We start from the raw sequence: 57671 nt of genomic DNA, 5'->3' as shown, positions 1-57671 counted from the left end.
AGAGGAAGTTTTATTGATTTTGCACCTCGATTCGTTGAACCTACGATAATACCAGTTTTGTGCTCTTCGATTTGAGGATAGGTACTGATATCAAACATGATTCCATCAGAAACACCACCGGCTTTATGTTTCGTCTCTTTATAAGGTTCACCACCATCCCCTGGAACTGTTCTCATTAGAAAGGCCCCTGACCATTCAGACTCAATATGCATGTGCTTTACTTGTAGAAATAGTTGGTATGAACCATCCTCCGCAGTATACAGATAACCATAAGCGCCTGTTACTTTCTTGATGTAGTCTCTTAAATAATCATAAAATCTAGTTTCTGAGTCATCAATTAACTCATCATATCGATCTTGAATGGCTTTTTGATACGTATTTAATTTTTTTTGATCAACTGCTTTGTATGTGATGCTTTTGTTTTCACCTTGTTTTTTCACAGAAAAATCTTTTCCAGCAACATGTACTTCATACATCACCGGATCTTTTCCTCGCTTCACTTGGAATTCGTAACCGTTTTCAATTACTTTTCCAGTTAATTGATATTTATGTTTAAATAAATTCGGATCAAAATGCATTTCCGGACTTTCTTCTAAGATGGTTTCATTCAAGTGACCGGTTACTTTCCCTTTTCTCTCCGTTACCTTAAACCAATTCACACCCTCTTTTGTCTTATGCGCAAAGGCGTAGGATTGATTCAATGCACTCTTTTTTCCGATTGCTTGATAGGCTGACCAGCTGACTGCACCAACGATTAATACCGTCAGGACAGTCACAATCCATATTTTCGATTTACTCATACGTACCCCTCCAATATATGATCTGATGAATAATCATCCATATATATGAATGGTCCATCTTCCCGATTAACAAAATCAGGTAAATTACCACCCCCTTTATCAAATTTATTTTTCAACAACCCCTTGTATCTGCCACTCTATATCATTTATTATATATCTAAATGATATATCTTTTAGATAGGTGTGCTGATATGAAAAAATACAATGATACGACGTATGCGATTTTAGGTATTTTAACGACTGATTGTAAGTCAGGGTATGAAGTGAAGCAATTAATTGATAGAAGCCTGCATCATTTTTGGAAAATCAGTTATGGTCAAATTTATCCAGCTTTAAAGTTAATAGTCGAGGAAGGCCTTGCGGAAGTTTCACCTGCTGCTGCTTCTGGCCGCTCAGACAAGCGGGAATATCATTTGACTGAAAAAGGATTGGATACGTTAAGAGCGTGGCTGGCGCAGCCGCTCGACCAGTTACCAACAGAGCGTAATGAGGTGTTATTAAAGTTATTCTTCGGTCAATATCTTTCGTTTGAGAAAAAATTGGTGCTTTTACAGGATTATGAGAGGCAGCTCCGTATTCGTTATGAGACATATGTTGCGATTGAACAAAACATTCAAGAGCTGTATCCAGATGAAGCGGATGCGAAGTACTGGCTGTTTACTTTAGATTATGGAAAAAGAGTGGCTCAAGCAGGAATTGATTGGTGCGTGGAAACAATCCATTCGATGAAGAAGGAAGGGTAAATGAATGAAAAAAGACATACGTGCTGGCAGATTTACAACGGACAATTCTGATTCGATTGTTGTGTTCATCATCGGAATGAGGATCAACAAACGCTGGGCCATTCATCAATGGCTGCCTGTGTTCATGGCGATGCCTGGTATGATCAAGGAGCTGTATACCCATCAAGATGAGCTTGGCTTTCTTGGGACTGAGAATTACTTTGGATTACGCACGACAGCGATGATTCAATATTGGAAATCAACTGATGACCTCCTTGCCTATGCCAAGATGGAGAAGCATTTGGCTGCTTGGAAAGAATTTAACCAAAGAACACGAAATAATGACGCGGTCGGAATTTATCATGAAACGTACCAAATTCAAGCTGGCTCGTATGAATCCATCTACGTGAACATGCCTTCCTACGGACTGAGCCAAGCGAAATCCCCTATTTCAATAAGTAAAGGACAACAAACAGCGAAGGACCGTCTGAATACAACAAATTCCTAGAGAGCGATTCTCTAGGAATTTCTTTTTGTAACGGTCACAAAATGCTTTAATATGCGGGCTGTTAATCCCCAAATGGTGTAGTTTTCGTAATCATAAAACCATTCCTCAATCGAACGGCTTCCCCAGCTGTATTTTTCACCATTCATGATTTTTTCATAAGGAAAGTCCTCTCCTGGTGTTGGCTGAACGGATACATGATGTAAGTACGGCTCATATTGGCTGAGCCATGATAGAGGCACAGTAAAGGTCTCCTCTACTTCTTCTTGATTAAAGGAGTGTTTCACTTTTTGCTCATCAATGATACCGACGTATGGGTATACCACGAAGGATGGAGAAGCGATATAAGGACTGAGCTGTCCAAGAATCTCGACCGATTCTGGCGGAATGCCCAGCTCTTCATGTGTTTCTCTCAGTGCAGCCTCCTGTGCTGTTTCGCTGCCGTCAAGCTTGCCCCCAGGAAAGCTAATATCACCCGGCTGTTTTCTCATGGTCAGCGATCGTACCTCAAATAATATATGCCATTCTCCATTTACTTGCACCAAAGGGATAAGGACTGCTGCTTTGAACGCTGTCTCTTCTCCAATGAACAACGGTTGTGATTGATGCAAGTCATTTTTTAATTGATCAATGAACACGGACATCACCTGTTTTCTGTTTCTCTTTTCTTTAGCGTATCATGGTTCACCTTTTCAATAAAGATGATCTTTCTGACAATTATTTTTATCATTTTGACAACTTTACTTGTCAAAATGAGTATAATACTTTACAATCAAGGAAAGATTTCAATCAAAATTGAGGTGACAGAATGAAAAATCGGTTAAAAGAGCTTCGTGCGCGTGATGGTTTAAACCAAACTGAGCTCGCAAAGCGTGCAAAGGTCTCTCGTCAGACCATCAGTTTAATGGAACGAGATGAATTAATGCCGTCACTCTTGCTCGCTGTTAAGCTTTCACGAATTTTTCAGGAACCCATTGAACGTATTTTTCTATTCGAGGAGGATGAACTCTCATGAAAACTGTTTACAAAATGCTCTTAGGTGCTCTCCTTGGCTTTCTCGGTGCTTACTGTCTGCTGGCAGCCGAATTTGAGATGACACTTCTTGATATTGCATTTGAAGCGACTCTTGTCATCAGTGGATTGACGCTTTTATTGATTATTTATTGTTTTTCAGGGATTTCACGTATGAAAAAAAGAGTGTCTCTTTCGGTCTCTGGAGATGAGGAGGATGAACTGGAAGCAGTTCAGTATCGGACCTTTACTGATTTGACTTTAGCCAATACGGTAAGTACCATTTTTTCCATTGTTGCCATCGGTATTGCGATCGTCACCGAGCAGCCCATTTGGTTGATTCTCGTCAATGCTGCTTTATTTATCGTCTCCATTATCAGTTCATATATAGCGATATCTGTTCTAAAGCTTGTCTACCCTAATCGCAACCTGCCAAGCCCATCTGACAAAGATTACAGCAAAAAGCTGCTCGCCATTTCAGACGAAGGGGAAAAGCATGTGATGCTTGGCGGACTTTTTCACACTTATCAAATGATGAACATCTTATTGACCGGTGCCATGTTTATTTTGATTGTGTACTCACTTGGCGCTAATCACTCTCAGCTTTTCTCGATCATGGTGATTGGACTTGTTTTAATTATTTTGAATGCAAATTATATGTTCAGGATTAGAAATCGTTAAATGAACAAAAGCACAGCCTAATGCAAAGGCTGTGCTTTTTCCGTTCATTATGACGCACGGCGTTTCTTTCGTGCATAAATCAAAAATAAGAAACCAAACCATACGGGTGTCAATAACAGCGCAGGACGTGTTGCATCTGCGAAGAGCATGATTACGAGAATGGCTGCAAAGAGCGCAAGAACACAAATGTTCACAAAAGGTGTGAACGGTGCTTTAAAGGTAGATGCTGCATGCAGTTCAGGCTTTGTTTTTTTATATTTCAAATGACAAATTAAAATAATACTCCATACCCAAATGAAACAAATGGCACTGATCGTGGTCACAATACCAAAGGCTTGTTCGGGTATCAGCTTGCTTAAAAGGGCACCGACCGATACCACAATCGTTGAAACGAATAGTGCATTGCTTGGGACAGCGTGCTTGTTCAAACGTCCAAAGGAATCTGGCCCCTGCTTTTGATGACTGAGATTATACAGAATGCGGCTTGTCGAGAACATGCCGCTATTACAAGCTGATGCCGCAGATGTCAACACAACAAAATTAATGAGCCCCGCCGCTACTGGTATCCCAATGAGTCCAAAGGTTTTCACAAAAGGACTTTCTGATGCGCTGAGTTCAGTCCATGGGTTGATACATAGTAAGACAAAGATCGCACCCACATAGAAAAATAGAATTCTTAATGGAATCTTATTAATCGCAGAAGGAATATTTTTTTGCGGATTGGCTGTTTCTGCTGCGGACACACCGACCAGTTCAACTCCCACATACGCAAAAATTACCATCTGAAATGACAGCAAGAAGCCCGTGACACCATTCGGGAATAACCCGCCATGAGACCATAAATTCGTTATCGTCACCGGTCCGGCATCTGTTTGAAAACCAATGATTAAAAGAACAATTCCAACCCCGATCAATAATAGAATTGTAATCACTTTAATGAGTGCAAACCAAAATTCCATTTCTCCGAAAAGCTTCACCGTTAATAGATTCAATCCTAGTAAAATCAACAAACAAATGATGGCAGGAATCCACTGCGGGATGTCAAACCAATACTGCACGTACACACCGACCGCAATGACATCCGCCATCGCTGTCATAATCCAGCAAAACCAATAGGTCCACCCTGTCACAAAGGAAGCCCACGGGCCGAGATAGTCCTCTGCAATATCGGTTAATGACTGATAGCCTGCCTTCGATAAAAGCAATTCTCCGAGTGCCCTCATGACAAAAAAGATGGCCATCCCGACAATTAAATAAGCAAAAATGATTGAAGGACCTGCCAATTGAATAGCTTTTCCAGATCCTAAAAACAGCCCGGTTCCAATGGTTCCGCCAATGGCAATCAATTGCACATGACGGTTTGATAAATCTCGTTTTAATTCTTGTTGTGCCAATGCTAACACCCTCCTACGACACGATCTTATACTAAAATAATGAACCCTTTAAAAAAGTCCATAAAAAAAGAGATTGGATGCGCTCCAATCTCACGGTCATAAAAGAATAGCAAAATAGAGAAAAGTCATACACGGCATCATCCATGCATCACAAATACAATATTTCGTACTCTTCTGTCCTTTTGCCTGAGATTGTGAACCCTTCGGCGCCGCACATATATGCGGTCTCTCCAGAAGCTGCTCCTGCTATAGTGTGACCCACAGCATTCATAGCCTTCGTTATTTAATTAAAATGTTGCTATTTCTGAATAATTTTATATTTTACGCCTCAATCAGAAAGCTGTCAATGGTAATCTTTTATGATTTACAGCGTTACTCATATGTCTTCACTTCATCAATCCCCCCTGATTCATGTATAATAAATCAACAGATGTTCGGCTCGTCTGATAGAGAAATCCCTCTTGATGATGAACAAAGTTAGGCAATCCATTGAAGTTGGTGAAGATAAATGAAAAAAATGAACAAACAGCGTGTCACATTACAGGAAGTCGCCAAGCATGCCGGTGTCTCGACTTCAACGGCATCACTCGTTGTTCGAAATAATCCTAGAATCTCTGAAGCCACTCGAAACAAAGTACTGCAATCCATGGAGGATTTAGGATACGTATACGACCGCGTTGCTGCCAACATGCGGTCAAAAAGCTCAAATATCGTTGGTGTGATTGTGACGGATATTTCTAACACCTTTATTTCGGAGTTTTTAATTGGCGTACAAACCACGCTTGAATCACTGGACTATACTGTTTTACTTGGTACGACCTTTGACAGTGTCGATAAACAGGAGCGGCTCATTTCCACCATGGTAGAGCACCGAGTGGGCGGGATTATTTTAAACCCTGCTTCGAAAAGCTCTGCTCGAACAGTTAAGCAATTAAATCAAATTCGCACCCCAAAAGTACTGGCAAATCGCGAATTATCAGATGTGCAATGTGATTATGTCGGTGTTGATTATGAACAAGGTACTTGGATGGCGGTTCATCATCTTCTTCAAAAAGGACATCGGCGCATCGCCTTCTTAGGGGGCATCAAGACCTCTTCGACTTGGATTGAGCGAATGAAAGGTTTCAAAAGAGCCCATGACGAAGAAAATGTGACGATTGATGATTCTCTTATTATTGATATAGAACCTACTCGTGAAGGCGGGAAAGAAGCACTTGCCCAAGTGATGGATCAGCCTGAGCCACCTACAGCTATTTTTTGTTTTAGTGACTTATTCGCTTTTGGCGTCATTCAAGCACTTTCAGCACGGGGCATCCAGCCTGGTGAAGATATTGATGTGGTTGGATTCGATAATGTCCCCGAAGCGGAGATGTACCATCCACCGCTCACCACTGTTTCCTCCTTCCCCCGATCCATCGGGGTAAAAGCAGCGAACCTTTTATATCATAAAATGAACGAACAGGATGATGAGCTGCAGCGATTGATTTTAAAGCCTCAACTTCATATTAGAGAAACCTCTTCCTCATGATGAAAAGAGAATTGTGTGCAGCAATTCTCTTTTTTCATTGATCAAGTCAACTATTTCTTTGTTTCATTTTTCTTTTTTTAAATCACAAAGTCATAAACTTGACACATTTAAAACACAGGAGTATATTTATCTCGTTGCTTCTTTTAGTATATCGTTATACCTATTTCATCCTATCGTTATTTCTATTGAAAAACAGTTAAAAGTGATTTTTTACGATTCTGATCAAATCATGAAGTTTCACTTCCTAATCAAGGCTGTTATTATTTTTTACATTTTAGTAGAACGATGTACTTAATTGAAGAACAGATGAATATTCATTATTTTTTCATCAATCACATAAGGGGTGTTGTGATGGGATTCATATTATTTATTTTTAAGGAAACAATAACAAAGGGTATACAAAGAATTTGACCTTAAAAAGGTTTCAAATATAGGAGTGGGAACATGAAAAATCCTTATATCAAATCGTCACTTGGCATGTATTTGAATTACTTCATGCTTGGCATGATCAATATTATTGTAGCTTCAAACATGGACAGCTTATCTGAACGCTACCATGTAGATATTCCGAAAATCAGCTTGCTTGTATCGGCGATCGGAATTGGTAAACTAATTGCGCTCTTTTTCTCAGGCCGGTTAGCTGACAGCTGGGGACGTAAGCCTGTCATTATTATAGGAAATTTTCTTTACTTATTGTTCTTAATCGGTATTCCAACGACAACAAGTTATACACTGGCATTTACCTTTGCGATTTCAGCAGGTATTGCCAATTCACTGCTTGATTCAGGAACCTATCCTGCTTTGTCAGAGTCATTTCCGAAAAAAGCAAGTTCGGCTTCTGTTTTAGTAAAAGCGTCTGTATCCATTGGGGCGACTGTTCTTCCATTTATCTTGGCGTTCCTAGTGGCACATGACATTTTCTGGGGCTGGGCGTTCTTTGGACTAGGACTTCTTTATTTACTTGTAGGAATTTACTTACTCTTTATGCCATTCCCGAACCATAAGCAAGTTTCTTCACAAGACGCTCTTCCAGTACAGGACCAGCTGAAGGAAGAACCAAAAATGCTTGGCGAAGGTTTAGCTGTTGTACTTATGGGATTCACATCGACTGCATTGTTTGTCGTATGGCAGACATGGCTTCCGCAGCTCGGGTTAAAATTAATCGGACTTGGAACAGAACAAGCCACACAGCTTCTATCTTATTTTAGTATTGGTGCACTGGTATCTGTTCTATTGCTTTCAGTTGTCTTAGATAAATTAATTTCACCGATTATGGTGGCGATCATTTATCCAATTGGGGCGTTCCTTGCAATGCTTTCACTTTTCCAAATCGAAACGTACAGCATTGTCATTGTCAGCACCTTCTTCTTAGGACTCTTTACAGCGGGAATCTTCCAGCTGGCGATGAGTATTATGATGAAATTATTCCCGACAAACAAAGCAACGGCTTCATCCTATGTGAACATTGCGGCAAGCTCAGCGTTTATTCTCGTGCCGCTCATTACAAGTGGATTGGTCAGCACGTACGATATTAAAATGACGTTATTTTTCGATATGATCATTGCGGTTATTAGCGTATTACTAGCGGTCTTTGTTCTTGGACGCATGAAAAAATTATTTAGATAATTAAAGGAGATGTCAATTATGACAAACATACATGAACGTAATATTGATGGAAAAACAAAATTAGTCGGTCTTCTTGCTACACCAATCGGACACAGTCTTTCACCACGTATGCATAACCTTGGCTATACACTAACAGGTATCAACTATGCTTACCTCGCCTTTGATTTAGGGGATGAAGGACTAGAAGCAGCCGTAAACGGTTTGAAAGCAATGGGTGCAGCTGGATTTAACGTCTCTATGCCGCACAAAATGAAAGTACTTGATTACTTAGATGAACTAGATGATTCTGCAAGACATACACGTGCAAGTAACACTGTTGTGAACAAAGATGGTAAGCTCATCGGCTACAACACAGATGGTCTTGGATATGTGAGAAACTTGATTGAACATGGCGTTGAATTAGCCGGCAAGAAAGTCACTCTCGTTGGCTCTGGCGGCGCTGCGACTCCGATTGCGATTCAGCTTGCACAGTCCGGCATTCGTGAAATTAGTATTTTTGCTCGTAATGATCAATACTTTGTTCAAGCAGAAGAAAATGTAAATTACATCAACAACGAAATGAAATCTTTCGGTGTCAAAGCAAACATTTTCCCACTTGAAGACAAAGACGCGTTCCGCCGTGAAGTAGCAGAAAGTGCGATCCTAGCAAATGGGACAAGCCTTGGCATGAAACCACTAGATCAACTCAGCATCATCGATGATACACTTGATGTACTGCGTAAAGATTTGATCGTGACAGATGTTGTATACAACCCGCAAAAAACAAAGCTTCTTGCACAAGCACAGGAAGCTGGCGCCAAAACCATTAACGGTCTTGGAATGATGCTATGGCAAGGTGCTCTTGCTTACAAACTCTTCACTGGTGAAGATATGCCAGTTGATCAAGTAAAACAAATTCTTTTTGAAAATGACCGTTTCTAAAACAAAAAAAGACAAAGGGCTAAAATGATGATCATTTTAGCCCTTTCAGCGTGATAGCCCTGAGACGACTTCCTGCGGAGGTCGTCTTTTTTTAATCATGTATCATGATTTGACGGTATCGATACAGGATATACAGTGCGCCGATAATGGCCGCAACAGCCACAACTGCATCGAACATAAAGATTTGTAAAATGGACGCGTGACTCTGAATTAAACCTGTTACGACCGGGATGACGATAGCAGACACGCCGCCCGCTGTCGAGATAATCCCAGTCATCGTTCCTTTGTTTTTCCAGAAGAATTCAGCCATCACAGTTAACGTCAGCTGAAAAACTCCTGCTGTTGAAAATCCCAATACAAAAGCATTGACGGTTCCTATGACTGGTGATTTCACGACCAAGAGCACACAAATGGACACAAGTGTAATGATTGGATAGATCAGCAGCACAGTGACCGGCCGGACAAAGCGGCGCAAAAGAAACGCGAGCATCACGACAGACAGCAGCCCGCCCATGCTATAGTAACTGAGCAGTTTCACAGCACTGCCCGATGTCATCCCCAAGATGGCCTCACCGTACGTAGGAAGCCAAATTTGCGGCAATGCATACAGTCCATTTGACGTAAAGCTGATCACAATGAGTGCGATCCCTTCTCTCCAAAATGTAGGCTCTGTCGAGAAGCGCGGAAGTCCGTCATGCTCCGTTACCTGGACTTGCTCTACCTTGCGATGATTCGGAAACGGCAAGGTCCACAGCATCAAGACATTCACGAGATAGATCAGAGCAGGAACAAAAAATGCCATTCCATAAAACAAATCATGCTCTGCTAAAAAGAAAATCGCCAGTGGCAAAATGGTTGCCCCAATGGATATAAAGGCCTTCACCATCACATTCGCAGATCCCGAGTTTTGCGGAAAAGCCTCCATTAACGCAGGATACGTTCCTGCATCCATTGCCGAATTTGCGACCCCTGCCAAAATCGCAAACGCAAACGCGATTTGATAATTCGGAGACAATGGGATTCCGATGAGGAACACCGCCATCAGCACACCAGAAACCAAAATGACCGGCTTTCGCCCAAAACGATCTGACAGCACGCCTGATAAACCATACGTGAGCACCCTGCCAATGCCAAGCGCCGAAATCATATAACTAATTCCCGCACTATTGGTATCTAACTGTTTGATTAAAAATGGCATATTTGAAGCCAAAATAATATTGACCATACCTAATAAGAAATAATTAATATACAGACTAGAAGCCGTTCTCACATACGGATTCCTCATCCTGACACACCCCTCAACACCATCGCAATGAAGTGACAAATAATGGTTACGCTTACAAGATCTCATATGTGAGGAAGAACAGCTTTGCAGCCTTCACGTTCATACATCTCATCATGTCATGCAGCTCACAGCTTACACGCCCTTCATGTATCAAGCATTTCTTCAATTTTTCACTGCTCTTATTTTATACGAATGCGAAAGGTAAAGATAGTGAATTGCTTAAATTTGAAGAGAATTCATCGATCAAGCGTATGACACCTTCGATAGAAAAAAGGAGTGGTTCATTCCACTCCTTAAGTGATGTCTAATTTTGTTTGCTCAAGAATTCGATTTAAATGAATAAAGACTTCGTTCACATTCACTTCAAGTGCTTCAATTTCATGCTCTCGAAAACACATGAATCGCGCTTGTGTAGGAGTTACTTTCACCTGGCTGACCCATTCCTTTAACATTTGTACAGACTTTTCAATATGCTCTTGATAGTGTTCTCCATGTATTTGGATTTTATGTACTCTCGATTAAAAGGAAAGCAAACCCCTTCTGACAAAACAATTGATTTTCCTCGATGTCTAAAAAGGGGTGTTCTGGAAGTGTCATGTAGCTTAATTCGCTTATTAAGTGTTTTCTTCTGTTTTTTCTTTTTAAGGTTTCGATTTTTGATTTTTTGTTGTTATTCATACTAGTTACCTTTCTTTTTAAATCCAACAAAATTTTTACGTTTATATTTGATCTTTTAAAATGTCTCCTTTCAAGTATCACACAATCAAATAAAGTACGATCTTTTTTATTTAATTATCTTTTCAACCAAGATGAATTTTGTTTTCCTTAATAAAAAAACCTTGAAAGGATACTATCCTTCAAGGTTTTTGTGGGTACTAAGATTCAAAAGCCGTTTTTTCTGGAAATATGCCACCTTCTCTTACAAGGCATACTGCTAACCTTTGAGCCGCTCGATCAAAATAAAACTCATTGGGAATATTTTGATCTGGTAAGCTCTCTAACTCTCTAAACTTCCTAGTTATTTTACTTAACTCTATCTTACCCATTACCTCTTCATTAGGTCCAAATTTGTAAACTACAGTTTCTTCATCCTCATATTCCTTTAATAACAAAACATACGAAGCCAATTTTATTCCTCCTTTGGTGGATACCATGGACGCCCAGATTCAACTGTTTTATCATGTGCGGTCCTGTAATCTGTCTTGAATATCCCTTCAAACTTTGATTCAAAAAGTTCGTGATTTAACAAGTCAATATCATTCTTTTTATAAGTACCTTTTTGTAATCTATCCCAGGCTTGTGCTATTTGATAATCTGAGTCAAAACGCCCAACCCCATGTTCTTTTATATGCTCTTTTATAAATAAATGCTCCTTTATTCTTTGTATCCTGTGTTCGGGCATTCCAGTATTCTTAGATATAGACTTTATATCAGCTTTTGTCTTTCTAAAAGACTCATACATTTCTTCTGCTTTATCAAGTTGTTTTAGATATGCATCTATTGAAAGTTCCCTGCCACCAGTTTGAACTCTATCAGCACTCTTAAATCCCATTTTACCATGAAACCCTTTCGCCCCAAACGGCAAAAGCATTCCCAACGCTGCATTCATACTCGCTTCCTGCTGTTCTTTCGAGATCTTGTTTCCAAACATGTCTCGGCCTGTGATCGCTTCGCTGAAGCCGTTGGTGGCGGTGAGGCCATATAATCCTTTTTGAGATGTTTTCAGGGCGTCAAAGGATTTTTGTGATGTCTTGTAAATGTCGACTGCTCTGACTGCAGCTGATGTGACTTGAGTCGTTTTATAGACGGCCTTTCCGCCTTTGAAAATGCGTCCTGCCCAACCCACGATAGGGATGTAGCCTGCTGCTGCCATACCGCCTGCCGCGACTCTCTGTCCTGCCGTGAGCTCCTCGCCTGTGATTGGATCAACGCCTGTTGCGGCACGTTTTGCATCATTCACACCCGTTAGTTCATTGACAATATTTCCACCATAATCGAGCACTTTTTCATACCAAGAACGGTTGGCGAGGGCTTCTTGTTCCTTCACAATCTTTCGGGCTTCTTCTTGTTCTTTTTTGATTTTCAGATATTCAGAAGTTTGCTTTTCAATATCACTTTTTGCCTTGTAGATTTCGCTATTTTGATACGCTTTCTTATCAAAATTCATAGGCGAAATCGCTTTTCCGTCATTTGTCGCATTCATCATTTCAGCGTACAATGCCATTGTAACTTGCTGTTCCGTCTCTGACAAAGCATATTCATCTTTTAAATTTTGATCAAGCTCTCTTAGTTCTTTGACCGTTTTTTTTCGTTCATCTTCAGCATCTTCTATTTTTTCTTCAAAGGTTTGGCTATCAAATACCTCTAGAGAAATGAGGTCATCGATGTCTTGAAAAATGGTTTTGAGTGCCTTTTTTTGATCCTTCACAATGCTTTTCGCGTTTTTGATGCCCATATGTACTGCGTTGTCTAAAAAGTGTTCTTCTACAAAGGTATCGCCGCCAAAGTTTGTATCATCCAGTGTCCCAGAAACACCTTCATGAAAGGCTTTTTGCTTATCAATGAAGCTGATAAACATGTCAACATTTCCAGCCAGCTCTTTATAGAAGTTTTTAATGTTATCGGCACCTTTCCCAGTGAAATCATCACCGAGATTGGCAACACCTTGTAATGCCTTTTTAAATCTATCATTTGTTCGCGGAGTTCCTGATAATGTTTTGCCCTTGTGTCCATGGCACTTGTTAGTGCTTTTGCATCAAGTATCTTCCCCAGAAGAATTCACTCCCTCCATTATTGATCATAAAGTCTATTTTACCGTGACCTCCAAAACGGAAAAATAGGCTAAATGACATAAAAATGGAATAGACTTTCTATCTCAACAAAGCCAGGAAATAGAAAAAGGCTAGACAATACATTTTGCTCTGTCTAGCCTTATCTTCGTCCTATTTATAATTATTGATTGGTCCTTTATTCCAAACTATGTGATAGAACCTATTAAAACATTAATCCCTGTTCAACCTCTTCAGTGATATGAGATAATGCCAACTAAATCGAAAGGAGAATCAATGTGTATAAAGGTATCATTTCTGCAATTATGGTGATATTCGGTTTTTGGATTTTTCTACAATTATCCTTGAACATCAATGTCTTTCAAAACTCAATGAACTATTTTATTGTTATTATCCTCTTTTTCCTTTGTATTCAGGCGTTATTGAAGCGTAGGCAATAAAAAATCACTCAGGTACATACACTTTTTTCAAAGGTAATAAAGATCTTGTCTCAGTTGGCATATGCTCATACCAATGTACAATAAGGTCTACGAGTTCTTCTAAATCTACTAGATGAACTTCATTATGCTTCGCAACAGCTTTGGCATTAGAAGTGAATCCACCAGTAGAAACAAATAAACTGTTTGCATTCATGGGATTAGCCCCTAATAATTGTTGTACTTCTGGGGAACTGGCTGAGTTTTGTCGATGCTTAACTTGTACTTTTATAATAGGTTTTTCAAATCCAAATGCATCTTTATAAGCTAATACATCAACACCACCATCAGGTCCTTTTGGGCTTACGCGAACATTGTATGACATAGCTTGCAGTAAACCCCCGACTAGATCTTGCATCTGCCACGGATCCAGTTTATCTACCTTATCTGCAATCATAACAGTTGCTTTGCTGACTAAATCTTCAATAATTTCATCTTCTTCTGTTTCATCTTCGTATGCTGCAATAGAAGTAGGGTTCTTGAGTAAATGTTCAATCTCTTGCCCCCAATCATCTACACGAAAAACAGTTGATATAGAACCGAGGCTGTTCTTAGCTGGTTGACTGAGAGAATCTCGTTTAACGGCGATTGGCTCCCAATTCACCTTAATGTGATTTGGATACATTATATCTCCAGCTGCTTCATCAAAAAAATGCGGAGCAGTCACAGTACCTACTCGATATTCACGACTCTCTTTTAAATATGTAATAATTCGATCTCCCTTTTTAATTTCTCTACTGAACCTCCATATCTGACTAACCCAGCTTCTCCTTGTAAAAGGTTTGTTCTCGGCGAATATGACATCAGCTCGAGCATTCATCTCTTGCTTTGTTTGATATTGTTTTGGATTACCTAATTTCGGCCACCCGATCGATGCAATACCTTTCTTTTCCCAAATTGAAATTAAATCATTTTGGTCACCTGCACGAACCATCCACCATTTCGTCATTAACGATCTCTCCTATTCCATCCCATAAATATTCTTACTAAATTATAAGACTTATTTCTTGTGAACAAAAGGATACACTCACCATTTTTGTCGAAAGAAAGAGAAAAACCCGAACAAGCATATACCACGCTCATCCGGGCTTCTATTTTCCTTTATTACACTTCTTCACCATTCGTTGCGATGACGTTTTGATACCAAGTAAACGAATCTTTTTTAAGTCGCTTCATTGAGCCGTTTCCTTCGTTGTCGCGGTCAACATAGATCATGCCGTAGCGTTTTTTCATTTCACCTGTTGTGAATGACACGATATCAATGATTCCCCAAGGTGTGTAGCCAATAAGGTCCACACCGTCGTATTCAATCGCTTTTTTCAGTGCTTCGATATGAGAAGCGAGATATTGAATTCTTTCTGGATCGTGAATAGAACCGTCTTCTTCCACTTGATCTATTGCACCAAATCCATTCTCTACGATGAATAACGGGATTTGATAGCGATCGTAAAAACGATTCAATGTATACCTTAAGCCCGTCGGGTCAATGGACCAGCCCCAGTCACTTGATTTGATATAAGGGTTATCTACACCGTGCGGCAGGGCTCCGTTGACAATGTCCCCGTTGTGATCAGACACAGTATCACTTTTAACCGTTGTCGACATGTAGTAGCTAAAGCCAAGATAATCCACTTTTCCTTTTCTTAAGCTTTCTTCATCGCCTTCTTCAAATGGAATGTGATAGCCTTCGCGTTCGAATTCTTTTAGCGCATAGCTCGGATAGTAGCCGCGAACCTGTACATCTGGGAAGAAATAGCGCTGCCTCATATATTCCTCTGCAAGCATGACATCCTCTGGATTTGAGGAATATGGATAGATTGGCACGTGAGAAACCATCGCTCCAATTTGGAAATCAGGATTGATCTCTTTTCCTTTGGCTACTGCCCATGCACTTGCAAGTAATTCATGGTGTCCTGCTTGATACATGACTTCTTTGGCATTTTCGCCTTCTTTGACTGATACCCCTGAATTTGTCCAAAGGAATAGTGGGTTGTTGACATCCATTTTGTTATTGATTTCATTAAAAGTCATCCAATATGTGACCTTGTCTTTGTATCGATTGAAGCACACCTCTGCGAATTTCGCGAAATACTCAGCGACTTTTCGGCTGCGGAACCCGCCGTACTCTCTTGCTAAATGGAGCGGCATCTCAAAGTGAGACAGCGTAATCACAGGCTCGATGCCATGCTTGAGCAGTTCATCAAATACATCATCATAGAATTGTAAGCCTGCTTCATTCGGTTCCGCTTCATCTCCCTTAGGGAAAATCCGGCTCCAGCCAATTGATGTACGTAAGCATTTTAAACCCATTTCCGCAAACATTGCGATATCTTCCTTATAACGATGATAGAAATCAATCGCTTCATGGTTCGGATAAAATTTATCTTCTTCTATCGTTTCAGTTATTTGTCTCGGTACTCCATGAGCACCTGCTGTCATCACATCTACAACACTTGGGCCTTTTCCTGCTTCGTTCCATCCACCTTCGAATTGATGTGCAGCTAATGCGCCGCCCCATAGAAAATCTTTTGGTAAAGTCATTATTCTTTCCTCCTATTTCACAATTGTGATCATGACATCCGTTGGCTGACATGTTGATTGTTCTTCTACCATCACATCTTCGTACGCTTGTGTATTGGTGATGATAACTGGTGTGATTGTGTTTAATCCTTTGCGTTCAATGGCTTCTTGATCAAATGTCATCAACAAGTCACCCTTCTTCACCTTGCTGCCTTCTTTGATATGAAGAGTAAATGCTGAGCCATCTAGTGAAACCGTATCAATTCCTACATGAACAAGTAACTCCACACCGAATTCCGAACGCAGCCCAATCGCATGCTTTGTCGGCGCAAGCATGACGACACTGCCGTCAAACGGTGCATACAGCTTATTTTCTGTTGGTTCAATCGCAAACCCTTTACCCATCGCTCCCGAGCTAAATACAGCATCCGGCACTTCAGATAACTGGACCACTTTCCCTGCAAGCGGTGCAGGAATGGTTTCTTCATTGTTCATCGAAGTATTCATTTTTTCTCCAACTTGATCTTTATCAGATGTTGCACCGGCTGTCTGTTCCACTGTATCTTCCCCATAACCAAACATTTGAATGAGCACAACTGGTAAGATCAGCGCAATTGCGACACCAATCAATATGCCGATGATCGATGTTGGATAATCTGAACTAATTCCGTTTACAATCGTCAGTGGCCCAGGCAACCCTGCATACGCAAAGTAATAAGGCGTAAAGAAGCTGGCAACAATGGCACCGATCGCTCCAGATATACATCCGAAAATAAATGGTTTCTTGAAACGCAGGGTGACCCCATAAATCGCAGGCTCGGTAATTCCAAAGAGACCCGTGATTCCCGCTGAAACCCCGACTTTTCGTGTTTCGCGGTTTCTTGCTTTTAAAATAACCCCTAACACTGCGCCGACCTGAGCGATAACAGCGATAGTTTGATATGCCTGGAAGGAGTCACGTCCATATTGTTCAAAGTTGGCGAGCACCATTGGTGTGATGCCCCAGTGAACACCGAAAATGACAAGCACTTGCCAGAAACCTCCGATAATGGCACCTGCTAAAGCTGGTACATTTTCTGCTAAGAAATTGTATCCGTTTGCAATCCCATTTGCACCTGCTGTCGAAAGAGGACCAATTAATAGAATCGTTAACGGAACCATGACAACCATACAGATAAATGGGACAAATAACGGTTTGACCACCTCGTGAATGCGTTTGTTTAAAAATCTCTCTACATATGAAAGGATCCATACCAAGAATAGCGGCGGCAAAACAGATGACGTATAAACCGTTTCAGATAGCGCTATGCCTAAAAAGGTAACGCCTTCCCCTGATGCCACGCGTCCAGCAATCTCCGTCCAAGCCGGACTGACAAGCGCTGCTGTACACGCTACTGCAATGTACATATTCGTTTTAAAATGCTTGGCAGCTGTTATAGCAATAAAGATAGGCAAGAACGTAAACGGCGCCCAGGAAATAAAGCTAAAGACTTCATACGTTCCCGTTTTCGAGAAGCTTGGAAATAATAAATTAATGAGGATAAGTGCACCTTGTAAAATACCAGCTGCTGCCAAAATATACACAAATGGTGCAAACACAGCAGACATGGTCGCGATGACACGATTCAGCACCGTTCCCTTGTTTTCATTTGCCTGATCATCATCAGACGGCTGTAGCTGAACAAGGCTGGAAAAATGTTCGTATACCTCACCAACATGCTGACCGATGACGACCTGAAATTGACCGCCGTTTTCCACCACGGTAATGACACCAGGCATTGCATTGACTGCTTCCTTTGCCTTTGGATTCGAACGTTTCAAGACCAAACGCAGCCGCGTGGCACATCTTGCGGCACTCACCACATTTTCTTCTCCGCCAACTGCCTCTAAGATGTCTTCTGCAAGCTTTTGATAATCCCTCACTTTTGACATATAAAACCCCCCTTTATCACTACTAGTATACGTACATTATAATTATACCGGTACAATTTATCAATACATATATAATTTCAAATAGCATATCAAAGGAAATTTGGTATGTGCTATAATACAAAGACAATAAATCGTGAAAACAAAGAGGAATAGCCATGTTAAAGTATCAACAAATTGCGAGCGATATTGAAAAATATATTGTCACCCATGAGATGCAGCAAGGGGATAAGCTCCCTGTACTCGAAACACTCATGAGCCAATTTGCTGTGAGCAAAAGTACCATTATCAAATCGTTAGAATTACTCGAAAAAAAAGGAATTATCTATCAAGTGAGGGGCAGCGGCATCTTTGTTCGAAGACACCGCCGTAAGGGCTACATCAGCCTTTTATCCAACCAAGGGTTTAAAAAAGATTTAGAGGAATTTCAACTGACATCAGAGGTTTTAATGCTAGACACCATCAAACCGTCCGAAGAAGCTGCACTGAATTTGAACATTGAACAAGCAGAGGATGTTTATTATCTAAAACGCATTCGTTACATCAATGGACAAACGTTATGTTTAGAAGAATCCTATTACCGAAAAACCATCATTCCCTATCTCAACACAGAAATTGCTGCCGATTCTGTTTTTAAATTCGTCAGTGAAGGGCTTGGACTCAAAGTCGGCTTCTCCGATATGTACTTACAAGTAGGCAAACTAAACGAAACCGAAGCAAAGCACCTCGGACTTAAGCAAGACGATCCCGCTCTCCGCGTCGAGACGGTCTTTCATCTCACAAACGGCCAGCCCTTCGACTTCTCGAAAATCACATATAACTACATGCAATCCCAATTTTTTATTCAAGCGAATAATTATTATGGGTGATGGATGGAAAAAGCCCCTCATAAGTTGAGGGGCTTTTTGAATACAATTCACTTGTAATAGTTATAATCATTGAACGTCGCGATCATATCTTCTTGTGTGCCGTTCTTCCCGCGATTTGTATTAAAATATAACGTTCCGTCATCGAAATCAACAGCTTCTATTTCAAAAAGAGTAAATGCACTGCTCGTAATTCGGAATGAAAGGTCTTTTCTAGTAAACAACTCTTTTGAAAAATCTTTTGCAGGTGTTTCCTTTTGCTCTTTCAGCATTTGATTGATATTTAACGGGTATGTGAGAATGACACTCACATTAGAAGCTCCGCCGTTGGAGTCTGGCTTAGATAATGGTACATATAATGTTCCTTGGTAGAAAGAAATACCTTGAAGAATGTACTTAGAAACATCCACCACTGATTGATTTACAATCGCTTTCGTATCATTTAATGTAAACGTTGCCTCATACTCAAATTGTCCTTTTTGGTCATTAAAATTCCCAATAAAAAAGCGCTTCCCAGACCTGACAATAAACTTGTCCGCTCCAACAGAATATGTGATACCGCTAATTGATAAATTCGCCCCTTGGTACGGAAGGACATAGGATTTAGCCACTTTGTAAGTATTTTTCTTCGTGTCCACACTTAACTTCAATATCTTTTTTACATACTTTACACCATCGGCCATAGGCGCTACATATAAGCTAACTTGATCATCACCTTTTTGAGCTTTCACAGCTAAGTCATTGGCATGTCCTAAGTCATTGCTAGTACTGTTGGTGTCGGAGTTTTTAAGGAGCTTCACAGTTCTATTACTTGACGAGCCATTCATTTTAATAGCGTACAATTGCGTTAAGTGATTTGACGTATTTATTTTTGCAGCATAAATCATATTATTATTACGATCTACAGCCATCCCTTGCATAGAAGTGTAGAACCCAGAACCTGACATTGCAGAATACGTTGTATACGTGTTGAAATATCCGGATTGTGCCTGAACAGTCGCGGACCACATACTGCTGCAAAAGATGACAGCCATTAGGATAAAATACTTTACTCTTTTCAATATAAACACTCTCCTATCATTGGAATTTATGTCGTTTGGCTATTATGACTAAAGACTTACTAAACTAGTTATTTAACAGTTAAAGTGAAACTCCTTCTTTTGCATGAACACTTCCGATTTAAACCATCAAAAAGATTCATTTTACGAATGCATCAAACAAACTTATGATAAACGTAACAAAAATGTATAGGAGGGTTCGTCACATGGGAGACATTAGGGTGTATCATGTCGATGCGTTTACAACTGAGAAATTTGGAGGAAATGCCGCTGGGGTGGTGTTGGATGGTGAGTTTTTAACCGAGGATGACATGCAGAGCATCGCCAAGGAGTTGAATTTACCGGAATCCGTCTTCTTGCTGCCTGCCCATGATAAGGAAGCCGATTATCGCGTCAAATACTTCACACCGACGGAAGAGGTCAATTTTTGCGGGCATGCGACTGTTGGATTGACTTGGCTTCTAGCTACGGAGCTAGGGCTGGCTAAAGAGAGATCAGGGGTGGTGTTAGAAACAAAGATCGGCAATGTGCCTGTTGTATGGCACGAAGAAAATGGCAAGGTCGTTGATGTGGAAATGACGCAGGTGACACCGAGGACACGAGATTTTGTCATCGATTTAGAAGAGCTTAGTGACATGCTTGGTGTGAGAAGTGACCGCATCGATCCATCCTATCCTATCAAATTAGCAAACACCGGTAACTGGCATCTTCTTGTTCCGATGAAGCACCAACAGGACATTGATCAGGCGGCACCGAACTTAGCGGCTTTAGCTAGAATGAATAAAGAGCATGGCATCTCGACAACCCACCTTTATACGTTCCGCACCTCAAAAGAATGCGATCTTTATACGAGGGATTTTGCACCTGGGATTGGTATACCCGAAGATCCTGTGACGGGGGCAGCAAACGGGGCGTTGGCTGGATATCTTTATTTGGAGGGTATCATTTCTCAGCAAGAAATCACTCACCTGAACATTGCCCAAGGGGATGCCATCGGCAGACCTGGTATGCTTCGTATCACAGTCATTCCGAATGAATCAGAGCCGGTGATCAAAGTGGCAGGCGCAGCTGTCATCACGATCCGCGGCATGTTAACTTTATAAAACATCAGCTTGAATGGGGACTTCCTGTTCAAGCTGATTCTATTTAAAATGATTTTTGACCATTTCGATCCATCTTTTGGCCGATGGGGAAGCTGCTTTGAATGATTTGAGCGCCAGATTAACCTCACGAAAGACGCTCGTATCCAATGGAATGACTTTCGTATGAGGTATGTGCGGCGGCAAAACCAATTTTGGAATGATCGTGACCCCAAGTCCTTCTTGAACCATAGAAATAAGCGTATTGTTGTCTTCAATTTCAAACAAAACATGAGGCTTCACGCCGCCTCTTTCTTTTAACAGCTTCTTAACGAGTATGTCACAGCCCGCTTTCGGCATGATAAAGGCTTCATCATGTAACGAGTCAACTTCAATCACTTTCTTCGTATGAAAGCGATGATTCTCTTGTATGAGCACCACCAATTCATCCTGAAAAAGTGGAACGGTCTCAAATTCCCTCGATGACTGCGTTAAGAAACCTACATCAACCGTGCCTGAAGCAATCCATTCCTCAATCTCCTCATAACCGCCCTCATATAACTCCAGCTTGATATGCGGATAGCTTTGCGTAAAACGATGAATAAGGCGTGGAAGGACATTTGAAGAAAAACTAGGGAATGTCCCAATCTTGATACTCCCCACTTCCATCCCTTGAATGAGCGCCGCCTCCTGCTCAAGCAATGCCGCATGATGCATGATTTGCCGGATATGCGGCATCACCCGCTCACCTGCGTCCGTCAACGAAAGCCCATTTCGATTCCGCCGAAGCAGCACAATCCCGAGTTCCGACTCAAGCTTCGCAATATTATGACTCACCCCAGATTGCGTCAGCCCAAGCTTCTCCCCGGCTTTTGTAAAACTGCCGCATTCGACGACTGTTAGAAATACTTTGTATTGGAATGTGATCAGTGTGCTCACCTCTTTTGTTTTTATTTCGTCTATAGATTTCATTTTTAGTTTCAATTAGTATTTGAAAGAATTGTGATTTGCTCTAAATAGAACTGAAGAAGAGTGCTTTTTGAAACACTCTTCTTCAGTTAGATAATACAGAATGACTCTCTGTAAGTATCATAATGATTTTTTCCTTGATCATACTAAAAACTTGTTTTTTCTACTTCTGAGCTAGTCATATATTCATCATCAGCTGAATAATCATCTTCAACACTACTAATTAACCATGTTTTTTTATCTTCAATATATTCCAAGGTAAGTTCAACTTCTGAAAATCCCTCTTCGCTTTCACTGTCAACGTATTCAAGAATTTCTCTTTCTTTCACATGAAACTCCACTGGAATATGTATCAAATGTGAACCACCACTTCCAACTTCATAAGTGGCCTTTGAAAAATCAATTCTAGTTCCTAGTGCCTTTCCTTCATAATAATTATTTGAATCATAATCAGCAATCACTTCTATATAATCTTTTTTAAGATTATCAGACACATTTTTTAACTTATTTGCGTCCTTTGAATTTTTAGCTTCAACCCTCTGTTTTGCAAAATCATTTATTACTTGTTTAATATTTTCTTTAAATGTTTTATCAATAATTGGATTAGGTGTTAAATCATACTGATTCGTTGATCCACCAAAAAAAGAAGATGAGTCAGTATCTTCCTCAACTTTTATTTCGTATTCTTTACTCTTGCCCACTCCCCAAGGAAATTCAGCTTTACCTTGAAGGGTTATCCCATCTTTTACAGGACCAAACGTAGTACCTTCTTCTATTTTCTCTCCAGTTCCTTCTCCATTTACCACTATTTCAGTATTAGGCATTGATGATGAAACATCTACATTATCGCCTGAAAAATTAAGACTCACTGTTTTTTCAAAAGAATCAGCATCAAAAAGTGTGATTTCCTCCTCATCATTTACTGTTGTATAGTTAAACTTCTTTTTCCCTTTAACTTTATACACACCTGGTCCATAATAGCCCAGAAGTTTAGAATGGTTGTTTTCTAAATTGATTTTCTCACCATTAAAAGAGAGCTCTGCCCCTTTCATGGCTTCTATTTCTACCTTATAAGCTCTTGCCTTAAGTGTATATTTCTCGCGCCCAAATAGACCTTTCTCTTTATCTATAAAAAATGGACCCATAGACAAAAAAGCTTTTCCAAATAGACTCTCAGTAAATGTACCATCCTTACCGTCTGAATTATAATACTTTGCTTGATACTCTAATAACTCTACTTGATTTTCAAATTCTTTATTTTCATCTTTTAGATAGTTAATAATGCTTTCGGCATCCTTCTTGTCCCATGACATCTCCTCTTTTTGAAGCTTTACTAATTTAACTAAGCCATTTGCATCTCCATTTTCTACTTTTTCCTTAAATTCTTTCGCCAAATCGGCTGGGTTTGTTGAACGTCCAGCCACCAAAAAAATAATAATAAGTAAAAGAACTGCACTACTACCGATAATGAATAACGTCTTTTTCTTCATTCTTCAAACTCCTTAATCAATTTATTTGATTATTATAACATTAAAGTTAAATAATAGAGTATAACCTAAAAAATTCATAATTTATGAATAATAAGATGCAATAAAATAAAAAGCCTCAAAGAACTTTAAGCTCTTCGAGGCTTTATTGATATTCTCTTATTAATTCGTCGTTGCCGACGACGAAGACCTAGACGCTGCTTCATCAGCTTTCACACAATCAATCGCAACAACGAGGGCAATCATCACAGGCTCCATCTCTTCTTTCAAAATATCAACCTTATAGCTGTCACCCCAAGTAAACCATTCCTTCTTCACCTGACCGATCACTTCGCCGTTCTGGAGCACCTGGAAATTCATATCCCACCAGTTACCTTGCACTTCGATCCCAGCAGCATCAATTGAATATTTTGCTTTAAAGAACGTAAACTCTTTTTTAATCGTCAATATCTCTTGACCATTAACTTCTACTAAAAACTTCGGTAAAAAGGTAAACATTTTCTTCGTAATCACAGCGATTTCATCTCGTTCTGTATTCAAAATGGTAAACGTCTTCGGCATCTTCATAAAGCTGCCTTCGACCACATACACATCGTTCTCCTGCTGATCTTTTACCGTAAATCTGCCGCTCAGACTAAATACCTTCTGCTTCATGTAAAGCTGTTTCATATGTACCTCCGATTCAGTTCAAAAAATTATCCGTTCTTACCTTATCCCTGATTATACCAAAAAATAGAATGTACAAAAAACCACCTGATAGCAGGTGGTTTTCGATTACTGATCCATTTTCAGAGATTCTTTTTCATATGTTTGAAAAGCATTTTCCATTCCCATGATGACTTCTTTAATTTTGACATAACCACTTGTGTAAGGAATAGAATCTCTAATCTCTTCCCACATAAAATGATAGAATTTCAGGTCATCCGTTTCACACATCACAAAATCTGTGTAATCTTTACCCGGAAGAGCTTCAGCATCAAAAAAGCGCACCTTCACATGTTCCTCATATTTCTGCATCAACTCTTGCAGCGAAGCCGCATGGGTTCTTCGCTCCTCTCGTGGTAAAGCAAGCCAAGATGGATAGAACTCTAATAAAACAACCATCATATATTTCATCATCATACCCTCGATTCTTCTATGATGTGATGATTGTACGTCAGAACTATAGAATGTGCATTAACATAAGTTAATGTTCAGCAGGATGCAGCAGCCTGCTCAGCGAAACAGGAGAAATACCGATATACGAGGCAATATGATATTGAGCGATACGTTGATGTAACCCGGGATATTTCAATAAAAACGCCTGATATCGCTCAATTGCGGGCAAATATAGCAGTTCCCTCTCACGCTTTTCCTTTCTCGTATACAGCCTTTCTACACTAACCCGAACAAACCGCTCCCACATATGACTTCTGTCCATCAACATTTGAAGCAGATCATACGGAATTTCAATCACGATAGAATCCTCCAACGCTTCAATCGAATAAGGAGAAGGCTGCCCGTTGATCATACTTGCATAAGAAGTAGCAAAATCATTTTCCAACGTAAAAGCCACATTGTACTCCCTTCCATCCCGTAACAAATAGAACAGACGGAAGAGCCCGGTTATGCAGAAATAAGCATGCTTCACTGGATCGCCAGCTTTGATCATGCATGTACCTGCTTTTAATTGTTTAATCGTTGTTCCATCTTTGAAGGCTTGCCAATGATTTTGTTCGATTGGATACTTGGATATTTTGGTTTTGAAAGTGTCGTATGGGTCAGTTATTTTGTCCATCTGTTTTTTACCTCCTAATAAGGAAAACTCAAGCCTACTTGGGGATTGTTTTTATTATTAATGCTAAAAATAAGTCTGTCACAATACGTGATGCAAAAAAAGTCTCGTTTGAGGGAAATCACTCAAATGAGACTTTTTTTAGTTATTATTTAATAACCATTTACAAAGTAAGCAATGGTTTCTAATTCATCTTCTTTCAGTTCTCTGTTCACGTAATGTTGATATTCTTTCGTGATTTTTTGCTTATCTCCACCACATAAATTAGTGAATTTCGCAATCATCCGAAGTTTGTCTCTTTCCTGACGAAATTCCTCTTTTGTCCACGGTCTTTGGTGTGAAGGAATATACGTATCGGCATCAAAAGCTTCTAACTCATCTAAAAGACGCAATATTTTTTTCACCGTATAATGTACTTTTTCGGCATACATTTTCGGATAAATACAATCACCAAGAAACAGGATATTCTCTTCTTTCACATACACGATCACTGAATCAGCAGCGTGATCGCCTCCAACATGCTGCACGACACAAGTGACCCCGCCAAGATCAATTTCCATCCGCTGGTCAAACGTGACATCCGGTAAAACCACCTGAATATCTCGATGTTCCTTATATTCTTCTTTTATCGCCTTCGCGCAGAACTCAATCTCCGTTCCTTCCCTCACCCGCTCATCAATCGCCTCATCTGACCACGAAAAAGGAACAAGCTTCTCCATTTCCTTTCTTGTCTTTGCAGAAGCAATCGAAACCGAATCAGACAGCGCTGGCAGACCAAAAATATGATCCCAATGCCAATGCGTGAGGACAACCATATCAGGCGTGGCGTTCTCATTTTTTAAAGTTTCTTTGATAAAGTATTTGGCATGATCTTCTGAGTTACCAGCATCGATCATTAATGTTTTGTTATTGCCTACGACCATACCTAGGATGGGGCGGTCGGTGAGTGATACTGGTGTGATGTAGGAGAAGGTTTGGCCTATTTTTTTGATTGTGTGCATGGTGTGCCTGCTTTCTATAATTGCACATTAGATTTATATTAGGATAAATTATCTATTTTAAAAAGTTAATTTTTAATACGTAAGTGAGAATATAAATATTTTCTTTCTGCCTTAAGTATAAGCTTGAATTATATGTTGAATCACAAACTTATTTTAAATATGCCTTATTACGACCAGCTTCTATAATTTCTTCTTTGAATTCATCCATTAGTGCAAGAACTATGTGGTATAATTCTTTGAATTCATTTTTAGCATCCTGTTCATTATCTTTATATAATTCAAGATATTCTCCATGTGAAATCTTGTTTCTCCGCTCTAATAGTTTTTGATTTATAAATGCTTTTTTCAACTCAAAATTTTTTTTGGGAAGCGCTAAACTATAAAGTATCTCTTCTAATACTTCATACTTAAGATTACTCTCCGTTGTAATAATAGCTTTATCTTTTTCCTTAACTTTAAAAATTTGCTCTTCGTTTGTTATTTTTTCAAATAACAAACCAAATTTAGTTGTGTTATTCGAGGACCTTGCGTCTATAATTGCTTTTTTATGATGTAAGACAACAAAATTTTGTTTTAAATCTACTAGTCTATATTCTAGACCATTTAAATATTTCAAATAATCTCTAGCTGCCATTTTTATATACCCTTCCCAATGAGCATATAGCAAGGTTATTCCTGACCTAAGTAAGATTTTTAACATTGCCCCATTAGAACTCTGTATCTGGCTCTGCAACATAGTAAGTTCTTGTTTCCTCCAAAATATATTCTTATTTAACTCATCTTGAAGTTTCTCCAATTTAGATTCCGTCATTTAGAAAATTTTCCTGCCAAATTCAACCATTTTTTTGAATCTATTTAGAGGCTTGGTACCTGGCCTTGTTGCTTGAGCAAATTCTTCTTTTTCATAAATGCCTTTTAATATCTCTATAACATCTGCATCTGGTTTAGCTTTAATATGTTCAAGGTTATCACTAATACTTGTAATTAAAAGCTCGAAAGATCCAATTAATAATGGTCCTACAAATTTTTGTTTGTTTATATCATATTTCTTAAATACATCATCAGCTAATAAACTGTTCAAATAACTGAAAGTCTCTTTAAATACTTTTCCTTCTAACTCTCTATTAAAAGTGCTATCTTCAATAATCTCAATCATTTGTTCGGTAAGATATTCTCCGATATCATCTTGACCGTTTATTAAGGTAACATCACAATGTCTGTATACTAAGAATCTAATAACATATTCCATATACTCTTGTTGTGAAGCTTGCTTTTCTGTAAGAGGTAAACAAGCTTTAAAGTTCTCATCCTCTTTTAAACCCGTTACCCATTCATAAAACTCTTTGTCTAACATAATCATTAAACAATTTCGAATCTCTTGAGGACTTAAAGCTGTGCCACCTGTATTCAATCTTTGAAATAACTCATACTTAGCATCTGCATCACTGCTACGTTTTATAATATTTATATCCAACTTTGCTCTTTTAAAGTCTATTCTTTGTTCACTTGTAAAAGAGTTCTCTGATACTTCAGTATTGTTCCACATTTTCCCTTCAAGTGATGGAAGAAACTTAGTTTTTCCTAACACATTGGGAGGTTCTAGAATACCATCTTCATTTTTTAAGACACCTACAAACTCTAATATTGTAGACAGTCTCTGAAGCCCATCTATTACATCCCAAATTCCACCTTCTCCTTGTGCTACAAAAATAGGTGGAATAGGAATACCCAATAATATTGATTCAATTAATCTAGTCTTTTGATTATCATTCCATCTAAAAAATCTTTGGAAATCAGGTTGAACTTGTAGTTCGTTGTCCTTGTACATATTTATTAGCTCACCGATAGACATAGAATAACTATCCGTTTGAATCTCTTTTGATTTTTTTTCTATCTCATCTTTAAGAGTCATATTGTCACCCCTTAATTATTGTTTCTAGGTCCAAAAAATCTGTCACCATTTAAATGCATCATATGCTCTGGATTATCAGCAAACCATACCTCTGTCTCCCAGGCAATATCTGTTGCATACTTTTTAAAAACAGACATATCAGGAAAAGCAGTAACATATATACGACCAGATTTACAGTTTTCCAATATTTTTTCCAATTCGTAAACCCTTTTGTTAGAAATAGGACCATGAGAAGTTACAGCTTCAATAAGATATATCCAATCTTTAGATTGAGAATACAAGACAACATCTGGTAGCTTATCATGTAATAATGTGGGGATATTTAATTGTTCCATTCTTTGCTCATCTAAGTACAACTTTTTGTTACTGGTATCTCCTACATACAACAGTTCTGATCCAGGAGCAAAAATTGCAGCAAAATCTTCTACAATATGTTTTTGTAGTATATTATGTTCTCCTGATGACAGGTATAAAGTATTATTTCTAGAAATTTTCACTGGAACCCTGTGGATCTCTTTTATCTTTTTATATCTATCGATCAATGTAGAAAATTGATTTTTAAATACAGATAAATTCTCTGCCCACTTTTCTGTATTATATGATTTAATAAGATGAAGAAATTCATCGGTTACTGCATATACAGTATTTCCGCTATTAGTAGGGCGTGTGGGATCATCGGGATTTCGATCAATAATTCTCGCTTGTTCAAATTGATGAATTGTTTGTCTTCTGATAGTTTCGCGACTATTGGGTGCATAAACCTTACCATACTGATTAGCCATAAACTCCATGATGTCTACAATTCTTAAGTGATACTTACCTGCATCTTCCCAAGAATCTTCCTCTTTTACTCCTAATAGAGCCAATAATGTTAATGCTGAGCGAGTATTCTGCTGCTTAACAGGTAAACCTAAATCTTTTAATGCTTGTATAGCTTGTTGTTCTTTATTTTTATTTCCTTTTTCAGATATATCTGCTTTTCCCATTTTCTCACCTTCATACGTTTCCTTTATTAGAGAATCTATGTCACTGTATTTTATTTCTTCCTCAAGAATTTTTCTACCTATTTCCAATATAAATTCGTAGTTAGGAAAAGGTAACGGTCTAATATCAGAAGCATTGACTTGAGTATTACCATTAATTATACGAAAGAATTTATCTACATAAGAAGAGTTTAAAAAAGCACAAATTCCCATAGCCTCTTCCTCACTTAAACCATCATTATATTTGTGTATATAATTCAAGTGATTTTCAATCCCTAAAAATTTGTAATCATAATGCTTTTTAAGATAAGATGCACAAACTATACGTTTACTCTGTTCTTTAGAAGTAAACCGTTTCAATAACACATAGTTTTTTGATGGAACCAGAACATTATGTCCACTATCCTTAACACCTAAATCTTTACCATTATCGGAAGGGAAATGCACTTTTTGATTTTTCAAATGCTGCATAAAGATTAAAGGATGATTCCTTTTAGGATTGTATTCCTCGATATTATCTTTATTTCTGAATGTAACTACACGGCCTGTGGAAATTTCCATGTCCATTAATGTAAGATTATTATTCCAACTATCAAACATGCGGAGAATCTCCTCGTCTTCTTCATTTACTGGAAGACGTATAAGATTAATTTGATCCGATGAGTCAATAATTAATTCTTTTTCAAAAGAGTGATGCTGATAACTATCAATTATATTTAAATCATCCGATGAACTTATTGTTATAAACAGAGGCCTTCTATCACGTTTGAAACCACTCAAAATTATACTTTCTTGAAGTACACTTTCACCCTTGAAATTACCTTTACGTTTATTGAATAGATGAAAGTGATCTGGATCAATATCATCAAAAAATTTTGTGCGGAACCTTTCAAAGTAGGCTCCTGAACAATAACTACGTGGAGTAATAAATATAAGTTGTCCTTCGTTAATTAAAAGTTTTGACGCAATAATCATAAACATGAAATACACATTAGGTTGACCATGTATATAATCTGCTAAAATCCTTGAATATACGTGATCTTTCTTAACTTTGTAGTATGGAGGATTACTAATGATTACATCATATTTTTCATAATTCAATGATTCATTAAATAAGTCATTTTCAACCGTAAGTCTATTATCAAGAATAAAATCCTCTTCTAGGATTGTATATTCAAATTCATTTCCACATTCATGCATCCTTTTTTTACATAATTCCATAACTGATCTTAAATGTGGAGTTACTTTCTTATCTTTTTCGTATAACACTAAATCAATATCTACTCTTATTCTCTGAGTGATAATTCTTTGAATTAAAGCCCCACTCAATGCTCCTAATCCACTACCAGGATCTAACACTCGTAACTTATCCTTTTTAATATTAACGTTTGAAGCTATAAAAGTTGCTATAGAGCTAGAAGTAAAATATTGACCTTTTTCTTTTTTTTCTTGTGAGGAAAGAGACAAGTTAACTTCACTTGTTAGATTTTCAATATATACCATGATTTCATCCATAATGAACACACCTTGTATGATTTTTTGCAGTTAGAACAGCATTATAGTAATTTCAATATTGTACCCCACCTTTCGTCATTAATATCTTGACCTACAAATTTTGTATTTATAACATAAAATTCGAAGTGGAATTTCAATTATTTCATCGAATTACAAATTCATAATATTATAATTCGTATATCTAAAATGTAATTTAACTTACTCTTAAATTGATAAAAATAGTAAATTTAGAATAAAATCTATAATTTTCTTATAAAAAGATTATCTTTGATATCGTGTTATTATTAATTAAGTATAGACTATTCATCTGCTTTCCTTCAATAGATAACAAGTGTTTATCCATATTTATGCACGTTATTTATGAAGAGTGGTAATCTTGAGAATATATCCAATTCATTACGGAGTTTTTCCCAGTTTTTTTGAGTTGATGTTACAAATTGTTTGTAATCTTCACTATTAATAGTTTCTTCTATACAATTATAATTTGTATAAAAACTTTCATTATAGCACTTCTCAGCATAACTAAACCCACTCATTAAAGATTGTAATAATTTCTCTTTACTGTCTCCATCCCTATAATATATCTTATATATATCATTTTCTATACTATCTAAAATTGACTCTATTATTAGAATCCAGCGTGCTACACTTGGTAAATGAGTTTTATCGCCTTCATATTCTTCATCTTTTAAAATTCTTTGCGTGATTAAAAAATTGCTTCTTATCGCAAATGACCACCAATAAAATAACTCAATCGGTTTAATATTTAAGTCTCTATCTACCCTTTCTTCAAAAAGGTCGTAAAGTAATATTAAATTTCTAAAATTATCTGTGGCAGCAAAAGCATCTGCATCCATTTCTAAAGTTCTTAAGTCTAATGGAGAGATACTTCGTGATTTTTTATTATTATTTTTTTCAAACATCGAAATAAATTGTATGGAATTTTTATCTTTTGAATTTAGGAATTCGCAATGTCCATTAAGTAAATGTCCTAATTCATGAGTTATTATAAACCTTGATACAAATATAGTAAGCAATCCAGCTAATTTAATATCTATAACTTTACTATCAAAAACATTAGCTTTTCCGTTATCATCAAATTTAACCATTTCGTAAGATAAATCATCAGTGACCTCCTCATTCTTTAAATGTAGTCGTTTTATTAAAAGGTCACTTCTCATCTTTGTAATACTATAAAAATAATCAAAAAAATTATCTATAACACCTTTATTTATTATAATATTATCAGTAAAATCTTCAGACCATGCTTTTCCACCTAAACTTAAATCCTCCTTAAGGTAAAAATTTAGTTTATATTTACAGATGTTGGTTTTGTTCTTTGAAATTTCTTTCATAATAAATTGATACTGTTCATAAATAGCCAATGCTCTATTTTTAATATCAACGTAAAAATCTTCTTTATTCCTCAAATTACCACCTCATTAATCTCATAACCTACAATCACTTATGATAAGGCTCCCCCCGCACAATCCGAAACGCCCGATAAATCTGCTCCACCAACACCAACCTCATCAATTGATGCGGGAACGTCATCCTCGAAAACGATAACTTCTCATTCGCACGCTGCATCACAGCGTCGCTTAATCCAAGGGATCCGCCTATGACGAAACATACTTTGCTTTTTCCGTATGTTGCCAGCTTATCTATTGTATCGGCTAATTCTTCGGAACTTTTCATTTTTCCTTCGATGGCGAGGGCGATGACGTGGGCGTCTGGGTTGATTTTGCTTAGGATGCGTTCGCCTTCTTTGTCTTTGATGATTTTCATGTCTTGATCGCTGAGATTCTCGGGTGCTTTTTCGTCCGCGAGCTCAATGATCTCGATTTTCGCATAGGCTTGTAATCGTTTTGTGTATTCGGCTATGCCTTGCTTTAAATATTTCTCTTTTAATTTTCCTACTGTGATAATTGATATATTCACAGGTCATCCCCACCTTAAGAACAAGTTATTCATATAAGTTATCAACAATTGTGGATAAAATTTGTGTATTTTGTGTCCGATCATTCGTTCCCCACTATATATATTGCAGGTTCATCGCACAATTCACAGGTTGTGGATAAACTGTGTGTATGTTCGATTTTTCTGAATTCCGGCGGCGTTTCATGATCATCTATGTACATGTCTAGTACGGTTTCTATATGTTCTGCACACGCATAAAATGTTTTGTTCATAAGTTTCTTATTCCTCCAATAGATTCTATGGTTATTCACATATGTTTCGCTCATTGTCCAATATAACCGATTTATTCACATGTTAATAGTCTTTTACCATTTCCCACACCTTTTATCCACAAACCAAACAAAAAAAGCCTCCACTCCTGTGAAGGCTTCCTTCTATCAAAACGGATTATAAAATCTCGTTCCTCTAACAAATGTAATCACTAGCGACACGATCAGCACCACACCAACAAACAATAACGCAGCATAATCTGCTTTTTGAAAGTCTTTTGCCGTAAACCATGTACGCTTTTTATGTTTCCCAAACCCGCGCAGCTCCATCGCATTGCTGATCGTTTCAATCCGCTCTAAGCTGGAGAAAATCAGCGGCATGACAATCGATAGCGCATTTTTAATTCGTTTCCCCAATTTTTCATTCTTCGATAAATCAATGCCTCTTGCTTGCTGAGAAATCGCGATCGTGCGAAAATCCCGCTGAATGTCTGGAATATAGCGCAAGGCAATCGCTACAGCATACGAAATGCGGTAGCTGACGCCGATTCGGCTGAGGGATGAGGCGAATTCACTTGGATTTGTTGTCACAATAAATAAAAGCGCTGCTGGCATCACGGTCACATATTTTAGCGTAATGTTCAACTGATAGAAAAGCTGTTCAAGTGTGACGTTGTACCAGCCGGCAATATGAAACAGCTCATGCTTTGCTCCGTAGATGGCGACACCTTGCTGGGGTGCAAAGATGTAAATGGCGATGTTATTGATCACTAGGAAAATCGCCAGGACGATCACCACGAAGGAAATATCACGAAATCGTACGTTCGATAGCTGAAAGAATACGATACTGGCGGCTAACATAAAGACTAAAACGCCTGTATCATACGTGAGCATCGCTGCGGATGACCAGAGGATAAAGCAAATGAGTTTGGTTGCACCTGTCAGCCGGTGAATCGGTGACGGGCGATCGATATAAGACAGCATGTCTACAGCCATGTCATTCGTTCCTTTCTGTCAACCTCAATGAAGCGATCTACGAGTTCATTTGGATTCGGCCAATCTGCTTTCAGCGCCAATTCATACAGCGACGTTTCCTTTAAGCTCGCCTTTTGGACAAGCAGCTGATCTGTCAGTACTTTAGCTGGTGTATCATCTGCGATTTTTTCTCCATCTGAAATGACGATGGTTCTTGTTGTGTATTCAAGCATCAAGTGCATGTCATGGGTAATCATCAAAATCGTGACGCCCTGCTGATTTAATTGCTCTAAAAACGTCATCATCTCTGTGTAATGTCTAAAATCTTGACCGGCCGTTGGCTCATCTAAAATGATGATTTCTGGCTCTAACACAAGAATAGATGCGATGGTGACGCGTTTTTTCTGTCCAAAACTGAGTGCTGAGATTGGCCAATTTCGAAATGGATACAGCCCGCATACTTTTAAAACCCGCTCTACACGTTCCTTGATGTCGTCTTCCTTCACACCTCTTAAAACGAGACCGAGTGCGACTTCATCAAAGATCATTTGTTTTGAAATCATTTGATTTGGGTTTTGCATGACGACGCCGATTCGTTCGGAGCGCTGTTTGATCGTATCTCCTGTGATATCATCGCCATTTAAAAGAATGGACCCTTTCGTTGGCTTTTCAAATGCACAGAGCACTTTAGATAATGTCGTCTTGCCTGCGCCATTGGCTCCTGCGATGCTGATCATTTCTCCTTTTTTGACGGTAAAAGAGATGTTGCTCAGCGTATTTGGTCTTGTTGGATAGTCAAAGCTCAGCTCGCGCACTTCTAGTAAATCCTGTGCTGCAATCTGCTCTACTGACGGCTCAGATGCTTCCATCCATTGCTCGATTTTCTCTTTTGCCTCATCGTCTAAGGTGAGACGCTGTAAATTAGCGATCTGATCTCCCGGTGCGACCGGAATACCTGCATATTTCATAGCCTTTACATATAAAGGCTCACGTAAATACGCCGCTTCTAAAACATTTGAGGCGAGCAATTCATCTGGTGTCATATCCGCTGCAATCGTTCCTTCATTGACAACGATGATGCGGTCCACATGGCGGAAGAGGACGTCCTCTAATCGGTGCTCAACCATCACAATGGTTTTTTTTGTTTGTTTTTGCAGCCGGTCAATGAGGTCGATGACTTCTTTACCTGTTGCGGGATCAAGGCTTGCAAGTGGTTCATCAAACAGTAAAATGTCGACATCGTTGACAAGTACGCCCGCAATGGCGACACGTTGTTTTTGCCCGCCTGACAGCTCATGCACGGACGATGCCAGCTTGCCGTCTACCTCTGTTAATCTTGCTGCTTCCTCGACACGTGTTTTCATTTCTTCGCGTATGACTTGATCATTTTCAAGCGTGAACGCGATATCTTCTCCAACGGTCAGCCCGATGAATTGTCCATCAGGGTCCTGAAGCACCGTTCCGACAAGCTGGGAGAGGGAGAAAATGTTCTCTTTCTCCGCATTTTTCCCGCCGATGTGAAGACTTCCTTCCATAGAACCTTTATAAGACGCAGGAACTAGCCCATTGATACAATGGGCTAGTGTGCTTTTTCCCGATCCAGACGGGCCTGCGATGAGAACTTTTTCTCCTTCATAGATGGTCAGGTTGATATCCTTTAATGTTGGTTCTGCCTGACTGCGATACTTGAATCCGAAATGTTCGAATTGAATCATCGGTTTCTTCATTTATGTGTTCCACCTTGCTTCATGATGTTTCTTTCGATAGGCTGCCGCTTTTGCTTCTCGTTTTCGCATAAGCTGCAATGATGATCGTTCCTAGTACACCAACTGTGATGATGTTTGAAATTCCTGCCACAATGCCTTGAACAAACACTTTGTTCGCAGGTTCTGCATAGATCACAATGTCGAGTACAGGAGCAATGATAAACCAGCCTAATGCCTGTGCGCCTGCTTGTACGGCGTTGAAGAGCGTGATTTTCTTCCAGCCGAAGTCTCCCTCTTCTACTTTTAAACGGTTAGAAATAAAGCCGATCAATAAACCAACCACACCCGAAACAATAATCCAGCTCCACCAAGGGCCAAATGTGGTCGCATCTTTAATGAGATGGCCAATAAAACCAATCAGTGCGCCTGCAACAGGACCAAATAGCACGGCCATTAATGCAAGGAATGCGTATGAGGTTTCAATTTGTGTATTCGGAATTCCAGTTGGAATGGAGACGAATCGTCCTAGAATCACAAAGACGGCTGCGCCAATTCCGATAGCAACGACTGTTTTCGTTGAAAGTTGTTTTCCTGCCATGATGTATCCTCCTCTTATTCGTATATAATGCGCGGAGCTTTGCGAATCGAAAGGCGCCAGCCTGTGCCTGTACCGATGTTATAAGCCTTTGCAAATGACCCTTGATTGATCGCCACGCCTAAATGATCGAGTGAATTGACATATACGAGTGGTTCGCCTACCTTTAAATCGGCAAAAGATCGTCCATAGGTCATGATATTTTTATACACATTTTTCGGCCCGTTGGCAATGGTAACTTCTATTGCATCCCCATAATTAATTGAAAGCTGTTCAAATAGCGTGTGATGAATGTTTGTCCACAGGTTTCCGAATCTCACATCTAAAATATCAATCGTCCCTGTGATCACATCTTCTTCCGCATAAGCCTGTACGACTGGAAGATGGATAATATCATCAATATTCGCCTTTGGCCCAACCTCTTCAAAAGAAATCACACCTGATGCAATTCTCGCGCCTGTATAGGCGTAAATGTCTCTTCCATGGAACGTATGTGATTTTCCCGACTTTGGCAGCCGGTTAATAGTCTCATCTAAATAACGGGCTTCTACGATGCCAATATCCTGCGCGACGTGCGTGAGTGTCCCGTTATCTGGAGTAATAATATAGTGTGAACTCGTCGTTTTGACGACAAGACTTTTTCTCTCTGATCCAACGCCAGGGTCAACGACGGAAACGAATACCGTCTCTTCCGGCCAGTATGTGACGGTTTGAAGCAGGCGATAAGAAGCCTCCCAAATGTCATACTGCGGTATATTGTGTGTTAAATCAAAAATGCGGATGCCGCTGCTGACCGTATTTGCCACTCCGTACATTGCACTGACAGCTCCATCATCAATGCCGAAATCTGATTGTAAAACCAATGCATGTTCACTCATGTCAATCTCCCTTTCATTTGAAAAAATGGATGTGGTGTTTCACGTGGAACATTTGAACAATTGTATGAAAAAAAGTGGACAATAAAAAATACCCCATCCTTATCTTTGAATCATAAGGACGAGGTATTTGTCTCGTGGTACCACCTTTATTTACTGTTTGCTCGCGCTAAACAGCCTCTACAAGTACAAAGCTCCAATCTGGCTCATATACTGTGGTTTTGATAACGAGTACCAACTCTCGTCGTCACCTACTAATATCATAGATATGTTCAGCACGAGGCTCAGAGACCATTTTTCGAATCATTATTTTTGCTTCTTTTCAGCTGCCGAAGCTCTCTGTGGAAAAATTGATGATTGTACTTTCTCTCGTCATTGCCTGTATAATTATCTTGAATTAAAGCTATCATACATGATGTTTTTTGATAAATCAAGATATTTTTCTGAACATTTTTAAAAATAAGTCAACGGGTGCTGGAAGAGTCTTCTTTTTATGAAATTTAAACAAATGTTAAAGAGCAAGTTATGGTCTCTTTCTTTTCTAGGGGTATAATAAAGGTGAAGGGAGGTACAGCGTGTGTGGACCATTTGTATGAATGAGTTTAAGCAGCTCTTCAAAAGCACAAAATCTATTTTAACAATTGTTATTATTTTCATTTTATCTACTTTTGTTTCGAGTCTTCCGTTTATCGCTGTTCATCAGGAAAAATGGGAGCTGGCAAAGGATCCTTATTCTATTGGGAATGAACTGGTGATTTCTTTATTTGGTTTCTTCCTTATTTTTTTGTTGTCTCATGATATTTTGAGCCGCGAAATTCACTTGAAAACCATTCGATTTCTCGTCAGTAAAACAACCCGTTTGAACATTATCATCGGGAAATATCTTGGACTGATGCTGTTTTGGCTTAGCTGTATTATGACGACATACGTCCTGAATATGGTGATTTCACACCGTTTTCTTTTCTCAGATGCCTTAAAAATCTTAACCTTTATCAGTGTCGGTATCTCATGTGCTTTATTTTTGTCCATGCTCTTTCCAACACCACAGAAATCAATGTTTGTCGGCATGTTATTTTCCTTTCTTTTCCCAATCGTCAGTTTGATTTCTGTTCTTTCTTCAGAACGAATGATTCATTGGTTCCAATATATGACGCCTTATTATTATGCGCGCTGGAGTGAACCGCTGACCTATGTCCTAATGAACACGGCATTGACCGTTATCTTACTCATTGGAACTGCACTGCTGTTTCAAAGGAGGGATGTGTAGATGCTTCATACAAAAGGGCTCACAAAAAAATATCGTACAAAAGTCGCAATAGATCAAATTAACCTTGATGTCAATCAAGGCGATATCTTCGGACTCATTGGACCAAAGGAATCTGGTAAGACGACGTTTTTCAATATCATTACCGGCATCTCCCGCCCTACCTCTGGTACGTTTACAGTGATGAATAAGCCTTCGCTAAAAAAAGTGAGACAGCATATCGGTGTTCTGCCTGAATATACGGATTTATATGAAGGACTCACGGCTCTTGAGCATATTGCCTATTTATCAAAAATCACCGGAACACGCCAGAAAACAAGTGATTATGAAGAACTGCTCGAATTTGTCGGTTTACATCACTATCATCAGGAGAAGGTCGGTGCCTTTACACCTGGTATGAAAAAGCGGCTCGGAATGGCGCAGGCCATCGCCCATCAGCCGGAATTTATTTTACTTGACGAGCCTTTTGCCGATATTGATGCAGATTCGATCTTGCACATCCAGCGGGTCATTGAAACATTAAAAGATGAAGGAAAAACCGTCTTTTTAACAGCTGACCGCCCAAGGTTCACCAATAGTATTTGTACCAAAACTGCATTCATTTCTGAAGGAAAATTAGTGTCCCCACATACTCATCCTCAAGAGAAAACCATCACATCCTCAAACATACGTGCAACCTTCAAGCATGCATGGATTGATGATGAGGTGAAACCTGTTCTCACGCAGTACCTACAAACTGTCGGAACAGATCTTGTGATCAGTGATGACGAGACCTCATTGTTAATTCGTTCAGAAGCTCAAGTTCCAGCGATCATCCGCGCTTTTGTGAAGTGCAAAGTCGATTTATACAGAGTCACGGCTCAGGATGCCATGCTGTCCTCATAAAAAAGTACCGTACGCTTTCTGCACGGTACTTCTTCTTTTTTTATAAAGGTTTACTCATATAAATACCGGTTTCTTCAAATCCCGTTTTCTCGTAAAGCGAACGGGCGATTTGATTGTGAGCAAAGACATGGAGAGAGAGTTTTTGCACACCTAATGACTTTGCCTGCTCCTCTAATGCAGCAATGGCCTGCTTTGCAAAGCCTTTTCCTCGATAAGCTTCAAACAAAATAAAGTTATAAATAAACCCTTCGTGCTGTGGGTGATTCGGGTCATAGCAAAGCCAAACCCAGCCTATCGCTTCATCTCCGTTTAAGAAATTCCACAGCTCATGATGCTCTGTCTGAAGACCTTCTGGAAGCAGCCTGTCAAATTGTTCTTCTGCGTTCGCAAGTGATTCTTCCTTCTCCCATGTCCCTGCGAGTACCTTTTCTTCCGCGTACCGCTGAATGGCTTTCTCCATCAATACATCGTAATCAGTTTGTGACATCCGTTGTAGTGTAACCAATCGTACCGCCCCCTTTCCTTCATCATATGTCAGTCATGCAAAAAAAACCAGTTCCTAGTTGGAACTGGTTAGCCGCCATATCGGTCGGTTTGAGAAAGTTTGATCTCTGCTGATTTTTTCTTTCCGCTTCGATAAAATTGCACCTTTACCTTGTCGCCGACCTTCTTTTGATATAAATACTTACGAAGATCTACGATATTCTGTACACTCTTGCCATCAAAGGAGGTCACGACATCCAGCTCTTTTAGTCCCGCTTTTCCTGCTGGAGATAACGGCTCAACACTCATGACAACCACCCCAGATGTGACCTTAGATGGCAGTTTCAATGTTTCCTGCCAGTGGTAGCTCGCAATATCCGCTAATGATTTCATGCCGACGCCAAGATACGGACGCTTTACCTCTCCGTAGCGCTCTAAATCCTCTATGACAGGGATGACCAGATTCGCCGGAATAGACAGCCCGATTCCTTCTACCTCTGATTCAGCAATCTTCATTGAGTTGATGCCGATCACCTTTCCGTCCATATTGATCAAGGCACCACCGCTGTTTCCAGGATTGATGGCGGCGTCTGTTTGCAGTACTTCTGCATTCCAATCTGTCTGTCCGTCCCCATTTGAGTCCACAGGGATCGCACGCTCCGTGCCTGAAATGACTCCTTGTGTGACAGAGCCTGCAAATTCAAGCCCTAATGGATTTCCAATGGCGATGACTGGCTCACCCGGCTTCACATGATCTGAGTTACCGAAGGCTGCCGTTTTCTTGATTTTATCACTTTTGACAGTGAGAACTGCTAAATCCATGAGCTGATCGCTGCCGACAAGATTGGCACTAATTCTTGTCCCGTCATGGAGGCTCACTTCAAGCTGGTTGGCGCCTTTGATGACGTGATGGTTTGTGACAATATAAAACGTGTCACCCTTTTTTTTATAGATCACACCTGACCCGCTGCCTGCTTCTCCGCCTTCCTCCCAAAAGCTCGACTTTTGGATATTAATGACGCCGACCACCGTATCTGACATATTAGACACCACTTTCGTGACAGCATCATTGACGTTTACATTCACAGTCTTTAAAGGGTCCTGAGATGTTTGTCCATCACCGTTCTGCTGCCATCCAAAGGGACTGCCGCTCTGTCCAGATACATAGGGGAAAAAGAATCCCATTAAAAAAGCTCCTACCAATACACCGATCAAACCAGAAAGAAAATATCCTTTTCTGCTTCGTCTCGGCTTCCACTCTACATCGCGATAATCCACTATGTTTCCTTCCTTTCAGTGAATAGATGATGTATATAGTGTTGGTAAGAAGCTCTTATCTTAATCATACGATTATAAAAATCATACGGCGCAAAGCGGGGTTGCTTTTTTCGGGTCCGTATCAAATAAATCAAAGCCGTCCCCCACAACAAAGCCCTTCATTTCAAGCGTCTGCTGGACCGCCATACGGGCTAAATCCTTCATGTTGTTGTCTTGACTCAAGTGAGCCAAGTAAATGCGTGAGGTGGCATCTCCAATGACATCTGTCATCGCAAGAGCAGCATCTTCATTTGATACATGTCCGACATCACTCAGAATTCTGCGCTTAATGCTCCATGGGTATCGGCCCATTTGCAGCATCCCGACATCATGATTGCTCTCAAACACAAATGTATTGGCTGACTTAATAATGCCTTTCATGCGGTCACTCACATAGCCTGTATCTGTCATGAGGGCAAGTTTGCGCCCTCCATAATGGAACACGTAAAACATAGGCTCTGCCGCATCATGTGAGACGCCAAATGACTCGACATCAAGGCCGCCAAAGGATTGAACGGTCTCCATATCAAAATGGAATTTCTGCTCTGTATCAATCTTTCCGATATGAGACTCCATTGCCTTCCATGTTTTCGCATTTGCATAGACAGGAAGCTTGTACTTTCTTGCCATGACACCAAGCCCTTTAATATGATCGGAGTGCTCGTGTGTCACAAAAATGCCGTCCAAGTCTTCAGGCTTGCGGTCGATTTGGCCAAGCAGCTCGACCATCTGTTTGCCGCTTAAACCAGCATCCACCAAAAAGGCATGCTCGTCTGTTTCTAAATAAAAAGCGTTCCCCGTACTTCCGCTCGCTAGTACACTGAACTGCAAGCTCATGTTCTCTCACTCCATTGAAGATTTGTCATCTTTCTCTATATGATCAAGTGTTGAACCATCGATGGCATTGATCAAATATTCTTCCTCTGTCTTTTTCTTTGAACCTGCTGATACGCCTTCAAGCTCCACCCGCCATACAGGAACCATGACTTGCGTGCTGGCCCCAGGGTATTGCGTATAGTAGCCAAGCTCTACCTTTTTCACGGTCGTGTTTTGACTCAGCATATTTTGCGTATATAAGTCCTTCACGGTTTCAAGTGCTGGGACAAGGGTTTCTTTTCTCACTTCATTAATCGATGTTACCATCGACTGCTGATATGAGACGACTTCGTTTTGATCGTTGAGATTTAAGGTGATTTGCCCGATAGTTTCGGTGTCATCAAGGCCTTCTTGGAAGATGTATTTCCCTTTATACGTTTGGAAAAAGACGATTTTCCCTGTCTCTTCATCTATATCCCACAGCTTATAATTCTTCCCATCCAGCAAACGCTGGTTTACAAGGTTCGTCGCCGCTGTTTTGATATCCTTTTTTGGCAAGGCAACTGGCTTGTTGAAGGTCATTTCAAGCAGCGTGACAGGATCATCTTTGTCTGTTTTTGGGAATGTGCTTTTCGCCTTTTGATCAGCTAATCCGTCGACATCCTTTTTCGTATATTGCTTCTTTTCAGCTGTAATGCGGTATCCAATCTTCGCTTCATCTGATAGATTGCCATATTTGATCCCGTCTGCCTTCATTTCTTCCAGCGTATCCGTTTTTTCGATAATCGCAAAATGATCGGTTGACCGTTTTTCAAAGTATTGAAAACCTAGAAAGATATCGAGAACGAGAAAGGCTAGGATAAAGATCGTTTTGGTCTTATTCCACTCCATGATTCTCGCTCCCCTCTGTCAAAAGATCATTCGATAGAATCACGGTTTTGCCGTTATACTTCATACACCATACAGGCTCCAGCCAGACAAACATCGCTTGATCTTGATCTGATGCGGTTGAAGCAGCTTGATATGCAGGGAAAATCTGTTCAATTTTCTCCAAGTCATCATATTTCGTCTGCTTGATGATCAAGTCCTTCAGCTCTGTCCCGTTCATCAGCTTGACCTGTTCACTTTGACTCGCTTTATTGCCAAGAATATAGTTTGGACGCTTGTAATTCAAAATGTCATCATTCGCCCATTGGACTTCAAGGGAGGTCATCCCAAATGGATGCTTTGTACTGTTGACGATCGGCAGACCGTCCATAAACATATTAAAGGACAGCTGCTGGTTGCTGTTGATGCCAAAGTATTGATAGTCATCAGTAAAGCTTCCCGTATCATTGAAATATTTCACGCTTCGCTTGATCAAATCCCCCGTTTGGAAAACAGTGCTGGAATTGATATTGCGATGCTGATATTGAATGCGGTGGTCTTTTTGATTGGCTTCAAGGCGGCTTGTGCCATCTGTGTACACCGTCCGGTTTAAATTAGATTCCTCACCGACAAGGCTCGGATCCGTAAACAAAGCGTCTTTGAATTTGTTTGTCTTAATCGTTTCGATAAAGAACATTTTTGCTTCAAGCTGCTTTTGCTTTCTCGGAAGAAGGAAATCTCGTTTAGAATTCGTTGAGAATGTATAAAGATCGTAGCGCGGCATCTCGTTTTGAGCGGCTGCAATACTGTCCATTAGATTACGGTAGTTGGCGGACTCAATTGTCAGCTCAAGCACCGTCTCCTTGCTGTATGAGACCAAATACACTTTCTTATTGGCCTTATCCTGCTGAGCGAACGGCACAATCATCCGATCAAACGAGTTGTATTCAATGGACTTGTTCGGCCATTTAAAGAGCGCTTGGAATATATCAATCGGAATCGGATCATTGAACACAAGATCCAAAGTCTTCCCTTGTCCTTCGCGTCCATAGAAGAAATTCTTAAATTTCTGCTCGGAATATTGATCTGACACATCATTAATCTCTTTGACATCCCAAAGGCTCACATCATTCCAAAAGTTTTGAAAGAGTTCCTTTTGATCCACTTTAAAATGCTCCCCATTTGAATGGATGAACATCTCGCGCGGCTTCACAACATCAATGAGACTTCTAGGCTCGTCGCTTGAAATCTTCTTCGTTTCCACGACCTGTGTGCCACTATCTGCCTGATCCTGCATGACGGGCTGGAACATCCAGATATTCCACGTAAATACAAGACTGATCGCAATTAGGATTGTCAAAATTATGGTTTTAAAGGTCTCACGCTTCATCCCAATCATCCTCTTGTTCTTCATTGTACGGAAGGGTAAAGGTCACCGTTGTCCCTTTTCCTTCAATGCTGTCAGCCCAAATATCTCCGCCATGAGCTTGAACCATTTCTTTTGCAATCGCAAGACCAAGGCCGGTTCCGCCAAGCTTTCTTGTTCTTGCTTTATCTACCCGATAAAAACGTTCAAAGATTTTATCCATATCCTTCTTCGGAATACCGATTCCTTCATCTTTCACGCTGAATAACACAAGGCCTTTCTCCTCATCCAGATCAACGGTAAACGTGATGTGTCCACCCTCTGGTGAGTATTTCATGGCATTGGAAATGATATTATCGAGCACCTGTGTAATTTTATCTTGGTCGATTTCCACATATACTTCACGCTGCGGCAGGTTGCGAATAAAATCGACATGCTGCTCCTTCGTCATTTCAAAACGATCAATGACGAGCGAGATAAACCTGATAAAGTTCGTCCACTCACGGTTGAATTGATAATCCTTGCTGTCGAACTTAGACAATTGCAGCAGGTCATTGACAAGCCGGATCATGCGCTCAGTTTCATTTTGCGTAACACTGAGGAATCTTGGCGCAAGCTCTTTATCACCAATCGCACCTTCAGCCAGCGCCTCAAGGTAGCTTCGCATCGTTGTCAGCGGTGTGCGCAGCTCATGCGATACGTTCGCGACGAATTCACGGCGTTCCGCATCAATTTTCTCTTGCTCTGTGACGTCATAAATGACCGCAATTAAACCATCAATTTTCCCATGCTCTTTCTGAATGACGGAGAAATTCACACGCAATACAGACAGCTGGTCTTCGCGTTCAATTTCTATCAGCATGGAATCTTGATTTTCGACTAAATCTTCAAAGGTATGAGTTTCCTCTAAGCCAAGCAAGGACGTAATCGGCATTTCTAGTGCTGTTTCACGTGTAACATTTAACAGCTCTAATGCAGGGCTGTTTAATAGAATAATTGCACCGTTTTGATTCGTTGCGATGACGCCGTCCGTCATATAGGCAATGACAGAAGAAAGCTTTTTCCGCTCACCTTCCGTCATCAGCTGAGCTTCCTCCAGCTCTCTCGTCAGATGGTTAAAGGTTGTCGCAAGCTGGCCAATCTCGTCATGCCCATACTTCCGGACCTTTCTGGAGAAGTTCCCTTTGGCAAGCTCAATCGCTTGTTTTCTCATATCTGAAATAGGATGAGTGATCGTTCTGAAGATGAAGATACCAAGTAGAGCAGTCGTCCCAAGTGCAATCAGTGTCCCAGTTGCTAAAATGGTGTTAATGGTTCGCATTTGGTTAAACACACTTTCCATTGAAGACACAACATAAATCACACCAACGGTCTCTTGGTTCTCATTTTTTACGGCTGTCGCAGAAATACGCACCCTTTTATTTGACTCAGGGTCATAGAATTTTTTCTCATAGTCTTTGCCAACCGCAAAAATACGGCTAATGATTTGATCAGTGATTTTCTTGCCGGCAATCTCTTGGCTGCCGTTATTTACAGAGGCAATGACCTCTCTGCTTTCGTCAATATAGCTGACTTCAGAGATTTCATTAGACTCATCTTTGTTGTTAAAATCGTTTAATATCTTTTGAGCATCCTCTTTTAATTCTGCCTTGCTTTTCGATGAATCTTGTTCTAGGTAATACGATAACGAGTAGATTCGCTGATTCAAGGAATTATCATATGAATTAATTAAGGATTGCTCTAGCTGCTTCACAAAGTACACGCCAATGATCTGCATGGCGACGATGATCAGCAGCACGTAAATCAAGGTCAATTTGAAGTGAATCGAGCGAAAAAAACCTACTTTACTCATAAGAATCTTAGTCCTGCTCTGGGTTTCTTAAATAGTAGCCGACGCCTCGTCTTGTCACGATCCAGCTCGGGTGGCTAGGGTTGTCTTCAATCTTTTCACGAAGACGGCGGACTGTGACGTCTACTGTACGGACATCTCCGAAGTAATCGTAGCCCCATACAGTTTGCAGCAAGTGCTCACGTGTCATGACTTGTCCGATATGTTTCGCCAAGTAATGAAGCAGTTCGAATTCACGGTGTGTCAATTCAATCGTTTCCTCACGCTTAGACACCACATACGCATCTGGATAAATAACAAGTGATCCAACCTCAATATCATTTGATTCAGATTCTTCCTCCGTCTGCGGAGCAGCGGTTTGTCTTCTCAAATTCGCTTTCACGCGGGCAAGCAGCTCACGCGTGCTGAAAGGCTTCGTCACATAATCATCTGCACCAAGCTCAAGGCCGATGACTTTATCAATTTCAGAGTCTTTTGCTGTCAGCATGATAATCGGCATGTCATATTTCTTTCTCACTTCACGACATACTTCAACACCATCTTTATTCGGCAGCATAATGTCGAGCAGAATAATGTCCGGCTTGATTTCTTCTACCATTTCAAGGGCTTCGTTTCCATCATAAGCACAATGAACCTCATAGCCCTCTTTCCTTAAATTAAATTCCAATATATCAGCAATCGGTTTTTCATCATCTACGACAAGAATCTTTTTTTCCATTGTGATTTCCTCCTGCATTTTTAGCATCTATGTCATTCCATTTTGCATCTCACATTACGCCTTTTCCGTTTGCGGAAAAAAGGCTCACTGTCTATTATAACGTTTTACGAGGCAAAGATAAAAATAATAACGGCTTTCTTTACTAGTAAACGTTGGATAGGAAGGCGCCGCTCAAAAAAATTGATGACTTTTTCCTTTTTTATTGAAACTTTTCCAATCACCAGACGTCTATATAGATGTAACGTCTTCTTCTTATGGAGCCGGGCCCTACCTAGGTCCGGCTTCTCCCTTTTTATGCCTTCTTTTCATAATAAAAACGCACCTGCGATTGCAGATGCGTTTGGAAGTGGCTCGGGACGGAATCGAACCGCCGACACACGGATTTTCAGTCCGTTGCTCTACCAACTGAGCTACCGAGCCATCATCAAAAAGATGAATATGTATAAATGGCGGTCCGGACGGGACTCGAACCCGCGACCTCCTGCGTGACAGGCAGGCATTCTAACCAACTGAACTACCGGACCTCAGTAACTTGCCCGAAAAAGCAATCGTGGTGCTCCTTCAAGCAAGTGAGGAAAAAATTAGCTTAACGCTAAAGTAAATCAATGACCCGTACGGGATTCGAACCCGTGTTACCGCCGTGAAAGGGCGGTGTCTTAACCGCTTGACCAACGGGCCAATACATGGTGAGCCATGAAGGACTCGAACCTTCGACCCTCTGATTAAAAGTCAGATGCTCTACCAACTGAGCTAATGGCTCTCGGCTTGTGAAAAGTGAATCTGAAGAAGCTGTATTGCGCCAAACCAATCGCTTTAAAAAAGCTGGAACATCGCATCCTAACAAGTTTCAGAGACCTTTGCAACAACGAGATTTATAATATCATAGAGTAATTACATATGGCAATACGTTTTTCGACATTTTTTTAAAAAAAGTGTCGGATTTCATTTCTCCTTTCAAAGCCTCCTCTTCTGCAACCGCCTTCATTTGATACGCCTTTTCGGGTGACCTCTGCCTACTCAAGCACATAGGCACGTTTCAGGCCGCTCAAAAATGGCTATACATGAAACAAGTGACATTGTCATTGAAAAAGGAGGAAGCAGTATGAGTTCATTCAAATTAGGAGATAAAATGCCCAACTTTTCACTTCCAACAATACAGGGCGAACACATTGATTTCGACAAACATTTAGAGGAGCATCAAAGCTGGCACCTGATCGTTTTCTTTAGAGGATCTTGGTGTCCGGTATGTGTAGAAGAGTTAAAAGAGCTCGAACAGCAGCAATCATACTTTCAGGACAAGGATATTCACTTGATGGCGATTTCAACAGATAACCCTGATGACTTGAAGGCATTTGCGGATAAAGAGGGATTGTCCTTCCCGATCATGTATGACCATGATCTCACGTCATTAAAAGCATATGAAGTCCACTATCACGGGGAAGATGCCCCATATGAAGACCACGGGGTGCACGGTGAACCCGCCTACTTCTTATTAAATGAAAAAGGGCAAGTGCTCTATCAGCAAAGACAAACAAGTCCGTTTGGCAGACCGCACGCCAACGAACTACGCAAAATCATCCAGTACATCCGTAAAAATTTAAAAGGCCAATATAAAAGCCTGAAGTAAGGAAAAAGCCCTCGTGATGAGGGCTTTTTTTATGAACGCTTTTTATTATATAGCCAATCTGCGGTGAAAAAAACAAAGAGACCCGCCATGAGAATGACAAAAGTGACGGGTGGTTTATTACCCTGGAAATACATGTACAGCGCATGCCCTCCTAATGCGAGAAGATAAAAGACAAATGCTGTTACAGCTGCTTTATGTGTATTCGCTTGTTCTCTTTTCGTCATTTTTTTAAAAAACATTGTGTCTATCCCCTTTATGATGCTTTTTTCATCGTCACCCGGCGAAGTGCCCGTGAACGGATATATTCCATTGGCCCGATTCCCCAGAGGTTTAAGCAGCATGCTGAAATCGCGATTTGCAGAAGTGAAATCAACAGCCATGCCAATACAATCAGGGGCGCATTGATTTGACCGCCGAGACCCAATCCCCAGCTATAAAAAAGAATGGAGCAGATGACATTTTGCAGGATGTAGCAGCTAAGCGCCATTTTTCCTACATATTCAAACCAAGTCCATATGAACCATGACTCCTTGCGTGCGAGGAGCTTCGCAATGACAGCTATATAGAAAATAGAGAGGAATGGTGAAAAGACGTAGCGCACCACAAATTCCACTAGATCGTTCGGAACGAAGACTAGTGCATTCAGCGGTAGACCAACCCACAGTCCGATTCGGAACAATATTTGCCGGAGAGATTGTCCGCGTTCATTTGCATAAAATACACCAGCTCTCATCATTCGCACACCTAATAAAAACAGAAATGTGTTCATTGGAATGATAAAGATCGCTTCTTCTCGGTACATGAAAAAGTATTGTAATCGTTCTTGAACCTGCGAGATCCATGTCTCTGGCAGCTGTTCTTCCAGCGCCGGTTCACCGCTTTGATCATCGGACGCTGACTCCATTTCAGAGAGGGAGTACAGCATCAGACATGACATGGCAAGCAGATGAATCACACTTGAGAAAATCATACCCTTTTTGATGCGCCTGCTCCCTCCACGAACGATATAAGCCACAAGTAAACCCGTGACAGCGTAACTCATGAGCACATCATATTCCATCACGAGCGCAAAATGGACAAAGCCTTCAATAAATAAGAATAAAAGAATCCACAAATATGTACCCGGCCAAGGCGTATTTTTTCTTTTCGCCTGCTGGTATTTCAGCTCTAGCCCTACACCAAACATGATTGTGAGCAGTGATAACATTTTGCCATAAACGAACATAGAGACAAGACTTTCAAGAAAACTGCCATTTTCATATTCATCCGCAATCTGGTCTGTTGCAAAGGTATCTCCTGTATACGCAAAAAACCAGACGTTCGTTCCCAAGGTGCCTAGTATGGCAAAACCTCGTAAAATATCTAATAATCGTATTCTTTCTTTCACTAGAACGCTCCTTCCCTCCTATACAGTTATCATATTTTGGTAATGACCGGAAGCCCGCTCTACTGAAATTAAGAAATATTTAAACAAAAAAACACCAGTAAAATGTGTCATTTTACTGGTGCCTCATCAATCTATTCTTATGGACGGTACACGCTGCGGACAACGTTCGTTTGTGAACGATCTGGTCCGACTGAGAAAATGGAAAGTGGAATACCTGTTAATTGTGAAATGCGCTCTAAATAATGGCGGGCATTTGCAGGCAGCTCACTTAAGTTCTTCACGCCTGTAATATCCTCTGTCCATCCTGGCATTTCTTCGTAGACAGGCTCACATTTCGCTAATTCATTTAGGCTTGCTGGGAATTCCTCTGTGATTTCTCCATTCAATTTATAAGCGACACAGATTTTCAATTTCTCAATCCCTGTCAGTACGTCGATGGAGTTAAGAGATAAATCTGTAATTCCGCTCACACGGCGCGCATGACGGACAACAACACTGTCAAACCAGCCAACACGGCGCGGGCGTCCAGTTGTCGTACCGTATTCACGGCCAACCTCACGAATTTGATCGCCAATTTCATCATGAAGTTCTGTCGGGAATGGGCCATCTCCAACACGTGTAGTGTACGCTTTTGACACGCCAACCACATGTTGAATTTTCGTTGGTCCTACGCCAGAACCAATCGTCACGCCTCCAGCTACTGGGTTAGATGACGTCACAAATGGGTATGTTCCTTGATCGATATCAAGCATGACCCCTTGTGCGCCTTCAAATAACACGCGGCGGCCTTCATCTAGTGCATCATTCAAAACAACAGATGTGTCTACGACATATTTTTTCACTTGCTGGCCATATTCATAATACTCATCTAAAATATCTTCAATCTTGAAGCCTTCTGTGTCATACATTTTCTCTAAAAGACGATTTTTCTCTTCTAGATTACGTGCAAGCTTCTCTTCAAATACTTCACGATCTAATAGATCTGCGACGCGGATACCGATGCGGGCTGCTTTGTCCATATAGGCTGGCCCGATTCCTTTTTTCGTCGTGCCGATCTTGTTAGCCCCTTTCCGCTCCTCTTCTACCTCGTCCAATTTTAAATGGTAAGGTAGAATAACATGGGCTCTATTGCTGATTCTGAGGTTATCTGTACTCACATTCCGTTCGTGAAGATACGCAAGCTCAGTGACCAACGCTTTAGGATCAACCACCATTCCATTACCGATGACACAAGTTTTCTCTTTATAAAAAATACCGGATGGAATGAGGTGTAGCTTATAAGTCACTCCATCAAATTTGATCGTGTGACCTGCATTGTTTCCCCCTTGATAACGGGCAATCACCTCTGCATTTTCTGAAAGGAAATCGGTAATTTTCCCTTTCCCTTCGTCACCCCACTGCGTACCTACTACGACTACTGAAGACATATCGTGCACCTCCGTTAACCTTTCAAAACGTTATCTCTTTCAAACACATTTATTTTATCAATGCACACCGAAAAAGTCAACGTGAAATCCGAACATTAATATCTCGAAATCGAATTTTGTTCGTTTTAAATATAGAGAAAAGCGCTTTAATCACTTTTCCAGTGCTTAAAAATGGAGATTTTGAGCAAAAACAACTTTTTATCGTTTCCAGCTGTTCATCAACATAAAAAAGACCCCCAACAATGGGAGTCTTTTTTAAACGGGTGTAATACCATCTGTGTTCATCAGTACAACTCGATACCCATCTGGGTCCTCAATGGTTGCTCCTCCTCGGTCCCAGTATGGATTCGTTGAGGTGACATGCCGTCCGCCAAATGAGATCAATCTCTCTTTCATTTGCTGAAATTCCTCTGCATCCGGAATATAGAAAACAAGCAGCTGTTCTGGATGCGGGACAGGCAGGCTGTCTTCTTCTTCATGTTTGGTGATTTCTAAATGAACATGCTGGTGAGGCAGCCCGAGCATCACACCATCGTACCCTTCATGCTGATCAAATGAGCCTATTCGTTTGAGCCCTAAGCCTTCTTCATAAAAGGAAACAACCTCTTTCATGTTGACGGTTGGGCGTGCGATACGTAATTGAGCGGCTTCAAACTGTTGAAATTTCATCAGTCTTCACTCCTTTTCTCCTTTTAGTATACGCTCTCTCTTTTTTCCTCTCCTCCTCTTTTTGATTGTTTTTTCAATCATTCTTTCGATGTAGATCAATCAAAAAAAGCCCAGCTTCTTGAGCTGGGCTTTAAGCACCGGGCGGAACACCCGCATCATCAAATCTTCTTTCCAGGTTGACGAATTTGTTATATTCTTTGACGAACGCCAGTGATACTGTACCAACTGGACCGTTACGCTGTTTGGCAATAATGATTTCAATAATGTTCTTATTCTCTGATTCTTTGTCATAGTAATCATCACGATAAAGGAATGCCACGATATCGGCATCCTGCTCGATACTTCCTGATTCACGAATATCGGACATCATCGGACGTTTGTCCTGACGCTGCTCTACCCCACGTGAAAGCTGAGACAAAGCAATAACCGGAACTTCAAGCTCCCTTGCCAGCGATTTTAATGCCCTAGAGATTTCAGAAACCTCTTGTTGACGGTTATCGCTTGATCGTCCGCTTCCTTGAATGAGCTGCAAGTAGTCAATCAGGATCATGCCAAGACCATTTTCTTGCTTCAAGCGGCGGCATTTCGAGCGAATTTCACTTACTCTAATCCCAGGTGTATCGTCAATGAAAATCCCACTGTTTGACAGCGAACCCATCGCCATTGTCAGCTTGCCCCAGTCCTCTTCTGTCAGATTACCGGTTCTTAGGTTCTGTGCATTAATATTCCCCTCTGCACAAAGCATACGCATGACGAGCTGCTCCGCACCCATCTCTAAACTAAAGATGGCGACACTTTCGTCCGTTTTGGTCGCGACATTTTGGGCAATGTTCAATGCGAAGGCGGTTTTCCCTACTGATGGACGAGCCGCTACAATGATTAAATCATTTCGCTGGAATCCAGCTGTCATCCGGTCAAGCTCAGAGAAACCCGTTGGAATCCCTGTGATATCGCCTTTGCGGTTATGAAGCTGTTCAATATTATCGTATGTTTGAACAAGAACGTCCTTAATGTTTTGAAAGGCTCCTGAGTTTTTACGCTGCGCCACTTCCATAATGGTCTTTTCAGCATCACTCAACAGGTCTTCTACTTCATCCTCACGCGTGTACCCATCCTGTGCAATGGTTGTCGCCGTACGGATCAGACGCCTTAAAATGGATTTTTCTTCTACAATTTTTGCATAGTATTCAATGTTTGCGGCAGTTGGGACAGAGTTCGCAATATCGGTTAAATACGAAATCCCGCCTACCTCTTCTAGTAAATCTGTATTGGCAAGCTCAGATGTCACCGTGACAAGATCGACCGGTTCCCCTCTATCGCCAAGTACAAGCATCGCATTGTAAATCTTTTGATGCGACATTCTATAGAAATCCTCTGGAATTAATACCTCAGAAGCGAGCGTTAGCGCGGATGGTTCTAAAAAAACAGCACCTAATACGGCCTGCTCGGCTTCTATATTTTGCGGCGGCAGCCGGTCATCGAGAAGTTCCGTCATGCCAAGCACCGTCCTTTCATATAAAAATACGCTACTCATCATTTTAACATTTTCATCAATAAAAAAGTGAAAAACATCAACTATAGTCAAAATTACCATGAGGATATTTCGTTGAACAGTGGAACAACGCACTTCAATAAGAAAGACCCCGTAACATAAATTGTTATAGAGTCCTTCTGTATCGCTAATGGAATTTGGATTTGTTGTCGTTCACACATGAGTTCGGCGCTCCAACATGGCATGTTCGGGTGCGTTTTTCTAATCTATCGTTTTCTTAACTCCATAATTTTCTTTTTGCCCAATGTCTTGTAAAGAGCCGTTTTGGTAACCAATAGATAACACCAAATCTGGAATAGAATCAAACCCGTTTTTCGCTAGATCAAATAGCTGTGCACCGTAATGTGAAGCGGCAATTCTTGCATTTTCTGCTGTGTATGGATTTTTAAGAAGTTCTTCTTTGTATATATCAAAAATATTGGTACCGTTATCCGTTACAAATTGACCGTTTACAATGTTTAAGTCTTTCAAATTGTAGCCTGTGACGGTTTTTATTTGATTAACAAGGTGAAATTTGGCAAGAGAATCAGGTGTGAATTGAGTAGAATCATCATTTCTACTTTTCATAATATGGAAAAATAGTTCTCTTGTATTGTTGCTTGTATTTAATAAGTCTTCTATTTGTTTCATCAGCGATTCATCTTTTGAACCACTCACTACTAATTTAAAATTATTCGGGTCAATGGTGAAAGTGAGATTTGTGTTTTTAGGAATGGTTATACCGTTTTTAGAGAACAAATCTTGTAATTGTTCGTTTACCTTTTGCCGATTGAATATTTTTTTCTCTACGCTTTCTTGGGTAGGATCGTACCGTTTTTCATTACGGAAGATGGCATCATTAAAGTCATATTGACCTCCTTTTCCAGAATTAGCCCAGCCAATCTCCATCGTATATGCAGCTTCTCTTTCTACTTTAGTTAGATCACTCCTGAAATAAGGAGAGCGTGGATTTCGATACTTATCGTGTATATGCCCATGAGGATTTTCGAAACGTTTATTTTGTTCATTTATTTTTTCGTATTTTTCATCTAATAATTTCATTCGTCTATCAGCTTCGGTCATCACCTCATTTGTACTTTTAATAGCTGATTGACCCTTATAGTCTATTTGGTTCTGATTGTTTGAAGCACCTGCCGTGTACGACGTATTAATATTCATTTTGATTCTCCTTTTTAAAAAATTAGTGATTATTAAATATATCGGCAATTCAGTTAAAATTTGTTAGTTTTGATCCGATATAGAAATTATTACAAGGAGGGTTAAAATATGACAAATACTATCTTCAAACTTTTTTTATTACCTGCATTGGTATTAGTGCTTATTACTAGTCTTTTTGCACCTAATTCAGCAGAAGCAGCGATTACAGGGAATAACAGTCCTAACACAGCAAGTTCAATGGGATATTGGAAAAGTAGTCGTTCAGACACGACAATCTTACCTGAAGGTGAAAATGAAGCGTATTATCAGTTCACGATCAATAAGGGTGAAAGGGTTTATGTGCGAAGTTCATATGATAAACAATATACAGGGATGAAAATCGAGGTGTATAATTCGAAGAGTTCTAAGCCAGGATCAAGAGTCATTAACCCTGATTCAGTAACGCCGTTTATTTTTGCAAATACTGGTGACGTTACTTCAACTTCAGAGACTTATTTTGTGAAAGTGACCCGTGGTACATATACAGGGAATATGTACTTTACTGTTTCCATTCAAGATCGTATCAAATCTGGGAATGGGACATTCAATTTTACGGGGACTGCTACCAACTTGGGGAATTCTTCTTTAAATTTTTTAGGAGTTGATTCTTCTGTCATTACAATGGATTTAACGACCAATTCTTCTATTCCTAACAATGCTATCGTAAAATCAATTACGACAACTAGTACCCAAACACCTAACCAAGGAAATGTCACACACAAACTGATGGCTGATGAAAACAAGATTTGGAACGAATCACTTTTTTCATCGGCAACAAGTGGGTCTTATCGTATTTCACTGGAAGATCAATTAAAAGTCGCTCAAAAATGGAGCTTTAAGTACAACGCAAAAGCTACAGCGAGATCTACTATGAGCAATGTCAAAGCCGATATCCGTTACGAATATGATGTCACAGATGGATTCTAATTGAATGGGGTTTGCAGACAAAAAGTAAGGGGACATCCCTTACTTTTTTAATTGACGCATTTTTGATGCTATATGATATTTCACCACTCATAAAACAGCACCGTCCTTCCATAAGAAATACGCTGCTCATAAAAAGTGAAAGTGTTAATGGTGTTTTTGCTGGAGGGCGTGTTGAAAGAGGAGGATGGTGATCAAATCGGTGGCCCGCTGGTATAAATCCCATTGTTCATAGGCCGCAAATGTCATCCGTATTTCATGTAATGATTGCTTCATTTCAAGATATTCTTCCACTGTAAACGAATTTTTCAATTTGAGCTGATTTTCAAGCAATTTCAGCCTCAGCTTTCCTAATGGGGTTTTCATTCTGCCTACATTCCCTTCGATCTTGTCTTCCTTAGAAAATTGTATATGAATTTACGCATGATATTGAATAAGTTGTGAGATATGATCACCATCTTTTTAAAAAATCTCCTCTTTTTTCCTAAAAATACATGAAGGTCTATAGACTTATTTTTCCTCAAAATAATTTCAAGTAGAAAAACCTATATATATTCCTGAATAAAACAGAAGAAAATGGTAAATATCCCGAGACGGTCAAGGTCTTTTGGCATTTTTCCTCTTTTTTAATCACACGGTCCGCCATACTCTATTTCCAGTCAATTGGTAGTTATTTAGTCCTTTATTTTCTGAATATTTCAATTCAATTGTCAATTACACAACTTAATGAACATTTGACTTCATAATTGATAACTATTATCATTTGATTTGCTTGCGTGATAATTGAGAATCATTTTCATTTGAAGGAACCATTCTTCAAGCTCTACACTCATCCTATATCCGCAAGCCTGCTTTTATCATCGTATGAGAGTCAATTTGAGGAAGGGGATTTTTTACACATGTCCAAACGCCCTGAAGGAATGGGTACTGAGGATTCTCTTTTCGGAGAAAGTCGTCCTTTTTTTATACCTGGGACGGAGCAACTGGATATCACAGCACACCCATACAGACTTTTTATATTTCAACCGAATACTACTCCTCCAGCGGCTGGTTTTCCAGTCATGTACGTGCTTGATGGGAATTCACTTTTTGGCACAATGGTCGAAGCCATTCGTTTACAGTCAAGAAGACCCGAAAAAACAGGTGTTGTACCTGCCATCATTGTTGGAATTGGCTATCAGACAGAAGCGCCCTATCATCCGCTCAGGCATTATGATCTCACTCTAACCGGCCCTGACGCTTCCATTGGTGGCAAAAGAAAGGATTTCTCCACCCATACATATGGCGGCGCCTCTGCGTTCTTTTCTTTTTTAGAAAAGATTGTAAAGCCTTATATCGAGCAGCGCTTTCCGATCAACCAGAGTCGTCAAACACTGTTCGGGCACTCTCTTGGCGGTCTTTTTGTATTACACACACTATTTGAGCACCCTGATGCTTATCAGACATATATTGCAGGCAGTCCTTCTATCCACTGGAACAAAAAATTATTTCTAGAAAAAGAACACCAATTCACCAATCATATACGTCAGGTGCCTATGGATGTCAGGCTGCTTGTAGGTGTAGGTGAGTTAGAAAAACATCATCCGTGTCAAATGAATGATCATGCAAATTCACTAGCAAATCGTATGCTGCCTTTATCCTCATATGGCTTGCATACAGCCTATCACGAGTTCCCTAAAGAAGGACATACGTCCGTTTTACCGGTGCTGATGAATGACGCTTTTCGTTTTGCACTCTATCATGATGATCCTTTCACAACCACAGACATGAAGGAAAGGCAGTGAACACATGAAACACAGTGGTCTATCTCAAAAAATTGTCCTTGTCACAGGCGCAGGACAGGGTATTGGACAAGCAGTCGCAAAAAGACTAGCCGAAGAAGGTGCGATTATTGCAGCAGTTGACTTAAATGAAGATCAGCTGCAAAGCACCGTCCAGCAAATGAATGATGAAGGCATACGTGCCTTTGCCTATCCAGGTGACATAACCGATCAAGCATCTGTTCAGCACATTGTCGATCAAATTGAAAAGCAGCTTGGTCCCATTTATTTACTGGTCAATGTAGCAGGCATTCTTCGAATGGGTTCTATCGACCAGCTTCGTGCAGATGACTGGAAGCAAACTTTCGCAGTCAACACACATGGTGTGTTTT

At 40.1% G+C, this 57671-nt stretch carries 55 protein-coding genes, 4 tRNA genes, 1 pseudogene, 1 riboswitch and 1 other annotated feature (2 of these 62 cut by a window edge); of the genes and pseudogenes, 15 read left to right on the top strand and 45 right to left on the bottom strand.

The window, feature by feature from the left end:
- Positions 1–800 carry the 5' portion of a hypothetical protein gene (locus ACLGGR_RS05620; RefSeq protein WP_410972660.1) on the bottom strand. It extends 103 nt beyond the left edge of the window, so the window shows 800 of its 903 coding nt (coding positions 1–800); the start codon lies at positions 798–800; the stop codon falls past the left edge of the window.
- 191 nt (positions 801–991) lie between these two features.
- Between ACLGGR_RS05620 and ACLGGR_RS05615 the strand changes: the two genes are divergently transcribed.
- Together ACLGGR_RS05615 and ACLGGR_RS05610 are read left to right on the top strand one after the other, a co-directional pair.
- The gene (locus ACLGGR_RS05615; protein ID WP_142946080.1) at positions 992–1543 is read left to right on the top strand and encodes a PadR family transcriptional regulator; all 552 of its coding nucleotides are present in this window, start codon (positions 992–994) and stop codon (positions 1541–1543) included.
- Between the two features lie 4 nt (positions 1544–1547).
- Positions 1548–2030 carry a DUF4188 domain-containing protein gene (locus ACLGGR_RS05610; protein WP_061110314.1) on the top strand — a complete coding sequence of 161 codons (483 nt, stop codon included), beginning with the start codon at positions 1548–1550 and terminating at the stop codon, positions 2028–2030.
- 11 nt (positions 2031–2041) lie between these two features.
- Here ACLGGR_RS05610 and ACLGGR_RS05605 read toward each other — a convergent pair whose 3' ends face one another.
- Positions 2042–2665: an NUDIX hydrolase gene (locus ACLGGR_RS05605; protein WP_095409975.1), complete on the bottom strand. Its 624-nt coding sequence runs from the start codon at positions 2663–2665 to the stop codon at positions 2042–2044.
- Between the two features lie 170 nt (positions 2666–2835).
- Here ACLGGR_RS05605 and ACLGGR_RS05600 point away from each other — a divergent pair, with 170 nt between their 5' ends.
- On the top strand, positions 2836–3042 hold the full coding sequence (locus ACLGGR_RS05600; RefSeq protein ID WP_003215336.1) for a helix-turn-helix transcriptional regulator: 207 nt from the start codon (positions 2836–2838) through the stop codon (positions 3040–3042).
- On the top strand, positions 3039–3719 hold the full coding sequence (locus tag ACLGGR_RS05595; RefSeq protein ID WP_142946078.1) for a DUF3169 family protein: 681 nt from the start codon (positions 3039–3041) through the stop codon (positions 3717–3719). Before ACLGGR_RS05600 ends, ACLGGR_RS05595 begins: the two co-directional genes overlap by 4 nt.
- A 47-nt stretch (positions 3720–3766) precedes the next feature.
- Here ACLGGR_RS05595 and ACLGGR_RS05590 read toward each other — a convergent pair whose 3' ends face one another.
- Positions 3767–5113 (bottom strand): amino acid permease, encoded by a 1347-nt coding sequence (locus ACLGGR_RS05590; protein WP_410972659.1) that lies wholly within the window; start codon positions 5111–5113, stop codon positions 3767–3769.
- A 164-nt stretch (positions 5114–5277) separates the two neighbouring features.
- Positions 5278–5357, bottom strand: a riboswitch (glycine riboswitch).
- A 264-nt stretch (positions 5358–5621) separates the two neighbouring features.
- On the opposite strand from ACLGGR_RS05590, the gene ACLGGR_RS05585 reads away from it, so the two are divergent.
- The 3 genes from ACLGGR_RS05585 to ACLGGR_RS05575 all read left to right on the top strand — a co-directional run bounded on the left by ACLGGR_RS05585 (position 5622) and on the right by ACLGGR_RS05575 (position 9188).
- Positions 5622–6641, top strand: coding sequence for a LacI family DNA-binding transcriptional regulator (locus ACLGGR_RS05585; RefSeq protein ID WP_410972658.1), 1020 nt, complete (start codon positions 5622–5624; stop codon positions 6639–6641).
- A gap of 444 nt (positions 6642–7085) precedes the next feature.
- Complete coding sequence (locus ACLGGR_RS05580; protein ID WP_410972657.1) at positions 7086–8267, top strand: MFS transporter; 1182 nt, start codon at positions 7086–7088, stop codon at positions 8265–8267.
- Between the two features lie 18 nt (positions 8268–8285).
- On the top strand, positions 8286–9188 hold the full coding sequence (locus tag ACLGGR_RS05575) for a quinate/shikimate dehydrogenase (protein WP_251216228.1): 903 nt from the start codon (positions 8286–8288) through the stop codon (positions 9186–9188).
- Between the two features lie 91 nt (positions 9189–9279).
- On the opposite strand, the gene ACLGGR_RS05570 is transcribed toward ACLGGR_RS05575, so the two are convergent.
- The 7 genes and pseudogenes from ACLGGR_RS05570 to ACLGGR_RS05540 all read right to left on the bottom strand — a co-directional run bounded on the left by ACLGGR_RS05570 (position 9280) and on the right by ACLGGR_RS05540 (position 18190).
- Complete coding sequence (locus tag ACLGGR_RS05570) at positions 9280–10473, bottom strand: MFS transporter (RefSeq protein WP_142946073.1); 1194 nt, start codon at positions 10471–10473, stop codon at positions 9280–9282.
- A gap of 293 nt (positions 10474–10766) precedes the next feature.
- Positions 10767–10925, bottom strand: a complete 159-nt coding sequence (locus ACLGGR_RS05565) for a YxiF family protein (RefSeq protein ID WP_410972656.1) — start codon at positions 10923–10925, stop codon at positions 10767–10769.
- A 423-nt stretch (positions 10926–11348) separates the two neighbouring features.
- Positions 11349–11600, bottom strand: coding sequence for a hypothetical protein (locus ACLGGR_RS05560; RefSeq protein ID WP_024427595.1), 252 nt, complete (start codon positions 11598–11600; stop codon positions 11349–11351).
- A 2-nt stretch (positions 11601–11602) separates the two neighbouring features.
- Positions 11603–13206: pseudogene (locus ACLGGR_RS05555) on the bottom strand (ribonuclease YeeF family protein).
- Between the two features lie 500 nt (positions 13207–13706).
- On the bottom strand, positions 13707–14687 hold the full coding sequence (locus ACLGGR_RS05550; RefSeq protein WP_410972655.1) for a restriction endonuclease: 981 nt from the start codon (positions 14685–14687) through the stop codon (positions 13707–13709).
- Between the two features lie 155 nt (positions 14688–14842).
- On the bottom strand, positions 14843–16282 hold the full coding sequence (bglA, locus tag ACLGGR_RS05545) for a 6-phospho-beta-glucosidase BglA (protein ID WP_095409990.1): 1440 nt from the start codon (positions 16280–16282) through the stop codon (positions 14843–14845).
- Positions 16283–16291: 9 nt separating this feature from the next.
- Positions 16292–18190, bottom strand: coding sequence for a beta-glucoside-specific PTS transporter subunit IIABC (locus ACLGGR_RS05540; protein WP_410972654.1), 1899 nt, complete (start codon positions 18188–18190; stop codon positions 16292–16294).
- Positions 18191–18345: 155 nt separating this feature from the next.
- Here ACLGGR_RS05540 and ACLGGR_RS05535 point away from each other — a divergent pair, with 155 nt between their 5' ends.
- Positions 18346–19056 (top strand): GntR family transcriptional regulator, encoded by a 711-nt coding sequence (locus tag ACLGGR_RS05535; RefSeq protein WP_410972653.1) that lies wholly within the window; start codon positions 18346–18348, stop codon positions 19054–19056.
- 47 nt (positions 19057–19103) lie between these two features.
- Here the strand turns inward: ACLGGR_RS05535 and ACLGGR_RS05530 are convergent, their stop codons facing one another.
- The gene (locus ACLGGR_RS05530; protein ID WP_410972976.1) at positions 19104–20087 is read right to left on the bottom strand and encodes a hypothetical protein; all 984 of its coding nucleotides are present in this window, start codon (positions 20085–20087) and stop codon (positions 19104–19106) included.
- Between the two features lie 230 nt (positions 20088–20317).
- On the opposite strand from ACLGGR_RS05530, the gene ACLGGR_RS05525 reads away from it, so the two are divergent.
- Positions 20318–21214 carry a PhzF family phenazine biosynthesis protein gene (locus tag ACLGGR_RS05525; protein ID WP_410972652.1) on the top strand — a complete coding sequence of 299 codons (897 nt, stop codon included), beginning with the start codon at positions 20318–20320 and terminating at the stop codon, positions 21212–21214.
- Positions 21215–21253: 39 nt separating this feature from the next.
- On the opposite strand, the gene ACLGGR_RS05520 is transcribed toward ACLGGR_RS05525, so the two are convergent.
- The 16 genes from ACLGGR_RS05520 to ACLGGR_RS05445 form a co-directional block, all read right to left on the bottom strand.
- Complete coding sequence (locus ACLGGR_RS05520) at positions 21254–22162, bottom strand: LysR family transcriptional regulator (RefSeq protein WP_410972651.1); 909 nt, start codon at positions 22160–22162, stop codon at positions 21254–21256.
- Positions 22163–22305: 143 nt separating this feature from the next.
- Positions 22306–23649 carry a TcaA 3rd/4th domain-containing protein gene (locus ACLGGR_RS05515; protein WP_142946064.1) on the bottom strand — a complete coding sequence of 448 codons (1344 nt, stop codon included), beginning with the start codon at positions 23647–23649 and terminating at the stop codon, positions 22306–22308.
- A 159-nt stretch (positions 23650–23808) separates the two neighbouring features.
- Positions 23809–24315 carry an LURP-one-related/scramblase family protein gene (locus ACLGGR_RS05510; protein WP_267587034.1) on the bottom strand — a complete coding sequence of 169 codons (507 nt, stop codon included), beginning with the start codon at positions 24313–24315 and terminating at the stop codon, positions 23809–23811.
- 105 nt (positions 24316–24420) lie between these two features.
- A complete protein-coding gene (locus tag ACLGGR_RS05505) occupies positions 24421–24762 on the bottom strand; it encodes a darcynin family protein (protein WP_410972975.1) in 342 nt (113 codons plus the stop codon).
- Between the two features lie 70 nt (positions 24763–24832).
- A complete protein-coding gene (locus tag ACLGGR_RS05500) occupies positions 24833–25423 on the bottom strand; it encodes a Crp/Fnr family transcriptional regulator (protein ID WP_410972650.1) in 591 nt (196 codons plus the stop codon).
- A gap of 149 nt (positions 25424–25572) precedes the next feature.
- Complete coding sequence (locus ACLGGR_RS05495; protein WP_410972649.1) at positions 25573–26421, bottom strand: MBL fold metallo-hydrolase; 849 nt, start codon at positions 26419–26421, stop codon at positions 25573–25575.
- A 148-nt stretch (positions 26422–26569) separates the two neighbouring features.
- Positions 26570–27232, bottom strand: coding sequence for an MAE_28990/MAE_18760 family HEPN-like nuclease (locus tag ACLGGR_RS05490; RefSeq protein WP_410972648.1), 663 nt, complete (start codon positions 27230–27232; stop codon positions 26570–26572).
- The gene (locus ACLGGR_RS05485) at positions 27233–28333 is read right to left on the bottom strand and encodes a GmrSD restriction endonuclease domain-containing protein (protein ID WP_410972647.1); all 1101 of its coding nucleotides are present in this window, start codon (positions 28331–28333) and stop codon (positions 27233–27235) included.
- A gap of 11 nt (positions 28334–28344) precedes the next feature.
- The gene (locus ACLGGR_RS05480) at positions 28345–30831 is read right to left on the bottom strand and encodes a BsuBI/PstI family type II restriction endonuclease (protein WP_410972646.1); all 2487 of its coding nucleotides are present in this window, start codon (positions 30829–30831) and stop codon (positions 28345–28347) included.
- A gap of 335 nt (positions 30832–31166) precedes the next feature.
- Positions 31167–32261: a hypothetical protein gene (locus tag ACLGGR_RS05475; protein WP_410972645.1), complete on the bottom strand. Its 1095-nt coding sequence runs from the start codon at positions 32259–32261 to the stop codon at positions 31167–31169.
- A gap of 31 nt (positions 32262–32292) precedes the next feature.
- Positions 32293–32772 (bottom strand): 23S rRNA (pseudouridine(1915)-N(3))-methyltransferase RlmH, encoded by a 480-nt coding sequence (rlmH, locus tag ACLGGR_RS05470; protein ID WP_003214880.1) that lies wholly within the window; start codon positions 32770–32772, stop codon positions 32293–32295.
- An 80-nt stretch (positions 32773–32852) separates the two neighbouring features.
- Positions 32853–33023: a CxxH/CxxC protein gene (locus tag ACLGGR_RS05465; protein ID WP_065215011.1), complete on the bottom strand. Its 171-nt coding sequence runs from the start codon at positions 33021–33023 to the stop codon at positions 32853–32855.
- A 165-nt stretch (positions 33024–33188) separates the two neighbouring features.
- Positions 33189–34016, bottom strand: a complete 828-nt coding sequence (locus ACLGGR_RS05460) for an energy-coupling factor transporter transmembrane component T family protein (RefSeq protein WP_410972644.1) — start codon at positions 34014–34016, stop codon at positions 33189–33191.
- A complete protein-coding gene (locus ACLGGR_RS05455) occupies positions 34007–35722 on the bottom strand; it encodes an ABC transporter ATP-binding protein (RefSeq protein WP_410972643.1) in 1716 nt (571 codons plus the stop codon). Before ACLGGR_RS05455 ends, ACLGGR_RS05460 begins: the two co-directional genes overlap by 10 nt.
- A gap of 19 nt (positions 35723–35741) precedes the next feature.
- Positions 35742–36299 carry an ECF-type riboflavin transporter substrate-binding protein gene (locus ACLGGR_RS05450; RefSeq protein ID WP_024424020.1) on the bottom strand — a complete coding sequence of 186 codons (558 nt, stop codon included), beginning with the start codon at positions 36297–36299 and terminating at the stop codon, positions 35742–35744.
- Positions 36300–36313: 14 nt separating this feature from the next.
- Complete coding sequence (locus ACLGGR_RS05445; protein WP_120208939.1) at positions 36314–37174, bottom strand: SAM hydrolase/SAM-dependent halogenase family protein; 861 nt, start codon at positions 37172–37174, stop codon at positions 36314–36316.
- Positions 37175–37285: 111 nt separating this feature from the next.
- Positions 37286–37556 (bottom strand) — a binding site (T-box leader).
- 192 nt (positions 37557–37748) lie between these two features.
- Between ACLGGR_RS05445 and ACLGGR_RS05440 the strand changes: the two genes are divergently transcribed.
- Together ACLGGR_RS05440 and ACLGGR_RS05435 are read left to right on the top strand one after the other, a co-directional pair.
- Positions 37749–38438, top strand: coding sequence for an ABC transporter permease (locus tag ACLGGR_RS05440; protein ID WP_142946056.1), 690 nt, complete (start codon positions 37749–37751; stop codon positions 38436–38438).
- Positions 38439–39320: an ABC transporter ATP-binding protein gene (locus ACLGGR_RS05435; protein WP_410972642.1), complete on the top strand. Its 882-nt coding sequence runs from the start codon at positions 38439–38441 to the stop codon at positions 39318–39320.
- 40 nt (positions 39321–39360) lie between these two features.
- Here ACLGGR_RS05435 and ACLGGR_RS05430 read toward each other — a convergent pair whose 3' ends face one another.
- From ACLGGR_RS05430 to ACLGGR_RS05380, 11 genes are all read right to left on the bottom strand, one after another.
- Positions 39361–39825 carry a GNAT family N-acetyltransferase gene (locus tag ACLGGR_RS05430; protein ID WP_251216249.1) on the bottom strand — a complete coding sequence of 155 codons (465 nt, stop codon included), beginning with the start codon at positions 39823–39825 and terminating at the stop codon, positions 39361–39363.
- A gap of 68 nt (positions 39826–39893) precedes the next feature.
- Complete coding sequence (locus tag ACLGGR_RS05425) at positions 39894–41084, bottom strand: S1C family serine protease (RefSeq protein ID WP_410972974.1); 1191 nt, start codon at positions 41082–41084, stop codon at positions 39894–39896.
- A gap of 78 nt (positions 41085–41162) precedes the next feature.
- Positions 41163–41957 (bottom strand): MBL fold metallo-hydrolase, encoded by a 795-nt coding sequence (locus ACLGGR_RS05420; protein ID WP_024424026.1) that lies wholly within the window; start codon positions 41955–41957, stop codon positions 41163–41165.
- A gap of 6 nt (positions 41958–41963) precedes the next feature.
- Positions 41964–42827 (bottom strand): two-component system regulatory protein YycI, encoded by an 864-nt coding sequence (locus ACLGGR_RS05415; protein ID WP_323649380.1) that lies wholly within the window; start codon positions 42825–42827, stop codon positions 41964–41966.
- Complete coding sequence (yycH, locus tag ACLGGR_RS05410; RefSeq protein ID WP_251216251.1) at positions 42814–44193, bottom strand: two-component system activity regulator YycH; 1380 nt, start codon at positions 44191–44193, stop codon at positions 42814–42816. The genes ACLGGR_RS05415 and yycH overlap by 14 nt, the downstream gene beginning before the upstream one ends.
- A complete protein-coding gene (gene walK, locus ACLGGR_RS05405; protein WP_075621380.1) occupies positions 44183–46021 on the bottom strand; it encodes a cell wall metabolism sensor histidine kinase WalK in 1839 nt (612 codons plus the stop codon). Before walK ends, yycH begins: the two co-directional genes overlap by 11 nt.
- Positions 46022–46028: 7 nt before the next feature.
- Positions 46029–46736 carry a response regulator YycF gene (yycF, locus tag ACLGGR_RS05400; RefSeq protein ID WP_024424030.1) on the bottom strand — a complete coding sequence of 236 codons (708 nt, stop codon included), beginning with the start codon at positions 46734–46736 and terminating at the stop codon, positions 46029–46031.
- 347 nt (positions 46737–47083) lie between these two features.
- Positions 47084–47156 (bottom strand) — tRNA-Phe (locus tag ACLGGR_RS05395).
- Between the two features lie 27 nt (positions 47157–47183).
- Positions 47184–47260 (bottom strand) — tRNA-Asp (locus ACLGGR_RS05390).
- 82 nt (positions 47261–47342) lie between these two features.
- Positions 47343–47414 (bottom strand) — tRNA-Glu (locus ACLGGR_RS05385).
- A gap of 6 nt (positions 47415–47420) precedes the next feature.
- Positions 47421–47496, bottom strand: a tRNA-Lys gene (locus tag ACLGGR_RS05380).
- A 342-nt stretch (positions 47497–47838) separates the two neighbouring features.
- Between ACLGGR_RS05380 and ACLGGR_RS05375 the strand changes: the two genes are divergently transcribed.
- Complete coding sequence (locus ACLGGR_RS05375) at positions 47839–48363, top strand: peroxiredoxin family protein (RefSeq protein ID WP_034283595.1); 525 nt, start codon at positions 47839–47841, stop codon at positions 48361–48363.
- 29 nt (positions 48364–48392) lie between these two features.
- Here the strand turns inward: ACLGGR_RS05375 and ACLGGR_RS05370 are convergent, their stop codons facing one another.
- The 6 genes from ACLGGR_RS05370 to ACLGGR_RS05345 all read right to left on the bottom strand — a co-directional run bounded on the left by ACLGGR_RS05370 (position 48393) and on the right by ACLGGR_RS05345 (position 54556).
- The gene (locus ACLGGR_RS05370; protein ID WP_095410012.1) at positions 48393–48602 is read right to left on the bottom strand and encodes a hypothetical protein; all 210 of its coding nucleotides are present in this window, start codon (positions 48600–48602) and stop codon (positions 48393–48395) included.
- A 14-nt stretch (positions 48603–48616) separates the two neighbouring features.
- Entirely contained in the window at positions 48617–49750 is a 1134-nt protein-coding gene (locus tag ACLGGR_RS05365; protein WP_410972641.1) for a DUF418 domain-containing protein, read from the bottom strand.
- Positions 49751–49887: 137 nt separating this feature from the next.
- Positions 49888–51177 (bottom strand): adenylosuccinate synthase, encoded by a 1290-nt coding sequence (locus ACLGGR_RS05360; RefSeq protein WP_034283601.1) that lies wholly within the window; start codon positions 51175–51177, stop codon positions 49888–49890.
- A gap of 255 nt (positions 51178–51432) precedes the next feature.
- The gene (locus ACLGGR_RS05355) at positions 51433–51846 is read right to left on the bottom strand and encodes a VOC family protein (protein ID WP_095410016.1); all 414 of its coding nucleotides are present in this window, start codon (positions 51844–51846) and stop codon (positions 51433–51435) included.
- Positions 51847–51976: 130 nt separating this feature from the next.
- Positions 51977–53341: a replicative DNA helicase gene (gene dnaB, locus ACLGGR_RS05350; RefSeq protein WP_003214779.1), complete on the bottom strand. Its 1365-nt coding sequence runs from the start codon at positions 53339–53341 to the stop codon at positions 51977–51979.
- 258 nt (positions 53342–53599) lie between these two features.
- Positions 53600–54556 carry a DUF4885 family protein gene (locus ACLGGR_RS05345; protein ID WP_410972640.1) on the bottom strand — a complete coding sequence of 319 codons (957 nt, stop codon included), beginning with the start codon at positions 54554–54556 and terminating at the stop codon, positions 53600–53602.
- A 108-nt stretch (positions 54557–54664) separates the two neighbouring features.
- Here ACLGGR_RS05345 and ACLGGR_RS05340 point away from each other — a divergent pair, with 108 nt between their 5' ends.
- Entirely contained in the window at positions 54665–55522 is an 858-nt protein-coding gene (locus ACLGGR_RS05340) for a hypothetical protein (RefSeq protein WP_410972639.1), read from the top strand.
- Positions 55523–55666: 144 nt separating this feature from the next.
- On the opposite strand, the gene ACLGGR_RS05335 is transcribed toward ACLGGR_RS05340, so the two are convergent.
- Positions 55667–55885, bottom strand: a complete 219-nt coding sequence (locus ACLGGR_RS05335) for a hypothetical protein (RefSeq protein WP_410972638.1) — start codon at positions 55883–55885, stop codon at positions 55667–55669.
- A 533-nt stretch (positions 55886–56418) separates the two neighbouring features.
- Here ACLGGR_RS05335 and ACLGGR_RS05330 point away from each other — a divergent pair.
- Positions 56419–57303, top strand: a complete 885-nt coding sequence (locus tag ACLGGR_RS05330) for an alpha/beta hydrolase (RefSeq protein WP_251216258.1) — start codon at positions 56419–56421, stop codon at positions 57301–57303.
- A 4-nt stretch (positions 57304–57307) separates the two neighbouring features.
- On the top strand, positions 57308–57671 hold the beginning of the coding sequence (locus ACLGGR_RS05325) for a 2,3-dihydro-2,3-dihydroxybenzoate dehydrogenase (RefSeq protein ID WP_410972637.1). 422 nt of this gene lie beyond the right edge of the window; only the first 364 of its 786 coding nucleotides appear in the window; its start codon is at positions 57308–57310; its stop codon lies beyond the right edge, outside the window.

The sequence above is a fragment of the Bacillus sp. BD48 genome (assembly GCF_046566805.1).
GTDB classification, from domain to species: Bacteria; Bacillota; Bacilli; order Bacillales; family Bacillaceae; genus Bacillus; species Bacillus safensis.
Note: the sequence above shows the minus strand (reverse complement) of the source record. Positions and strands in the feature narration are given on the sequence as shown.

Coding starts and splice junctions, on each gene's coding strand:
- walK (WP_075621380.1), bottom strand. CDS start 46,021: ATGAGTAAAGTAGGTTTTTTTCGCTCGATTCACTTCAAATTGACCTTG.
- ACLGGR_RS05535 (WP_410972653.1), top strand. CDS start 18,346: ATGTTAAAGTATCAACAAATTGCGAGCGATATTGAAAAATATATTGTC.
- ACLGGR_RS05445 (WP_120208939.1), bottom strand. CDS start 37,174: ATGAGTGAACATGCATTGGTTTTACAATCAGATTTCGGCATTGATGAT.
- ACLGGR_RS05460 (WP_410972644.1), bottom strand. CDS start 34,016: ATGGCTGTAGACATGCTGTCTTATATCGATCGCCCGTCACCGATTCAC.
- dnaB (WP_003214779.1), bottom strand. CDS start 53,341: ATGACGGAACTTCTCGATGACCGGCTGCCGCCGCAAAATATAGAAGCC.
- ACLGGR_RS05420 (WP_024424026.1), bottom strand. CDS start 41,957: ATGAGCTTGCAGTTCAGTGTACTAGCGAGCGGAAGTACGGGGAACGCT.
- ACLGGR_RS05455 (WP_410972643.1), bottom strand. CDS start 35,722: ATGAAGAAACCGATGATTCAATTCGAACATTTCGGATTCAAGTATCGC.
- ACLGGR_RS05510 (WP_267587034.1), bottom strand. CDS start 24,315: ATGAAACAGCTTTACATGAAGCAGAAGGTATTTAGTCTGAGCGGCAGA.
- ACLGGR_RS05610 (WP_061110314.1), top strand. CDS start 1,548: ATGAAAAAAGACATACGTGCTGGCAGATTTACAACGGACAATTCTGAT.
- ACLGGR_RS05490 (WP_410972648.1), bottom strand. CDS start 27,232: ATGACGGAATCTAAATTGGAGAAACTTCAAGATGAGTTAAATAAGAAT.
- ACLGGR_RS05580 (WP_410972657.1), top strand. CDS start 7,086: ATGAAAAATCCTTATATCAAATCGTCACTTGGCATGTATTTGAATTAC.
- ACLGGR_RS05335 (WP_410972638.1), bottom strand. CDS start 55,885: ATGAAAACCCCATTAGGAAAGCTGAGGCTGAAATTGCTTGAAAATCAG.
- ACLGGR_RS05435 (WP_410972642.1), top strand. CDS start 38,439: ATGCTTCATACAAAAGGGCTCACAAAAAAATATCGTACAAAAGTCGCA.
- ACLGGR_RS05375 (WP_034283595.1), top strand. CDS start 47,839: ATGAGTTCATTCAAATTAGGAGATAAAATGCCCAACTTTTCACTTCCA.
- ACLGGR_RS05565 (WP_410972656.1), bottom strand. CDS start 10,925: ATGTTAAAGGAATGGGTCAGCCAGGTGAAAGTAACTCCTACACAAGCG.
- ACLGGR_RS05415 (WP_323649380.1), bottom strand. CDS start 42,827: ATGGAGTGGAATAAGACCAAAACGATCTTTATCCTAGCCTTTCTCGTT.
- ACLGGR_RS05360 (WP_034283601.1), bottom strand. CDS start 51,177: ATGTCTTCAGTAGTCGTAGTAGGTACGCAGTGGGGTGACGAAGGGAAA.
- ACLGGR_RS05550 (WP_410972655.1), bottom strand. CDS start 14,687: ATGACGAAATGGTGGATGGTTCGTGCAGGTGACCAAAATGATTTAATT.
- ACLGGR_RS05530 (WP_410972976.1), bottom strand. CDS start 20,087: ATGGCTGTCATCTTTTGCAGCAGTATGTGGTCCGCGACTGTTCAGGCA.
- ACLGGR_RS05540 (WP_410972654.1), bottom strand. CDS start 18,190: ATGTCAAAAGTGAGGGATTATCAAAAGCTTGCAGAAGACATCTTAGAG.
- ACLGGR_RS05495 (WP_410972649.1), bottom strand. CDS start 26,421: ATGCACACAATCAAAAAAATAGGCCAAACCTTCTCCTACATCACACCA.
- ACLGGR_RS05585 (WP_410972658.1), top strand. CDS start 5,622: ATGAAAAAAATGAACAAACAGCGTGTCACATTACAGGAAGTCGCCAAG.
- ACLGGR_RS05505 (WP_410972975.1), bottom strand. CDS start 24,762: ATGAAATATATGATGGTTGTTTTATTAGAGTTCTATCCATCTTGGCTT.
- ACLGGR_RS05485 (WP_410972647.1), bottom strand. CDS start 28,333: ATGACTCTTAAAGATGAGATAGAAAAAAAATCAAAAGAGATTCAAACG.
- ACLGGR_RS05465 (WP_065215011.1), bottom strand. CDS start 33,023: ATGAACAAAACATTTTATGCGTGTGCAGAACATATAGAAACCGTACTA.
- ACLGGR_RS05525 (WP_410972652.1), top strand. CDS start 20,318: ATGGGAGACATTAGGGTGTATCATGTCGATGCGTTTACAACTGAGAAA.
- ACLGGR_RS05600 (WP_003215336.1), top strand. CDS start 2,836: ATGAAAAATCGGTTAAAAGAGCTTCGTGCGCGTGATGGTTTAAACCAA.
- yycH (WP_251216251.1), bottom strand. CDS start 44,193: ATGAAGCGTGAGACCTTTAAAACCATAATTTTGACAATCCTAATTGCG.
- ACLGGR_RS05355 (WP_095410016.1), bottom strand. CDS start 51,846: ATGAAATTTCAACAGTTTGAAGCCGCTCAATTACGTATCGCACGCCCA.
- yycF (WP_024424030.1), bottom strand. CDS start 46,736: ATGGAAAAAAAGATTCTTGTCGTAGATGATGAAAAACCGATTGCTGAT.
- ACLGGR_RS05500 (WP_410972650.1), bottom strand. CDS start 25,423: ATGGACAAAATAACTGACCCATACGACACTTTCAAAACCAAAATATCC.
- ACLGGR_RS05615 (WP_142946080.1), top strand. CDS start 992: ATGAAAAAATACAATGATACGACGTATGCGATTTTAGGTATTTTAACG.
- ACLGGR_RS05330 (WP_251216258.1), top strand. CDS start 56,419: ATGTCCAAACGCCCTGAAGGAATGGGTACTGAGGATTCTCTTTTCGGA.
- ACLGGR_RS05520 (WP_410972651.1), bottom strand. CDS start 22,162: ATGAAATCTATAGACGAAATAAAAACAAAAGAGGTGAGCACACTGATC.
- ACLGGR_RS05480 (WP_410972646.1), bottom strand. CDS start 30,831: ATGGATGAAATCATGGTATATATTGAAAATCTAACAAGTGAAGTTAAC.
- ACLGGR_RS05450 (WP_024424020.1), bottom strand. CDS start 36,299: ATGGCAGGAAAACAACTTTCAACGAAAACAGTCGTTGCTATCGGAATT.
- ACLGGR_RS05340 (WP_410972639.1), top strand. CDS start 54,665: ATGACAAATACTATCTTCAAACTTTTTTTATTACCTGCATTGGTATTA.
- ACLGGR_RS05515 (WP_142946064.1), bottom strand. CDS start 23,649: ATGAAGAAAAAGACGTTATTCATTATCGGTAGTAGTGCAGTTCTTTTA.
- ACLGGR_RS05345 (WP_410972640.1), bottom strand. CDS start 54,556: ATGAATATTAATACGTCGTACACGGCAGGTGCTTCAAACAATCAGAAC.
- ACLGGR_RS05595 (WP_142946078.1), top strand. CDS start 3,039: ATGAAAACTGTTTACAAAATGCTCTTAGGTGCTCTCCTTGGCTTTCTC.
- ACLGGR_RS05575 (WP_251216228.1), top strand. CDS start 8,286: ATGACAAACATACATGAACGTAATATTGATGGAAAAACAAAATTAGTC.
- ACLGGR_RS05570 (WP_142946073.1), bottom strand. CDS start 10,473: ATGAGGAATCCGTATGTGAGAACGGCTTCTAGTCTGTATATTAATTAT.
- ACLGGR_RS05370 (WP_095410012.1), bottom strand. CDS start 48,602: ATGTTTTTTAAAAAAATGACGAAAAGAGAACAAGCGAATACACATAAA.